The following is a 57,671-nucleotide window of genomic DNA, read 5'->3' on the forward strand; positions in this document are numbered from 1 at the left end:
CGCTACAGGTGCTCCGTGGCGTAGGGATTCTGCATACTCACTCTGGATCGGACGCAATTCGTTTCAGAGGTCGTGATGTAACATTATTCCTGTTCAAATGGGGGCGCCAGGTTTGCATCTTCGTGTGCTGGGTTATGCTCTGAAAAGCTCATGGTATATGTGGCTTTTCAGTATTTTCGTATCGCTGCCTGCTTTTGCTCAGGTCATGGACCGCGATATTGGATCTGCGCCAAGTCAGTTGGTTTCAACGCCTCTTCCGGTGCATGCATCGCGTGAAACAACTGTGCCAGCATTTTCCTATCCCGAGGCTATCGTCTCCAATCCCTTATCAGGCTGGCTACGTAAGCGGGGCATTAATTTCCTCGTCGACAATACGAATGAATTTGCTGGAGCAATAACGAAGCCGACGCGCGGAACAACGCCGGGATTTGAAAACTACAAGCAGGGCGCGAGCAATGCAGGGCAGTACGCCATGCAGCTTGATGTAGATTGGGAAAAGCTTGCTGGTCTGCGTGGTTTTGCGACGCACATGATTACGGTGGGGCGATATGGTACGACGGCCAATCGCATCTTTGGTGACTGGCTCAATCATGCTTCCGAAGATTATGGCGGCGGCGGAAATGTTGTCGTGCATCTGGTCTATATGTATGGCGAAGAAACGCTTTACGGTGGGCGTCTGGCGATCGCCGCTGGCCGTATGTCAGAAATTTCGGATTTTGCGGCGAGCCCTTTGTTCTGCAATTTCCAGAACGGTAGTTTCTGCGGTCGTCCCAAAGGAATTACAGACACGAATTTTGACGCTGGCTATCCTGCTGCGACTTGGGGATTTCGGGTTCGAGGACGGCCGGTGCATTCTGTCTATGTTCAGACAGGGGTGTATCCGATCGAAAACGGGATTTATCAGGTCTATCAGCATCGGACCGGATTCAAATTCAATGGGGCCAATATCATCGGGTATGCGGCACCGATCGAAACAGCCTGGGAGCCGGTTTTCGGGCATGGCACCTTGCCGGGTCATTACAAATTCGGTGCCCAGCTCTTCAGTACGCCGCAGACTGACAACTATTACGATCTGTATGACGGTTCTTATGCAGAGAGCGGACTTGCGCATAAAAAGCGAAGCGCGTCCTGGTCAACATGGGTCATGCTGGATCAACAGTTGCTGCACTATCGGGCAAAGGGCTCAGGCCTGACGGCCATGACGGGGCTTATTTACAATGATCCCCATACATCCCTGCGCCGGTATCTCGTCTATGGCGCACTAATTAACCGCGGATTTCTGAAGTCTCGACCCTACGATACGCTCGGATTTTCTCTGACTTACACCAAGATTGCATCCGGTGTGAGCAGAAGTGAAGCTGCGCTGATCCGGAAAGGGCAATCACTTCCCAATCATGCGACAGGTGTTCAGCAGGATGCGGTCGTGATGGAGTTCAACTATGCTATCCACGTTGTGAAGGGAGTGATTTTCACGCCTTTGTTTGAGTATTACATTCACCCGAATGCCCAATACAATCTGCGGGATGCCGCTCTTTTGGGGTTCAAGAGCCATATCCAGTTTATGTGAGAACTCTTTCTTGTGTTGTATCTGAAAAGCGCGGGGCAGAATTTTTCAGGGGGTGGCGGCTTGGTTCTCTTGTTGGTGGAAGTGCGTTAATAAATCGTTACTGACATGGCGTAACGGTAGAAGAATGACCCACTCCGACAGGACGGATGCTGTTTTTGAAGCCTTTCACGGGCTTGCGGATGAAGAATGGCTGCATGTTCTGGTCTCGTCCCTTGGCGGACACGAGGTGCGGGGCGTTCGGATGCCTGAGTTCCCCCCGGATGATCTTCAGCGTGAAATTCATGGGCATCACGGGGAGGTTTCCATTCATGAGGCGCATGTCTTTTATCGAGAAATAAAGGCGTATTGCGCTTACGCCGGAAGGCCCGTGAGGCCCGAGACTTCCGTTCTTGATTTTGGATGTGGGTGGGGGCGTATTGCGCGTCTTTTTATGAAGGACGTGCGATCACAGTCCCTCGTCAGTGTCGAGCATACGGACCGCTTTCTCATGGCGGCACGGCGCGCCAATCCATTTCTTCCCTTCTTGCAGGCCGGGCTGGTGCCACCCTTGCCCCTCGTGCCCGGTACGCTGGATCTGATCACGTCCTGGTCGACATTTTCACATCTGGATGAATTTTTGGCCGGCCACTGGATGAGGGAGTTTCATCGGCTTCTGAAGCCAGATGGATTGGTTGTCTTTACGACGCAGAGTCGGCGGTTTCTGTCATTCTGCGCGGAGCAGCGCTTGCGTCGAGCTTCTGGAATGCGACTGGAGCATCCATGGCATGAAGCTTGTGCAAATAGTTTTGTGGATGAAGCGCAGGCAAATTCACATTTTGAAGCCGGGCGGTTCCTGCATGCAGCGTCTGCAAAGCGCCCTCAGCCTCAGGCGCATTATGGTGAGGCCATCATACCACGGAACTATATTCTTAAAGCTTGGGGTGGGATGTTCCGCCTGATCGAATATCTAGATAATCCGGTAAGGCTGCCGCAGGTTCTGATTGTTCTGCAAAAAATTGAATAAAACATCATTTGTTGTAAAGTAAATTCATGACCTATCGTCTTCTGACGGGATGTTTCATCGCACTCCTGTCCTGTGTCAGGCTTCACGAGGCGCAGGGTGCTTCCGAGGAGCATCTCATTGTCGCTGGCCGACATGACGTGCGCGTTGCGACATATCAGGACATCGCACGCATCTATGAGCGGTTTGAGCGCTTTCCGCAGGCGGCAAAAGAGGGTCTTTCACTCCATTTCACAGGCGAGTTGCTGCCTGACCATGATTACCCCTCAAAAGCGCGCCTTATGGTTCATAGCCGGGATGGGGATATCCCCTTGTTCTTCGGCCAGGACCGGGACATGCATTTCCCGCTGACAGACCGCCTGAAGGCAGAGAACCCGCCAGTCCTTCAGACAGAATCCATCGGGCATAATGTCAGAACGGAGTTGTCTCTTGTGGTCGCGTTGCCTGTGCCGCAGACATTTACCGGCATAGAGGCCCGTCACTGGCTGCGTCAGGTCAATGCGTGCATTCGTGATCTGACGGGTGTGATCTTGTCCTGGTTCATGCCAGATGCTCATCGGCTCAAGATAGATATTGCTCCGGGAGCGAATTTTGAGGCTGTGACGAGCGGTACCGTCCGGGTGCTGGCGTCAAATGTGAGCAGAGAACCAATGACTGTTCTGCTTCGGCCGCAGGACTATGCAGAGGATACGGTATTCCGTTCCAGCAAGCCTTTTGGCCGGGTCCGGGTTAAAATTCCCGGTGAGGCATACGCGACATTCACACCTGACAGATAACGCAGAATTTGACAGATCGCGTGTGAAACAGCATCACCCTGAGCCTGTTTTTCATGCCAGCAGGGGGATCCATGTCGGTTCACGCTTTTGTCTTTCCGGGTCAGGGCAGTCAGTCAGTCGGAATGGGGCAGGCCCTGCATGATGCCTTTGCTTCATCCCGTGCCGTTTTTCAGGAAGTTGACGATGCCCTCGGAGTGCACCTGTCAAAGCTGATGTTCTCCGGCGAAGCGGACGAACTGACAAAGACCGAGAACACGCAGCCAGCACTTTTTGCCGTATCGCTCGCTGCTGTTCGCGCCCTTGAAACCGAAGGTGGCTTCAAGCTGGCAGACAAGGCCGCTTTGCTGGCTGGTCATTCTCTCGGAGAATATTCTGCTCTTGCTGCTGCTGGCACACTCGGTATTGCTGAGGGTGCCCGTTTGCTGCGTCTGCGCGGTCAGGCAATGCAGCGGGCTGTTCCTGCAGGTGAGGGCGGCATGGCAGCTCTTCTCGGAGTTGAGGCTGAGCAGGCGCAGTCCATCTGCGAAGATGCAGCCCAGGGACAGATCCTTGAGATCGCCAATGATAACGGCGGTGGCCAGATCGTTGTGTCTGGACACATGGATGCCGTGGATCGCGCTATTGCCCTTGCCAAGGAGCGTGGCATCAAGCGGGCTGTGAAACTTCCGGTCTCCGCGCCGTTTCATTCGTCACTGATGGCGCCTGCCGGTCGTGAAATGGCAGAAGCGCTGGCAACGGCTACACTGAATGCGCCGAGCGTCCCGGTTATTGCCAATGTGACTGCTGCGAAGGTCACGGATCCTGATGCGATCCGCGACCTTCTGGTGAAGCAGGTTACGGGAACGGTCCGCTGGCGCGAGAGCGTTCAGGCCATGGCGGCCATGGGCGTGACAAACATGCATGAACTGGGAGCTGGCAAGGTGCTGTGCGGTCTGGCGCGTCGTATTGCTCCTGATCTTGCCACGGACAATGCTGGCACACCTGCTGAAATCGAAGCCCTGCTCAAGGCTCTGTAAGGACAACGAACCATGTTCTCTCTTTCTGGCAAGATCGCACTCGTGACGGGTGCATCCGGTGGCATCGGTGCAGCTATTGCCCGTCAGCTTCACGCCCTTGGCGCAACGGTTGTTCTCAGCGGCACGCGTGAAGCGGCTCTGAAGGAACTTGCAGATAGCCTTGGCGAGCGCGCCCATATTGCTGTTGCCAACCTGTCGGATGCGTCTGAAGCTGATGGTCTTGTGGCTAAAGCTGAAGAAGTGGCCGGGGCTCCGCTGGACATTCTGGTGAACAATGCGGGTCTGACGCGCGATACGCTCGCCATTCGCATGAAGGACAGTGACTGGTCGCAGGTCATGACGGTGGATCTGGAAAGCCCGTTCCGTCTGGCGCGCGCTGCCCTTAAGGGTATGCTGCGCCGTCGCGCTGGCCGCATCATTTCCATCGCGTCTGTTGTTGGAACGACAGGAAATGCGGGTCAGGCTAACTATGCAGCGGCAAAGGCTGGCATCGTTGGTATGAGCAAGTCCCTGGCTCAGGAAGCCGGTCCTCGCGGTGTGACGGTCAACGTTGTGGCTCCTGGTTTCATTGAAACGCCGATGACGGATGTGCTGTCTGAGGGTATCCGCGAAAAGCTGGTTGGCTCCATTCCGCTCGGTCGGATGGGAAACCCGGATGACGTGGCCGCGGCAGTGGTGTATCTGGCTTCTGACGAGGCTGCTTGGGTCACGGGAACGACCCTGCACGTCAACGGTGGCATGGCCATGGTCTGAGACGCTTGGCGTTTCAGGTCAAAGCGTGCTAATCGCGCGCTGCTTTGCCCGGTCTGATGAAGGCCGATGTCCGGTTCGGCCGGTGGCAACGCCTTTCCGAAAGGAGAGGTGGCCTGCGCTGGAAGCCCAGATGGGTTCCCGGACTGGCAGACGGCAATACGAGTTTTTTGTAACGCCCTGAACGGGCAGAAGGAACAAACAGATGAGCGATATCGCTGACAAGGTGAAGAAGATCGTTGTCGAGCACCTCGGCGTTGAAGAAAGCAAGGTCACGCCGGAAGCGTCTTTCATTGACGATCTGGGCGCAGACAGCCTCGACACGGTTGAGCTGGTCATGGCTTTCGAAGAAGCTTTCTCCGTCGAGATCCCGGAAGATGCAGCCGAGAAGATCGCCACCGTCAAGGACGCGATTGACTACATCGAGAAGCAGAAGGCTGCCTAAGGCGCTTTCGGGACTGGTCTAAGGCTGGTCCCATCCCGCCTCGATTACCAGGGGCGGATACACGGAGTGGCCTTCAGGCCGCATCGTATGGTCGTTTACAACGTGAGACATGAGGCATCGATGAGCGGGAATGCAATCAACGGAAGACGCGTCGTCGTTACCGGAATCGGTGTTGTCAGCCCACTTGCGGTGGGTGCGGAACTGACGTGGAAGCGTCTGATCGAAGGGCAGTCCGGTATCGGGCGTATTACCCATTTTGATCCTTCCGAACTCCCTGCGCAGGTCGCTGGTCAGGTTCCTGAGGGGCCGACCGAAGAAGGCGGTCTCACGCTGTCTGACTGGGTGCCGGTCAAAGACCAGAAGAAAATGGATCGCTTCATCCATCTTGGTCTGGCCGCTGCCATCCAGGCCGTCGAAGACTCGGGCTGGAAGCCTGAGAACGAAGATGATCGCTGCGCCACAGGCGTAATGATCGGCTCCGGTATCGGTGGTCTGCAGACGATTTATGAAGGTTCTCTGACAGTTTCGAGCGGCAAGGCCCGTCGTCTGTCACCGTTCTTCATCCCCTCTGCGCTTATCAATCTCATTTCCGGTCACCTTTCGATCCGCTACGGCTTCAAGGGACCGAACCATGCTGTCGTTACAGCCTGCGCTACAGGCGTGCATGCGATTGGCGATGCGTCCCGTCTGATCCAGTACGGTGATGCAGACGTCATGATTGCCGGTGGCGCAGAAGCTGCCATCTGTTCGCTGGGTATTGCCGGTTTCTGCTCGGCGCGTGCGCTCTCCACCGGTTCCAATGAAGATCCGACCAAGGCGTCCCGTCCGTGGGACAAAGATCGTGATGGCTTCATCATGGGTGAGGGTGCCGGTGTGGTCGTGCTGGAAGAGTACGAACATGCCAAGGCTCGCGGTGCCAAGATCTATGGCGAAATCGGCGGCTATGGTCTGTCCGGCGACGCTCATCACATCACAGCCCCGGCTGAAGGTCATGAAGGTGCGTTCCGCGCCATGAAGGCCGCCCTGAAGAACAGTGGTCTTCAGGCATCCGATATCGACTACGTCAACGCGCATGGCACCTCCACCATGGCTGACGATCTGGAACTGGATGCGGTCGAGCGTTTCTTCGGCGACCATGCCAAGAACCTGGTGATGTCCTCTACCAAGTCCGCCATTGGTCATCTTCTTGGCGCAGCGGGTGCTGTGGAGGCGATCTTCTGCCTTCAGGCCATCCGTGACGGCATCGTGCCGCCCACGCTGAACCTTGAAAATCCGGCACGCGAGAGCGTAATCGATCGTGTGCCTCTGAAGGCTCAGAAGCGTAAGGTTGATGTCGCTCTGTCCAACAGCTTCGGGTTTGGCGGCACGAATGCCAGCATTATCCTGAAGCGCTGCAAGGACTAAGCGGAGTCGTTTTGATTTATGCCTGAAAGCCAGCCGGACGGCGAAGAAAACAGAAAACCTCTTCTTCCCCCCAAGGCTGGCCGTAAGCTGGCAATCTTTATGGCGCCGCTGCTCTTTGTCGCAGCAGCCGTCGCCGGGTACGGTCATTACACTGATCCTGGTCCACTTCCTGAAACAAAAGCCTTTGTCATTCCGCGTGGTAACAACGCGACGGTTACAAAAGCTCTTCAGGATGACGGAATTCTTTCCCCAACATGGTCCTCCGGAGCCTTCTTCCGGCTATCAGCCTTCCTGACGCATCGGGATGGACAGATTCATGCGGCGGAACTTCAGTTTCCCGCCCGAGCGTCCGTGGCTCATGTGCTGGAAATTTTGCGGCATGGTAAACCTGTCTCCCATCAGTTGACTGTTCCTGAAGGTCTGACTGCGCTGAAGATTGCGGATATTCTTCGCAAAGCACCTTTCCTGACGGGAGACGTCCCTCAAATCGCGGAGGGAAGCGTCCTTCCTCAGACGATTGCCTATGTTCGTGGCACTGCACGGCAATCCATGGTTGATCGCCTGAAACGCATGATGGACGCTCAGGTGCAGTCCATCTGGGACAAGCGTGATGTGGAAGCCTTGGATGGCCTGATTGAGAGCCCGCAGGATCTTGTAACTCTGGCATCACTCATTGAGCGGGAAACAGCCGTGCCGGCCGAGCGTCCAATGGTGGCGCGCGTCTTCCTGAACCGTCTTAAACTCGGCATGCGCCTTCAGACGGATCCAAGCGTTATTTATGGGCTAAGTGACGGTCTGGGGACATTGGATCGTCCTTTGACACATGATGATCTTCAGGTCTCTGGCCCATACAATACCTACCTGGAAACCGGCCTACCACCGGGGCCAATCTGCTCACCGGGTAAGACGTCTCTTGAGGCTGCGGCCCATCCGGCCGAAGGGAAGGCGTTATATTTCGTCGCTACGGGTGAGGGTGGTCATAGTTTCTCTGAGACACTCCAGGAGCAGGACCGAAATATCCGGGCATACCGAGAGAAAATCCCGGTCGTCCCACAATAAAAAAGCCCCGAATTTTCACATGCGGGGCTTTTTTGGCTTACTTCACAGGGTTCAGAGATGAACTCTGCACGCCGCGCGTTTGGGTGCTGTACGGCTTAGAGGTGTCGTAGTTGCTGGGGTAGGGGCTGCTGCTTACGGGGTCGATATCCGTTGACGTGCTCCCCTGAGAGGCTGGAGCTGTTGCGCTTGTTGAGCGGGCCGTGGAGGCTGTTGGTAGTTTCGCAATGTTCATCATCATGCGACGAAGCGGATCGGCAGACGGATTGTTGACGCGCATCGTCACGATAATGTCTTCAGGACCAACAGCCTGATTGTAGTAAGCGCGGTTCGCGCCGCTATCTACTGTCAGCTTGGAGCCACCAAGTGCGGCGCCCGCATAAAGACCCTGAGCCTTCTGTGCCGCATAGATGTCCGTATTCTTTGCTCCGGCCGTGCTGCTTTCAACACCAGTCCCGATCGTGGCGAAAGATGCGGATGCTGTCGCATCAAACTTGAACTGGCTATCCAGCAGGGCCTGAATGCCGCGCTGGGACATGATGAAGAAAATCATCTCGGAGTTCTGGACGCCAACCTGAACACCCAGAGACCCCGTGCTCAGACGGTAAAATGCGGGATCAGACCATGACCCACGCGCATCGCGGCTCATGAGGACGCAGCGACCGCCAGAGCCTCCCAGACCGAAAGACATGTTCAGAACAGACGGGCACACCATGACGGCTTTGGCTTCCGCCAGAAGCTGCTGTGAGCGGGATGTCGAGGTTGTTTTTGCAAACAGGTCCTGAACAGCCAGCGTCGCTTTATCCACAACGATCTGCTGTTCGCTTGCTGTGGTGGTGGTTGTGCCAGAACACGCAGCGAGCGTTGCACACCCTGTGGCGGCAAGAACGGTCGAACGCAGGAGACCGGACAGGGTCATAAAACTTACCTTCTGCTAGCGGCAAAAATAGATCTACCCCGCACTATGCGTGAAATAAGGCCAAATCACGAGTGCGGGGGCGGCAGGTCGTGTCAGATTTCCACCTTCACGGCGTTTGACAGGGTTTGGGCGATACCGGGAGCAGCCGCGAGAATAGTGGCGCCTCCTGTCAGACCGCCTGTCTGAAGGAAAGGAGAGACAGTAGCGCCAGCTTCTTTCAGAATGATCAGTGCTGCGGCGACATCCCAAAGCTGGATCACGATTTCAAGGTAACCATCGCTGCGACCACATGCGACGTCCGCCAGCGCCAGGGCCCCAGACCCACCTGAACGCGGCATGGCGCCCAGAGACATGATTGCGCCGATTTTTTCACCAAACAGTTCGGTCGACACCCGGCAGGACCATCCCATCTCAATCATGGCCTCCTGCGGGTTGCTGATAGGGGAGGCTTTGATGGGTTTTCCGTTTAGGAAGGCGCCTTTGCCTTTCTGAGCAGTAAACACTTCATTGAGGGCTGGAGCCTCAATAACGCCAGCAACGGGCACATTGCCCTCAAGCAGACCCAGCGACACGCACCACCGGTCTCGCCCGCGTGCAAAATTGGAGGTTCCATCAATCGGGTCCACGACCCAACGGAACTGCCCCTCACGTGTCAGGCCGCCTTCTTCGCCTTGAAAACCATCTTCCGGGAAGAGTTCCTGAATCCGACGGCTGACGAGGGCTTCAACAGCTCCGTCTGCTTCCGTCAGATAGTCCTGACGGCCTTTGAGAGTGCCAGTCGGGCCCCCAGGCTGAGGGCGCATGGAAAGGGCGAGCGCCGCTGCATCCCGGACGACACTGCGGGCGGCTTCAAGACGGACGGCAATAGGGTCAAAACTCATGGACATATCCTATTCTGTGCGGCGTGCTGCGCGCAGGGAGGCTGTGATGGCCGGATCCTCAAGAGACATGAGGCGACTGGCGGCCGTGGTGGCAAACAGGTGCAGAATTGTCCGCCTACGTGCCGGTGCGATCCGGTGTTCTGCGGGATCACGAATGATGGCGCATTCAGCTACCACACTGTGGAAGAGGCTACTGGGCACCATGCTGAGACTGACAGTGATAATGCCAACGTCCGGAGGCAGAACTTCTAGCGGAAAGCCATCATCCACCGCAAAGTACAGCCTGTCCGACCAGTTCCGGTAATCCGGCCATTTCTGATCTGTCTGGAAATCGCGGAGTCCGGATTTGATCTCAATGCAGGACAGGCTGTGATCCGGCAGGAGGGCCATCACGTCTGCGCGACGCCCGGCCGAGGGAAGAGCAAATTCGTTAATTGCTGCCCAGCCCATGGCGCGACATAGCCCCAAAACAGCACGCCGGATGGCAAACTGTCGTTCAGGGAAACCAGGCGGGATCTCGGAAAGGACCGAACTCATGGTTCCATATTGCCCGGATCTGCGCTTTACGTCTGCCCCTGTTCGCGTTTTTCAAGGAGAGTCGGCATGCCGTTTCTACGCACGGACCACTGGCGTTGCGCCATTATCCACGCTCCTCTGGCGGACCTGATCCGAGCGGGTAGTCTCAACGGGTTTGAGGTGACGACCCTGCCGGATATCGGAGATCATCGTTTTCTGGCAGATCCTTTTGGTCTCTGGCGAGACGGAAAGCTGCATGTTTTTGCGGAAGCCTTCAACTATCGTGCCCCCAAAGGCACCATTGATGTTCTGGTCTATGACCGGACGGGAAAGCTGATTCAGCAACAGCCTGTCCTGCGTGAGGACTGGCATCTGTCCTACCCGTATGTCTTTGAGCATGGCGGGGAGACGTACATGCTGCCCGAGGCCAGTGCTTCAGGCCGCCTGATCCTGTATCGGGCCAAAGCTTTTCCGTTGGAATGGGAAAAGGTCGAAGCATTTGATTTCCGAGAGGCCGCAATTGACGCCACGCCGTTCCATTATGCCGAGCGCTGGTGGATGTTCTGGACGCCCGCAGGCACGCGAGACGAGCGACAAAGCGCTCTGCACATCTCCGTAGCAGACAGTCTTACGGGGCCGTGGACACATCTTGGACTGTTTTTGAGTGACCGTGCGGGAGCGCGTCCAGGTGGCACTCCGGTTGTTGTCGATGGAGAGCTCTTCCTTCCCACGCAAGACTGCCATGACACTTATGGCCGTGGCATTCGTCTGCTGAAGATTGAAGGGCTTGAGCGTGGGTTGCCGAAAGTGACGCCAAGTGATGTGCTGGATGCGCCTGCCGTGCTGCGCCGTCGTTTTCCGGACGGTTTCCACACGCTCTCAGCCGCTGGGCAGGTGACGCTTGTTGACGTCAAGCGTGTTGGAATTGGCCCACGTCGGGATCTTATGAATGTGAAGCGTCGTCTGGGGCTGGGTTGAAGCCAGGAATTCGGTCTAGAACGGCATTTCCCTGACACAGAAACGCCGTCGGGCCGAACCGCTCCAGAACACGCTCTCGGGAGAGGCGCCCCATGGGTTTGAGCTTTCCCGGTGTCATGATGAGTTCAGCGATCGCACTGGCCAGAACCGGGGCATTGTTGAACGGGACCACAAGACCGGAATGCCCGTCTTCCATGGTGTGAGGGATTTCGCCGGCCGGCGTGGCAATTACGGGCAGCGCGCAGGCCATGGCCTCATGGGCGGCAACACACATGCCCTCCCACTGGGACGGCTGAACATACAGATGCAGCGTCGACAGAAATTCGAACGGCTTGTCGCAATGCCCGAGAAAATCGACCGGGAGTTTTTTTTCCTTGGCAATCCGCTCAAGTGTTTCTTTTTCGGGACCGTCTCCTGCAAGGAAAAGTCGGTAGGGCGGCAGGTCCGGGTGGTCGCGGAGTAGATCCAGGGCTTCAAAAAGCAGATCATACCCTTTGACGGCATGCAGTCGGCCAAGGCTGCCGATACGGACGGTCTGTCCCTTACGCCAGGCTTTTGCCTTCGGGCTGTGAGGATTGGCACGGAAAATGGGCCAGGGGAGAACGCGGTTCCGTAATCCCAGACTTCTGCGGGCAAAATCTTCAACCGTTGGAGAGTCCGCAATCCACAGTTTCGCTTTCCGGCATAAAAGCCGAAGCAGAAGACGGTTGGCGGATTTCAGTTGGGCGGAATGCTGCCAGTGAACCGCTGGGACACCAAGCCTGTTGGCTGCGCGCTGGCCAAGGAGTGTGGCTCTGGTCAGGGACGTCCAGATCAGATCGGGCTGAAACGCTTCCATTTCATCGCGCAACCAGCGCCAGGCAGCCAAATGGTCTTTGTTGCCGCCGGACCGCACACGAACCTCAATGCCGTGGCTTTCCAGAACGGGAATGGCCAGGCCATCACGCTTTTCGAGGCTGAAAACTGTGACTTCGCCACCTCGCTGCTGGAGAACGGAGACAATGTCCGGAATGGGAAGCTGCGCGCCACCGCATTCGAGCGAGTTGATGACGTAAGCAATTTTCATGAAGACCGTTGTGCCAGAAGCTGTTCAGCGAGTGTCAGGTCAGAAGGCTTATCGACATCTACGGCGGCCTGACCTTCAGAAAGCGGCACGAGACGTATTTTGGCGCCCGTCAGAACTTCGATCCGACGACACAGAGCCGTGGAATCCAGGCGGCCGGTCAGTGCCCGAAGAAGCGTTCCGAACCCCAGTGTTCGAGCCATTCTCAGGGGGCGTTTGCGGTCTTTCTGAAGCCGCTTCCACAGTTCGATCACTTCTGCAGCTTGCGGTGTGCCCATCCAGAAGAGATTACATCCGGAAAAGCTCATGTCTGCGAGGCGAATATAGGTGCGCTTCGTGGTCGGGACGTCTCGCTCTACAGTTTCCCGAAGAGCGACGCCCACGGCAAGATCACATCCAGCCGTTTTACCAAGAAATTCCGAAATCCATTCTGGACGCAGCAGCGCGTGATCAGCCGTTGTCACCAGGCAGGGCGTCCCCACCTTGGTGAGAGCTTCCGCAACGCTTTCGCTGGGAGAGGGTGCCGATTGAAGAACATGGGCCTCGCCGGAAATGTCCCGAATACGGTCTGGAGCTTCGATGCTGACCGTAATCGGCCCGAGAGCAGGCATGCTCTCCAGCACGCGCAGGACGCGCCCCAGCATGGGTTGGCCGCCGACCGGAAGGAGCGCTTTGTGCGAGACCTTCCCAAGTTGTGCCAGAACATCACGCTCACCGTCACGAGAACCAGCGAGTACGAGAACGGGAAGGCTCACGCTGTGCGGCTGTTGTCAGAGGAAGAGCGTGCCCCATCAGGACGATCTTTTGGCGGAGCGCCTGTAAGGTTCATGACCCAGGGATAGCGCTTGGCTTCATCCAGATCGTAACCGAGATTGAAGACGTGCTGGCTGCGTGCGCGGTCACGGGCTTCACGGTAGAAACTGCCAAAAAAGCGGTCTGGCACGTAGTTTGTAATCCCGTAATTGCCATTTTCATCATGGAAATGATGAAGAACATGAAGTTGCTTGATCCGGGCAACCCACTTCCAGCGCGGCTTGTAGGCCAGATGCTGGATACAGTGAAAAAACTCATAGATGCAGGTCATCACGAGGGCTGTGGACAGGGCGCAGAATGCCCCGCTCCAGCCGCAGATCAGATATCCGATCGGCATGGTGATGATGCCCATGGTCGGGACGGTGTTCAGGGGTGATCCAAACAGCACATCCAGTAGATGGGGGTCCTGATGGTGATCAAAATGGATCCGCTTCCAGAGCGAAGCGGTCCAGTGGTTCCGATACAGCCAGCGTCCATGCAGGATGAAGCGATGGATCATGTACCAGGCCAGCGGATACACCACGATCACAACCGGAACGGGGATCAGCGTTGTCAGCAGGCTATGGGAGAAGTGAAGTGCTGCGAAAGCTGCTGCAACGATCAGTACGAAATACAGAAGAATGGTCGGGTAGGTGAGGTAGGCAATCCACAACTGGGGCAGCGACATCTTTCCGAGGTCGAAGCTGCGCCCCGTCCGGAGGGACGACATGTTCTGCCATGGTTTGGACTTGCTCATTTTTCCTCCATCCTTAGGACCCAGGTCAGCCCGAGAAGGGCACCCAGAAGCGGGCCAGCGCAGGCGGCCAGCGGCGCACCAAGCGTTCCGGCATTGCCCAGTGCGGAAATCATTCCCTGCAGGATCACGAAGCCCATTCCCGCGGCCAGCACATAGACCGGAAGCGGGTTTCGAAGTCCTGCCCGAGGGGGGATATAGATCACTGGTAGCGCTAATAAAAGCATTACTGCGACCTGCAGCGGAAGAATAATGCCACTGAAGAGCGCCATGCGGTACGTGGCGCGTGGAAGACTGGCAGGTGCACCCTTGTGGAGGATGGCCCTGATCTGACTTGGGGTCACGGCGGCGTTATCTTCCGACAACGTCATAATCATTGATGGCGTCGCCGGAATGGCAAAATTATTGTCACCACCCGTGATTTTTACAAAAGCGCCATTGTCCGTCAGCGTGAGGTCCTGCGCTCCAGTGGGGTGCCAGTTCTTGCCATCATAAGTCAGGGTTGCGGCGTGCTCGGTGCCTGTTAGAAGGCCGCCAGGATCACGGTTATAAATGGTGACATCCCGAAGGAAAGCACCACCGTTGGCATACTGGCCGATGCGCACCAGAGTCGGCCCGGCGCGAAACCAGAGAATGCGCTTTGCGGGCGTGTCGGGTTTTGTTGCGTCAGGGTCGGTCTTGTTCCACCATGTGGCAAGCGCATTTTCGCAAGGGGGAATAAGCCAGTATTGCATGGCTGCCCCGGTGAAACCCACAATCAGGACGGCAGGCAGAAAGCGCTTGTAGAGATTGATCGTAGAAAGTCCGGCGGCGCGCAGGGCCGACATTTCTGACGACAGCGTCATCTGCATCAGGAGGAACAATGCTCCGACCATGAATGCCAGAGGCATGATCTCGACGCTGAGCGCGGGAAGATGCAGCAGCGCAAATGTCAGGATGCCCTTGAAGCCCAGATTTCGGTTGAGAATAGGCGTTGTTTTTTCAAGAAGAGCGAGAATCTCAAGCAAAGATACCAGCACGCCGCCGCAGAGCATGAAGCGCCCCAGCAGCGCGCGGTTCAGATAGCGGTACAGAACATATCGGGGTGCGTGGGTGGTCATGAGGGGCGAACCAGTTTGCGGCGTTTCCAGGAGCCGCGTGACCGACGCAGCAGAGTGGCGGGACAGCCAATGCAGAAGATCGCTTCAGGCACCCAGATGGCAAGCCAGATAGGGAGGCGGCCAGTTGCGGCCAGGCTATGTCCAAACATGAGCATCTGATCAAAGCCGACAAGGATACCGGAAACGGCAATCAGTCCCCATACGGACTTTCTGCGTCGTGAGCCAATGGCCAGCGCCACAGCCAGAGGTGGGATGAACGGGATGGCAAGGGCGTGGGCGATACGGAAATCTATTTCTGCCCGTAGCGTCCGGTATTCGATGCCGGGGACGCCATAACGCAGGTCATGCGCGAGTTCAAAGAGCGTCAGTTCCCGCTCGTCAATTCCTCGGGAGCGGAAAGATGTCTCTTTCGCCGGGTGATCAATAACCCGAACGACGTGGGAGAAATGCGTCACCGTTGGTTTATGGTCTGTCGCGCCGGGAAAGGGATCATCGACGATCTCGCCGTCCCAGAGATCCATCTGCGTGCTGCGTGTCTTGTCCGAAATTGTGAGCATGCCCCTGCGGGCCGTAATGATGTGGGCAACGCCTTTCTTGTTCACTTCCCGGATGAAGACACGCTTCATGTGTGTGCCGCCATGACTAACACTGTCTGCGGTCATGACTGCTGTGTCAGACGTGGATGCGAACATTCCTGCCTGAAGATGGGGCGCCCAGCCGGTATGGGCTGCAAAGTAGAAGCCTGCCCGGTAATCATAGCGCGCAACGGGCTGGATATAGCCGTAGAGCAACACGCTGACAGCACCCAAAAGCAGGCCTACAATCATGAAGGGGCGGCTAATCCGCAGGAGCGATACGCGACCAGCCTGAAGGGCATCGATCTCGTTGTTATCACTCATCCCGTGAATGGTGAGAAAGACCGAGATGCAGAGTGCCGCAGGGAGAGCAATCCCGAAATAATGAGGCAGGAGGTCAGTGAGCAGCGCGATACAGGTCGCCAGCGAGCTTCCTGCTGATGCCAGATAGTCGAACAGGACGAGCAGGCGCTCCAGAAGAAGCGCCACGAGCATGGCGAACAGCGCAATGACGAACGGTGGCATCATCTGCCACAACAGATACCTGTCCAGAATGGAAGCGCGCTGCTTCATGTCGCATTGCCTTGAGGGCGGAACCAGGACGCCTGTTCCGTGATGCTTCCATCCGGCCGGTGACGGGCAAGGTCAATCGTCCAACCGCTCTTTCGAGGCCGAATGCTCAGATGATTCCAGCAGGCCTGCCGATGGGCGCGTTTATCCGTCAGAGACGCTGATGCGACACCAAGCAGCGGTATGTCGGTTCCGGCAATATGAGTCAGAGTCGCATCATGGGAATGCCCGTGCAGAACGATTTCCGCGCCCGTCCTCTGTAGAAGCTTTGCCAGAGCGGGATGATCAAGCAACGACTTCCGCCACGGCACAAGCCCTCTACGGGGCGGATGATGGATCATGACGACGCGACAGAGCCCGGCATCGCCCAGCTGGTTCAGTAATGCCTCCAGTCGGGTGAGCTGTCTGTGGCCAACTCGGCCATAAGCCATGAAAGGTGGGGTCGGAATGCCGGAATTCACGCCGACAACGGCAACCCCATTATGAATGCGCGCGTACGGGTAAGTCGCTGCGGACCATTTTTCCCATTGCAGGATCCCCTTTTCTGGGGACTGCCGGATCATGCAATCATGATTTCCTGGAATGACAAGTGCCGGCGCGGGTAGTTTTTCAAGCCACTCGGCAGCCAGGGTGAATTCCGCAGGTGTGCCAAAGTTTGTGAGGTCTCCGCTGACAAGAACGGCATCCACGTCAGCCTTGGCGATGTCCTGTACAATTGCCGCACATGTGGCCGCCAGATGAACGTGCTGGCGGTGTTTTTTCCAGGAAATGAGACTCAGGGCCCGCTTGTTCAGAGCCTCCCACCAGCGCACTGGAGGCGGGGGGAGGTGGGGGTCCGAAAGATGGGCCAGAACGACGGCGCACGTCTCCCGCTGAGAAGACGTTTCTGCGGGAAGATCATGGGGCATTGGGAAAATGAAGCCTTGTCAGTCTTTCTGCCGGAAGGGGAAGCTCGCATTCTGGCCGAAACATCATAGCCGTGCTAGACCCGCCCGCATAGCTCCGAACAAAAACGAAGAATTCCCCCTATAGTGCGATTTGCCCTTATTCATAATGCTCGCAGCCGCAAGAACCGGCGCGGCGGTTCCGTATTCGCTACGGAGGCCAAGGCGCTTCTCGGAGAGAATTTCGTTCCATCAGACAGCCGTGAAGGAATGACAGAGCATGTTCATCACCTTTGCAGGCAGGGAGTCCGAACCATCGCTATTGATGGTGGAGACGGAACCATCAGCGCAGCGCTGACAGCTATCGCCCGCGCATACCCTGCTGATCGTCTTCCGGACATCGCTGTCATTGCCTCGGGGAACACCAACCTCATTGCGGGTGATGTCGGGTTTGGGTTGAGGGGAATGGAAGCCATTGATCGCCTGGAGCAGGGAGCTGCCATGCGATCAAGTACTCGCACGCCTATCTGCCTGTCTTGGCCCGATACCGACCGTAAGCCGGTTCTGGGATTGTTCGGGGGCTGTACAGGCTACGCGAGAGCTGTCCGTACCGCGCATTCTCCAACCGTCGTGCGGTTTGCTCCGCATGATCTGGCCGTGGGTTTCACGCTGTTCAGCACCGTTGTCAGTCTGTTGTTCCGGAAAAGCCGCAAGAGTTGGCTGGCGGGCGAGCCCTTACGGGTTGAAACGTCCGGCCACGCTTATGACGGGAACAGCTTCATGTTCCTTTCAACGGGGCTGTCACGACTTTCCCACGGAATCTGGCCCTTCTGGGATGCGGAGCCGAATGTGGAAGGTCTTCGATATCTTGACGTCAGCGCTTATCCGGAAAACCTTGCCCGCGCGACTGCTGCGCTGCTGTGTGGGCGAGCGCCTCGCTGGTTGCGTCGTCATCCAGACTATGTGAGCGGTCGGACAGATGACATGATGCTTGAAACCAGAAGTGATTTTGTCCTCGACGGGGAAGTTTTTACGCCCTCAGAGAGTGGACGTATTCGCCTTGAACGTGGGCCTGCCTTCCGTTTCCTCCATGCCTGATGCCCTTGAAAAACTCCTGATCAAAGAGTTGACGACGCCTGTTGATGAGGGGGCTGTCGCTTTCGCGGATGCTTTGGCCCGTGCGTTCCCGCGTCCACCTCTGGGTGTTCTGTTCTATGGGTCAGTGCTTCGTGCAGCGGACCCGGAAGGCATTCTCGATTTTTATATCGTGACAGAAAGCTCGAAGGATTTTACCGGCAGTATGGTCGCCCGAACGGGCAACCTGCTTCTTCCCCCGAATGTGCGCTACGCGGAGTTCAAGGACGGTCATCACACGTTGCGGGCAAAGATTGCGGTGTTATCGCGGGAGCAGTTTGAAGACCGCACGTCTCTAGGCGCGCTCGATACGACACTATGGGCACGTTTTTGTCAGCCTGTACGTCTGGTCTGGGTCCGGGATGAGCGCGCAGCGGACGTATTGCTGGACCTGCTGGCAAGGTGTGTGACGACGGCGTCCTGTTGGGCAGCTCTTCTGGGCGCTCCGCGCATGACAGCCCTTGAGTATTGGCAAACACTTTTTGCTCATACCTATGCGTCTGAATTGAGGGTTGAGAAAAAAGGGCGCGGGAACAGCCTGCTCGCAGGCCAAGAGAAGCGGTTCAGTAGCATGCTGACACTGGGATGGGCGCGTGCGCATCTTGGTTATGCTGCATCGGGTCAGATGCTTGAACCTACAATATCGGCAACCCTGCGCAAACGAGCGGCTCGCCGGTGGGCGCTTGTTGGGACGTCAGGCAAACCGCGAAATGTCGCCCGACTGGTGAAGGCTGCTTTTACTTTTGAAAATGGCGCGTCTTATCTGGCATGGAAAATTCAGCGCCATACAGGGCTGGATCTAGCCCTTTCTGATTTTGAGCGTCGCCATCCCTTGCTAACTTTGCCTGCGTTGCTTTGGCGTATGAAGCGCTTACGCAGAGCTGTCTGACGTTATTTTTCAGGATAAAGCCCACAGAAAAAGGGGACTGTCCCAGACAGTCCCTTTTTTGCGTTTTAAGCGACGCTGTACTCAGTCTCGAAAATGCTCGGCGACCTGCTTGAAGACAGCTGTTGCCTGATCAATTTCTTCCGGGCTGTGAGCGGCCATAACCGAGCAGCGCAGTAGCGGACGGTTGTCAGGCGTTGCGGGCGGAAGAGACAGATTAACATAAACGCCGTTCTCAAGAAGGGCATTCCAGAACCCGACAGCCTGAGGCACCGTTTCCAGCGTTACGGCAACCACCGGCGAAACATGCTCGCCTGTCTGGAGGCCTGCGGCCTTCAACCCGGCATGAAGACGTGCAGCATTGTCCTGAAGGCGGGTGCGAAGTTCTGGATGCGCAACCATATCATCAAGAGCAGCCAGCGTTGCCGCGATGATCTCCGGGGGGAGGGAGGCCGTGAACATATACGGGCGAGAGCAGAGGCGCATCAGATCAACGCCATCATTATCCGTCACACAATAGCCGCCCACTGTCCCGAGCGACTTTGAGAACGTCCCGACCACGAAGTCGATGCCGTCTTCACAGCCCTGAAGTTCCGCAACGCCGCGACCGTTTTCACCCAGCACACCAAAGGAATGTGCTTCATCAGCCATCAGGTAAGCACCATGGCGCTTCTTGATTTCGACAAACTTGTCCAGCGGGGCAACGTTCCCCGTCATGGAATAGATGCCTTCTGCGATGATCAGCTTGGCGCCAGGATGATCGCTCAGGCGTGCAAGGCGCTTCTCAAGATCGACCGGATCATTGTGGCGGAAACGGATGACCTGCGCACCAGACAGTTTTGCACCGTCATAAATGCTGGCATGGCTGTCTGCATCCAGAAGCAGCACATCGTCCTTGTTGACCAGCGCGGAAATCGTGCCGAGGTTGGCCTGATATCCCGTAGAGAACACCATGCAGTGCTTGCGGCCGAAGAAAGAAGCGAGGCGCTCTTCCAGCTTGCGATGCAGGCCGAAAGTGCCATTGGCAATCCGGGAGCCCGTTGTGCCGACGCCCATTGTGCGGGCTGTCTCAATCGCGGCTTCCGCTGCGTGTCCCGACTGGCTGAGGCCCAGATAATTGTTGGTTCCGAACAGAAGCGTCTCGCGCCCCTCAATCAGACCGACCGTGGCTGAGAGCGGGCGTTCAATCACGACCTCGAACGGGTTGCGTGGCGAAACCGCCGTCAATCCGTTATAGGCTGCCCGGAGGGCGGCGTGTTTTGCAAAGATGTCAATCACGCGTGGCTTGCCTTCAGCGTATGAAGGCAAGCAGCCAGATCGTTGATGGTGCGGATATCTGCCAGCTTGTCGAGCGGGACAGACACGTCCAGCTCATCTTCAATTTCCATGACGAAGTTCATGACGGCGAGGCTGTCAAAAGCCAGATCTTCGACGATCTTGCTGTTGCCATTGATGTCCCGCGGCACTTTCGGGTTGGCAAGCAGCTTTTCTATGATCATTCCGGAGATGCCGGCGACGCTGTCAGTCATGGAATTGAACTCTCGGTCTTACTATGCAGTTTGTGAGCGCTTTATGCGTCAAAGCACGTCTGTTCGCCACCCCCTCCCTGAGCAGGGAGAGGAAAAGCGGTCAGGTGTGTCCGTCAGGCTGCGGAGTTGGTTGGCTCAGTCTGCAGATCGAACTGACCTGACAGAAGCATTGTCTTGGCACGGGCACGCGTCAGCTTGCCGGAAGACGTCTGTGGAAGGGTGCGGGGCGGAACCAGAATAACCTGCACGTCCACACCATGCTGACGGCGGAACAGGCTCGTGACTTCATCACGGAGCGTGTTGCGATTTTCTTCTTCCGTTGCACGGCACTGAACAAGTGCGACGATATTCTCGCCTGTTTCCGTTTCCAAGGAAAAGACTGCGACATCGCGGGATCGGAGTGTGCTGATCTCGCTCTCGGCAGACCATTCCAGATCCTGCGGCCAGATATTCCGGCCGTTGATGATGATAAGGTCCTTGGCGCGGCCTGTTACGACAATCTGGCCGTTCAGGTGGTAGCCCAGATCGCCAGTGTTCAGCCACCCATCAGCATCGAGAACCGCTTCTGTCTCTTCCGGCCGGCGGAAATAGCCACACATGAGGCTCGGTCCACGGACGAAAACACAGCCAACGTGGCGCTCAGGCTGAATGTTACCGAGTGGGTCACGGACTTCAATCTCGTGCTCAGGAAGGGCTTCACCGCAAAGTACAAAAGTGCGGAGCGCGTGAGAAGGATCATTGGAAGGCTTGGCGAGGCCGTCTTTTTCCAGCGTGCGCAGATCGATCGTGTCGGTCTGAATGCCGGTGTTGAGCGGTGCAAAGCTGATGGCCAGCGTTGCTTCGGCCATACCGTAGCTGGCAACGAACGCGCGGGCATCAAATCCATTGGATTCAAAACGCTCGGCAAAGCCTTCGAGGATATGGTGGCGGATCATGTCGCCGCCGATCCCCGCAATGCGCCAGCAGGAGAGGTCCAGATCGGCCTGGCCACTGCGACGCGAACATAGCTCGTAGCCAAAGGAGGGGCTGTAGGCGATCGTGCCGCGATTGCGCGAAATCAGGTCCAGCCACACATGGGGGCGACGTGCAAATTCGCGGGTCGGCAGCAGATCAACCGTCAACTGGCATGTCAGGGGGGTCAGGAAAAACCCGACCAGGCCCATGTCATGGTAGAGTGGCAGCCATGACACGCAGCGATCATCGCGGGGATCTTCTGCCGGATAAACCTTGAGGCCGTCACGGGCAATCGCGCGTGCATTGGCCATTCCGGCTGCCTGAGTGACAGAAACGCCCATTGGGAAACGCGTGCTGCCGGATGAAAACTGGAGATAGGACAGATTTTCGGATTTGATTTCCGGAAGCTCTATATTGGCTTCGGCATGACGGTAGAGGTCAGCGGGGGAGCCGCCGAAAACCAGATCCAGACCCTCAACGATCTCCGATGTCCAGCTTCCGATTACGTCCGGAATCACAACAGCGCGTGCTGCAGCGCTCTGGATCATGCCACGGAGGGTGGAAACATATCCTTCACGTCCACCAAAAGCGACAGGAAGCGGCAGCGGAGCAGGAACAAGTCCCGCATACTGGCAACCGAAGAAGATGCGGGCAAAATCACCATCGCTTTCTGCGACGATAGCCACCCGGTCTCCCGCTGCCAGCCCGAGGCCGAGCAGGCGCTGTGCCATGGAGATCGCCTGTTCGCGGAGCGTTCGGTACGGCAGGGCTTCGAGCAGTTGTCCGCGGCCGGAGTAGATATTGAATCCACTTTCGCCTTGGGCTGCATAGTCCAGGGCTGCGGCAAAGCTCGTGAAGTCCCCGTACCGTCTGGTCAGGCCAGAGCGGCTCGGCGTAGGAGCGGAGGGAAGAGTTGGGTTCTGGGTGTCCTCGGTCAAACCTAGACTAGCTCCATTAGGATCGCCGGACATCAGGCGGCCTTGTGTAGAAAGTTAACTATGGCGTCCGCTGCGGCGGGCGCCGTGGGCTGTTCGCCCAAAGTTTCGAATGTCTCTAGTACATATTGGCGCTGGGTCTCAAGAAAACGTGAGTGTGTGTCGAACGCCTTCATGATTTCCTGTTCAGGATTGGCAATATTATCCGTCACCGGGCCGAGCGTCCACGATTGATAATTCGGATTGTCCTGCCAGTCGGCTTCATGCGCATTCAGGAACAGGCAGGGGCGCGGTCGTATCATGAATTCCGCCACCTGACTGCTGACATCCCCGAGATAGAGATCTGCGCCCATGGTATAGGTCATGTCGATACTTCGTTCGCTCCCTGGGTCGATCAGCATATGGGACAGACCCGCATATTCTCGTCTGAGGGCTTCTCCTTCCGGGCGGTGGTTGTCAAACAGCCGGAAATGAGGAGCAAAGATCAGGTTGTACTGATCCTGTGCTGCAAAAAAATCAAGCAGCTTCTTGCCCATCATGCGCCATGACGAGAAACGCTGCACGAAATGCGGATTATACAGGATTGTCGGCCGACCGTTATTAAAAAGCGGTGGCCGACGTGCATGCATCCGGCGAACCAGATCAAATTTTGCATACGTACCCCGGTGATAGAAGCCGGGACGGATGATACCTTTTTCCAGCATCCGCTCTTCGACTTTACGGCCGGGAACCAGAAGATAATCAAATTTTCTGAGATGCTTGGCAAAGCCGATGGCACGATCTCCGGCCCCATGGCCCGTCCAGATCATACGGGGGGTACGAACGCCCATGTGTCGAAGCTGAAGAGAGGTCGCTTCGGGAACGATAATGGCATCGAAGCCCTTGAAATACTTCCGGGAGAAAAACAGCCCCATGAGGCGGTCAAGGACTCGTAGCCCCTGTGCTTCAATCCGATGCCGAAGTGCATCTGAAATCGGAAGCAGGTCAAACTGAACGCGTGACTCTGGATAAAGCGTAGCCAGGGACCGTGCGAGCTCGAGATGACTTGCGGTCAGGCAGGCAATATGAACAGCGACTTCTGGGTATCGCGCCGACATTTCCAGCGCGATTGGTAGGGCATGTAGGGTCTGGTGCCTTTGGGCAATCAGGGGAAAAACGACTTTCATGACTGGGGAACCGTTCGCAGAGGAGGCGTGCGAAGAACCAGGAAAAGCTGAAGACCTATCAGGAGCATGACGCCGCACAGTGTCATAGGTCCTACGCCCTCCAGACCATATCTGCGGACAACGAGCACAAGCCCCGGAAAAAACAGCAGGAAGTCCAGAAAGCGGGCCGACGTTGCAGCGCCTGAACGGTTTGTTGTGAACAGGAGGGGCTCAAGCGGCAGGCCCCAGACAGCAACAACTTCGGCCGCGAGGAGCCAGAGTGTGACCGGCATTGTCTGTGTTGCGCCTGTCGGACCGATATAGAACTGCAGAAGGGGGCGGCCCGCCAGAAGGGTTAGGGCAAGCAGAACTGTACCGATCCCGCCTGCTGCAAGAGCGACCTGAATGGTCAGGCGATAAAGTTTTGTCGTTGCTCGATCGCGCCAGAGGCGCGCCATTTCCGGATAGACGGTCGTTTGAATCAGCGCGGCCGGTTTGGCGATACCTGCGGCAATCTGGCTGGCGACCCGGTAGTATCCGGCTGCTGCGGGGCCGACGAAGGCTCCTACTACAAGCGTCCCTATGTGCCCGAAGGCCAGGGCGAGGGCAGAGTTGATATTCGTGGATAGCGCAAAGCGCCGGATGCCCAAATGAGTTCGGAAGAAATGCCCATTCAGCAGGTCAGGGATTAAATTCCATAGTTCTTTTGTAAGGCCACGCGTCAGATCTCGGCGGAGCAGTTCTCGAACTGCCATAAACCCGAGTGTCGCCCAGGCTGTAAATTCAGCAAACATCCAGACGACTGCCAGTGCGGGTACTGACGCCCCTTTTATGGCGAGGAGGAAAGTACCCACGACACGAACCAAGGTGGCCACGACACCCTGAATGGAAATCAGATCATATCGGTTGAAGATGCGCAGAAGGCCTGTGGGCGTGGCTGACGCCATGAACAAAATCGAAAGGCAGAATATCATTCCCGTCTGGTGAATTTCAGGCGGCCAGCCAAGCATTTTCATCGCAAAAATGCTGATGAGAAGGCCACCGATAAATCCGAGCAGGCCTCCAAGGCCGTCTAGAAGAAAACTGAACGCGATGATGCGCTGAAATCCTGTCCGGTTTCCGTCTGTAAGGGGGCGGAGGCCGTATTTCAGAACAGTCTGCCAGGACTGGAAATCTACCATATCACCCATTGTACGCGCGAAAGCGTACATCATGGCGATAAGACCAAACCCATAACTTCCGAGAAGATGTGTTGCCATCCAGATATGGAGGAGACTCAGAGGGGCATTTATGACACGCCCTCCAAGCAGCACGCCGACATTGCTCATGACGCGTCGGACACCAGCCACTTTCGGGAGTTGTAAAGGCGGTTCTTCGGCCGGCATCAGGCGCAGGGAACTTTCATGGCTGTCAAATCGTTGTCACAAGTTCGCTTCACACATAGGGTCTCAAGCGAAAATCTAAACTCACATTTTATGACCAAACGTTGCATTCGGCTTTACAGGTGGGTGCCCAACAAGCGGTTTGGAATGAGAGCGACAAGCGAAAAACTCGCAGAATTGTAAGTGTCTCAAGCGATTACAGGCGAGGTCACATTTCGTGTTTGTGCCTAAGGCAACGGTTGCTCAGCCCCTTGAGCGCCGTCCTGCCAAGAAGGCGTGATGAGCAATCTCAGAGCGATTTGCGAAGAGACAGCCCGATAGTCCGACCCATGGGGTCCATGAAAGCAGGCTGGTATCCAGCCGGTGTGGCGCCGGTTCCGTTATGAACGTGAATGCGGTTGTTCGAGACATTATCCAGCGACAACATGATTCTAAAATTCTGAGCCCAGTCGCTGTGTTTCCAGCGGGGGACGTCTCCCAAAGTGACGAAAGCCGAAAAATCCAGGGTTGCGAGGCTGCTGAAATACAGGCTGCCTGCGGACGTGCTGCCCAGAGTTGATGTGCCTGATTGCCACTTACCATCCAGCCGGATACCAATACCATTTCGATACGCGCCTGCCTGAAGTTCCACTTCATGACGGGGTTTGCCGCCAAGGCCACCTATCGTTCCGCCGTTTAGGAGGTCTATAGCGGGGAGGCCTGATCGTAATCGGACGGTATCGTTCAACCGCCAGACCTGGGTCAGGACAACGTAATAACGGCCCTGCGTGGTATTGCCTGACCGTCCTTTACCATGCGCCTTGTCAGGCTTATTTCCGAAAGGACGTGAAAGCGAGAAGGTGGTGTTCCATTCTGTCCGTTTCTCATAGTCGGCGTTGACTGGCCTTAAATCCACACGTTCCAGAACGCCGTCAGCATCTCGTTGGTAGTTATCCGGGAAAGCATCCTGAATGGCTGCGGTGGCAGTCGGTAAAGACAGAACCGGATTGTGTGTGTTGTCGTGCACGTAATTGATGTGCAGCCGTGATCCGTCCAGAAATGGAGGGGAGAGGATGGCACCTAGGCTGATTTCATGTCGATCAGCTGACCGCAGATTGCGGTTGCCGCCAGATACAGTCGTGACCTGAACGGACTCTCCACGCACGTAATCGTATGTTGTGACGTTCGGAGTTTCGATTGTGGGCGCCACCAAGGACGAGGCCGCGGGTGCTTCTGTCTGTTCAGTAATAGAGAGCGGAAGCTGGATCCATGTGACAGGTGCCCATGTGATGCCTCCACCAACGGTTCCCAATGTTCCGAAGTGAGACACCTGGCTGACTGCACCGTTTACATTGGCATCCAGCTTTTCAAGAAAAGACAGGAAGTGGTTCTTTCGGCTTGCGATTGGGAGGTCGCCGTTGATCCGAATTGTACCAATATCTCGGCTGATGGCCGCGCGAGATGTCACATTATTGACGGTGGATACAGCGTTTTGCTGGCTGAGTGTTCCCGTGGCGGCAATGCTGGTGGAGGCATCTCCAGCAGGAAGCGTAAAAACCGGACCGGAAAGCAGCCCGCTGATCTGCCCCTGATGGCTTGTGGTGCGGCCGTGATTGATGAGGCGCGTGCCTAACCAGGCTGGGGAAACTGTTGTCCATGGGTCGAAAGAAAGGTCGTTGGAATTCAGGGCTGCTTGGGCCGTTGTGAGCGAAAGCCCAGTCTGGCTGTTCGTGACTGTTTGGGTGTAGTCGTAGCTGCCCTTGGCATTCCACTTCCAGTCACCGAGGTTCCCATTGAAATTAAGGCCGGCGTGTCCTGTTTCGGTATGTGCCGTTTGCTGAAGGGGGGCGATGTTTCCAAAGCTGCGGAAGAGCTGAACAGACTGGGTAAATGGTGAATAGAAACTTCCGCTGGGCAGCGTGAGTACGCCATGGGGTAGACCCTGCAGACTGATTTGATCCTGATGATCAAAGCTCACATTGAGAGACGAGCTGATATTTTCAGTGATACGATCAGCGTAAACCCCGTTCAGGTTCAATTCGTGTTTGCGTGGCTGAAGCGTATAGGCTGAGGCATTCGTGCTGGTATTCGGATTGTTCGCGTAGGGAAGAATATCGTCCAGTGTTGCGGCCTGCCCGAAAGGCAAGGATGGGCTCCCTGCGGTTGTGACGGTCTGTCCGGAGAGTGCGTCAAGGGCTGGATCCAGGCTGGTGCCATCGGACGTACTGAGATTGCCCTGTGTGGCATAGAGTGAGTTTGCCGCCGGGGGAGCCACGCTGCGTTGGCTGTCTCTCAGCCATGAACTGGCCGTGTAACGAGCGCTGAGGTTGATGCGACGCTCGTCTTGCAGGCGCGTGAAGCTGAGGGAAAGAGCGCCATTTTCTCCTCCCCCATCCGTGGATGTTTCGCCATATGCGCGCGCACGAACGGACCGGAAGTGTTTGACGGTGATGATGTTGACGACGCGCTGGTCTGCGGCGTAGCCATAACGGAGGGCTTCTTCTTCCGTAAAAATTTCCACACGTGCAATTGCTTCAAAGGGAAGGTCATTAACCTCCTGAAGGCCGGAAATTTTTTTGCCATTTAGAAGAATAACCGGAGCATTTCCCGTTGCACCGCGACCAGAGCGTGTTTCCGGGGAAATGGTCTTCAACAGATCCGTTACGGTATCGACGCCATAGGATTTAATCTCATCGGCGCTGATCTGCATGAGTGGTTTGGGCGCACCAATAACGGCTCCTTCCGGCTTGTGGCCGGTGACGACGATATGCTCCGTGGTAGATGTTGTGCTGCCAGATGCGTTGGAGGACACTGCGCCCGTCGTATTGGTGCCTTGCGCTAGAGCCGAGCTACAGGAAAGAGCGGCGCTGAAACCACAGCACGTCAGCTTTTGGAGGGTTAATCGGCGGCGCGTAGCGGCAGGAATGCCAGAATGGTGGCTGGTCATGCAGTGGCCTGCCGATCTCCTGTAATGCGAGTTTGTGGGCCCCGTTTGTTTTTGGAGCTGGAAGGAGCGTCTGGGACTACCTGACGCAGAACCATGGTGGGGTATTTTTGGGGAAACTGTTTCTTTTTGTCGAGAAACAAAATTCTCCGGAACAATCAGCCTGTGTTCAGACTTTCTCGGCGTTCCGCATGGTCTCGCTGTCAATGACATCCCGGATCGCGCGAGTTAATGCCGAGTGATCGGTATAGCGGCGTCCATAAGTCAGATTGAACTCATGGTCGAAGTCCGGCGGGTTGATGCCGGTATTATGCTGAGAAATTGTTTCGAGTTTGTCGAAAGCCTTGGCCATCCTGGCTTCAGGGCTGGAGGCATTTTCGTACTCATCCCAGAGCTCAAGAAACTCTTCTTTCAGGTGGTCCGGAAGAGGGGCCATGACGGTCAGGAGATCTTCGCGTTCCTGTTGGGACTTATTGCTTGAAGCTTCAATGGAAATGGCGGGAATATCGCCATGGATCGCTTCGCCCAGATCATGGAGAATGCAAATTTTGAGAAGGCGCAGTAGGTCGATGCCTTCAAGGTGGTCAGCGAAGGTCATAACAAGAAGGCATAAACCCCAGGTGTGTTCTGCGGTGCTTTCAGCCTGGCCACCCAGAGTGAAGGCGCGGCGGAGAACATCTTTGAGCTTGGAGGCTTCACGGAGAAAATCGAGACGCTTCTTGATCTCGTGTGTAGTCATTAAAATGGGTCCTGACGATTGGGAATTTGAGGCCAAAGTCAGGCCTGATTTTGAGAGAAGGCGTCCTGTCACATCACCAGCGCGTAAAGCACCAGATATCCGGCAATCACGAGTAAGACCAGAATTCCAAGAAGGACTGGAAAGCCCATGCCGTTCTGGATCGATTTGATCGCCTTAACGATAAATTCAGCCATCATGTCGTACTCCTGGCACGAGCGCAGAGGAACGGTTGTCCTGCACTCATGGGAAATTATATGCGAAAACGGTTAAAATGGTAACTCCCTGTCAGGGCGGGCCAGAAATGTAACCGGGCATTTAAAAGATGAGTTGCATTTTGTTCCGACATTGCGCCGGAAAGCAGCCATATTGCTTGGGTATAATCTTTGCCAGTTCAGTCTTTCGAAAAGGTTTGATCCATGAAGCGTTTTGCAATGTTACTGCTCGCTTTCGGTCTGACGGCACCGTTAATGGCGTGTTACGGGCCGTATGATCACGGGCGGGGACATCATCATCATCATGGGGGCCGAGGCGGACCCTATGTAGGCGGCGGGGGTGGATACGGTCGTCGCTGACCGTTACCTTTACAGGAGGGCGGCTCCAAAGCGGTTTGTCGTTCTTCTGAGGTTATCCTGTCTTTGCCTGTTCAGGGTGGCCGTGTAGGGAAGAGGAGCAGCGTTCCGTTCTGGAACTGTTATTCTGAACGCACATGGATATAGAGATGCCCGCATCCGGGGTTGAGACAGGCTGGTTTCCCATTTCCCTTCGTCTGGAAGGTGCACGCGTATTGCTGGTTGGTGGCGGTGAAGTTGCCGTCAACAAGGGCAGGCTTTTGCTTGATCACGGCGCGCATATCGAGATTGTTGCGGAAACCCTGAATACTGTTGTTCAGGAGTGGGTGGATGCGGGATTGGTACGGCATGTAGGTGGCCGTGTTGATTCCACTATTTTACAAACTGTCATGCCAGGATGTCGTCTGGTTTATGCGGCGACAGACGATCGGAGCGTCAATCGCACGGTCGCTGCTCTCGCTGATACATTGAACATTCCAGTCTGTGCTGTTGATGATCCGGAACCCTCCACGTTCATCACGCCTGCGCAGGTTCGGCGTGGGGCGGTGCGGGTTGCAATTTCAACAGCCGGCGGAGCACCGGTCTTGGCACGCCGACTGCGCGAACAGATTGAAAGCTGGATGCCTCACGGAACCGGGCAACTTGCAGCTTACATGCAATCCCGCCGGGCGCGCGTGTCTGCCCAATATCCGGAAGTTCAGGATCGGAAACGGATCTGGGAAGATTTTCTGGATGGAGCGGGCGCAGAAGCTGCATTGGCAGGCGATGAAGCTCGTGCGGATGCTGTGCTTGATGTGCTCTTGTCAGCACAGCGGGCAGCCGGGGAAGTCTGGCTTGTGGGGGCGGGGCCGGGAGACCCGGATCTTCTCACATTGAAGGCACTGCATTTCATGCAGAATGCTGACGTGGTGCTTTACGATAATCTGTTACCTAAAGTGTTGCTCGAACGTGTTCGACGTGACGCCGAACTGATTTTTGTGGGTAAGCAGCGTAATCGCCATGCGATGCCTCAGTCTGAAATCAACAATGAGATGGTCCGTCATGCGAAAGCCGGTCAACGGGTTCTGCGGCTGAAGGGTGGCGATCCGTTTATTTTTGGACGTGGCGGCGAGGAAATTGAATCTCTGGTCGACGCAGGTGTGTCTTTTCGCGTTGTGCCGGGCATTACCGCTGCCAGCGGATGTGCGTCCTATGCGGGTATTCCACTGACTCACCGGGATTGTGCTCAGGCCTGTCTGTTTGTGACAGGGCATGCAAGGGCAGATGGTGTGCTCGATCTGCCTTGGGACGATATGGCGGATCGTCGTCAGACTGTCGTTATCTATATGGGGATTTCGACGTTACCTGCCCTGATGGCGGGGCTGATAAAAAATGGCCTGCCATCAGATTGGCCTGCGGCTATCGTGGAGCGGGGAACCCAGCCGGGGCAGCGCGTGTTGACGGGAACACTTGGAACAATGGCGGCTCAGGCAGCCGAAGCGCAGGTCTCTTCACCCGCGCTTGTGATTGTGGGCGAGGTTGTTCGTCATCGTGTTGTTTCACCCTGAACGAAGAGCTGCGCGTAAGATGCATGGCTCCTGTTCTTAAAAAAGGCCTTTTTTCAATAGGCTACTCTGTGAAAGGTCTTACAAGCGCCTGAACTGGAGATGACCCCTTATGCCCTCACTCACCGCCATTATCACGGAAATCGCAGAGGAAATGCGTGCTGAGACGGACCGGGGGCAGGTGGCAAACTATATTCCGCCTTTGGCGAACGTCGATCTTGGCCGTTTCGGAATGGCCATTATCGACGCAGAAGGCGGTAGTCACATTGTGGGGGATGCTGAAGAAGCTTTTTCCATTCAGAGCGTCTCAAAGGTCTTTGGCCTGACGCTCGCGCTTAATGCTGTGGACGCCGGGCTCTGGAGCCGCGTGCGGCAGGAACCGTCAGGCAGTGCGTTCAATTCGATCATCCAGCTTGAAAGTGAAAACGGAATCCCGAGAAATCCGTTCATCAATGCGGGGGCGATTGTCGTATCAGATATTCTGACGTCCCAGTATGGTCTGGATGGTGCGCAGAATGAGCTTCTGGGCTTCCTGAAACCCATGAGCTCAGATCCGGATACCATTCTGATTGACCGGGATGTTGCGCGGCAGGAAGAAGAAACTGGATTTCGCAACAAGGCTCTGGCCAATTACATGCGGACATTCGGGAATATTCATAATCCCGTTGATGAAACGCTGGACCTTTATTTTCATCAGTGTGCGTTGACCATGAGTTGCAGGCAGCTTGCGGAAATGGGCACCTATCTGATGACGGGCGGTATTAATCCCCGAACGGGCGAGCGCGTCATTTCCACGCGAAATGCCCAGACCGTACTCGCTCTGATGATGATGTGCGGACATTATGACGGGTCCGGATCTTTTGCGATCAGGGTTGGTCTGCCAGGGAAGTCGGGCGTTGGCGGCGGTATTCTGGCTGTTGTTCCAGGCGTGGCATCTGTTGCGGTATGGTCACCCGGTTTGAATGCACAGGGCAATTCACTGTTGGGAACGCGTGCTCTGGAGCGTCTTGTTCAGCATACGGGATGGAATGTTTTCCGCGCCAGTCACTGATCTTAGGCGGCTTATTTTTTTTCCACATATCACTGAAAAATATCGATATTTATGGAGGTGTGTTTGCCTGCCTGCGGGGTAGGCATTCTTTGATGCAATTCCCTTGATGACTCCTAATTGACAATAATTATCAATTGCAAATATGAGGGCTTCAGTTCCGATCCTCTCTCGGTGAGCCTGCATGTCCTCTTCTGTTGTTAAATATACTGTTTTTTCTGCTCTTGTGCTGGCGGGGCTGACATCCGCTGCCGTAGGAGCAGATGCGTCCGCGGTCTCGGATGAAGCTCCGTCCAGGGGCCAGAAACAACTTCAGAAAACCGGGCAGTCGCAGCCATCAAAGTCCAAGGCAGAAGTCATTGTTGTGACGGCGACGGGCATGTCTCATGCGTCTTCCGCAACAAAGACCCGTACGCCCATTATTGAATCGCCTCAGTCAATTTCCATCGTCAGTCGCGAAGAAATTGAACTGCGTGCGTCTCCGACCATCGCCGATGCTCTTGCTTACACGGCAGGTGTGCAGGCTGAGCCATCTGGTATCGACAGTCGAGTGGATGAAGTGTCCGTGCGCGGGTTTGGGGCAGGCGGGTTTTCATCGAACAATAACTTTGTGGATGGGTTGCGTCTGCCATCAGGCGGGCAGTGGACCCGTACGTCCTTTGATCCGTTCGCACTTCAGCAGATTGAAGTTCTGAAAGGGCCTTCCGGTGCTTTGTATGGTCAGACAGCACCAGGAGGCGTGGTGAATCTTGTCACCAAGCGTCCGACAGAAAAAAGTGAAGGCGAGTTCTTTCTACAAAGCAGCGGCTTTACAAACCTCTCTAACTGGCAGGGGCAGGCTTCCGGTGATGTTTCCGGCCGACTGACCCATGATGGCGCATTGACTGGTCGGATTGTTGGGCTTGCGCGCTATGGTGACACTCAGGTCAATCAGGTTCGCACGGGACGATATTACATTTCCCCAAGTCTGACCTGGAAAATCACGCCCAAAACGGTTTGGACTTTGCTGGCGCAGTATCAGCGTGATCAGGGTGGCTCTACGTTCCAGTTCCTGCCAGCAACGGGCACACTTTACGCATCCAAAGGCCGCCATATTGCAAATGACGCGAATATTGGTGAGCCGAACTGGGATACATTTGATCGCAATCAGGCTCTGGCGGGCTCATTTCTGGAGCATAAATTCAACCGTTTCCTAACGGTCCGAAATAATACACGCTATACTTATCTGAACACGCTTTACAGAGCGACAGTGCTTTCCGGCGATACGCTAGCAAGATGCGCGGCAACAGTCGCAGGATGTATTGCTGGCGAAACAGTTAATCGCCGTGCCGTGGAAGGCAGAGGCCAGTCTCAAGGTGTCACGACCGATACACAACTTGAAGGGCATGTTCGCACAGGGCCAGTGAGGCATTTACTCCTGGTTGGCACAGACTATTTTTATACGAACTGGCGTCATAGTCGTGATCTGGTGGCATCATCTTACGTGTTGCCCATTCTGAATATCTTTAATCCACAAGCACGTGGAAGTACTGGCTATTCAGATAACCTCAATCCACAGATCTATACGGCGACGATAAGTCGTCAGAACGGGATTTATTTCCAGGATCAGATCAAGTTTGATCGTCTTCGGGTCACGATTGGTGGGCGTCAGGACTGGGCGCATGATGACACGCTGAACGTTCTTACGAAGTCTCGTTATATCACGAATTCCAACGCGTTCACTTGGCGAGCAGGTGCCGTTTATATGTTTGATAACGGTCTGGTGCCTTATTTCAGCTACGCTCAGTCGTTTCAGCCACAAGTTTCTGACCCGTCGACGTCGCTAGGAGGGAAAGCTTTCAAGCCGACGACAGGCGATCAGTATGAAGGCGGCATTCGGTACCAGTATGGGAAGAGTATCTACGTCACTTTTGGTGGCTACCAGATCACTCAGAACAACATGACCACTTATGATCCGAATGGCACGCTTTGTGGCACATCAACGTGCCTGGTTCAGACAGGACAGGGCCGGGTTCGTGGGCTGGAACTTGAAGGCAAGGCGAACCTGCCGTGGGATATGTCCGTAATCTTTACCGGCACCCGCAGTGAAGCAAAGATCACTCGCTCCAACACGGCATCACAGGTCGGTAATTATCTTGGGCAGGCTCCCAAGTGGATGGCATCGCTCTTTGTGGATCAGCGCATTCAGCATGGCACATTCGCTGGCGTCGGCCTTGGTGGTGGGGTCCGTTATACGGGCACGAGTTTCGGGGATACTGCAAATACACTGCATATTCCAGATTACACGCTGTTCGATCTGTTCCTTCGATATGATTTCGCAACGGCTCATCCGCGTTACAAAGGTCTGTCTTTTTCGTTTAATGCCCGGAACATTGCCAACAAGCGTTTTGTCGCGACCTGCACCGCCGTTTCGGCCTGCTATTACGGACAGGGCCGTAACCTGACAGCCCGTCTTGAATACCGTTGGTAATCTGATGGGAACGTTATGATGACGACAGGGATTGCAATGGTTTTGGCGGCGGGAGGAGCTATCCTGCTTTATATGGCCTCACCTGCTCAGCAACTGTGCACGCGACGCCCGGCATTTCGGGGATGTGTGGTTTCAGGATGTGTCATGCTCAGCATATCGTTGCTTGTTCTTCTGGCTACCCAGGGAAGCGGAACGGCAATTTGTGAGTTTCTGACACTTCTTATGACTGTCTGGTCCTTAGTGCCTCTGGCCGCTGCTGTGTGGCGAAAGAAAGTGTCATGACAACAGCTCCTGGAAGGCTGACAAGCCGAAACTGGTTTACAAAAGCGAGCGCAGGCCTTGTTCTCGGGCTGACGCTTTCTTGTGCTCTGATGGGTATTCTCGGGCTGATATCACATGTTGATGGGCAGCCTCGTGCAGTTGGTTCGCAGTTCCTGATGTGGCTCATAGTGCCAGTCTGGACAGGAATTCTTGGGACCTGTTTTCTATTTCAGTCAGGTTGGCGTGCCTGGGGTATGCTCGGTCTGGCAAATGCGGTGCTCTGGGCCATTTATATGGGTGTACGGAGTATGGTATCGTGAAAATCCGCTCTGATATCGTCCGGATGTATCGCGAGATCCATAGTTGGGTCGGAATTGTCTGCGGGCTTTTTCTGTTCGTCGCATTTTATGCTGGATCAGTAACAATGTTTGAGCGGCCCTTACAGGATTGGGCCTCTGCACCAGTTGCCTTGCCGCCGCCCGTTGCACTGGGAAAAATGCCTGAACTTCTGGAGAAGACGTTTTCTGCGCATCCTGAGGCACGACGCAATTACACGATTGTTCTGCATCCGACTGCGTCTCAGCCTGCGTCACTGGTCTGGGGAATGCCAGAAAGAATGCATGGCCCATCTTCTGCCAATTTCTCAGCACTTGCAGCAGACGGCTCTCCGGTAACGGTGCGTAAAGATCCATCTCAGGCTGCATATTTCATAAATGTTCTGCATCAGCAGGTCGGGCTTTCGATGCCTCATAAAGCCGGGCGGCTTTTCATGGGTGTCATTGCGCTGCTGTATGCTGTTGCTCTGATTTCAGGAACGCTCGTTGTTATTCCTGGGCTGATCAAAAACCTGTTTGCAATTCGCCTTGGTCAGAACGTCAAGAGAATGTGGCTCGATATGCACAGTATGCTGGGCCTTTTTTCCCTGCCGTTTCATATCATCATGGCGCTGACTTCTGTAGTCTTCGCATTTCATGACGAGATTTACATGGCTGAACAGGCGCTCCTGATACAACCTCAGGTGCAGCATGTTGCGTTAGGTTCCGGGCGCGGGCAGCATTCTCATAATGGGTCAGAAGATTTTCGGATACCTCTCGATCCGGCTCAGATTGTCAGAACTGTTGCCTTGCAGGCGCCAGGATTTATTCCTGAAACGCTGGCTTATAGTAACAGTCATGGTAGCCGCCTCGCTCTGAGAATAACGGGACGTGATCCGCGATATGGTGCACGTGGGGCCGGTGGCGGATTTGCTGGCGTAGATCCCTATAGCGGCAAGCTTGTATCAACAGAGTATATGCCCGGCCATCAGACTTGGGCCCAGTCGGTTCTGACGTCATTTTTCGTTCTGCATTTTGGAAGTTTTGGCGGACAGGGTGTTCGCTGGGGGTACGTTCTCCTCGGACTTGGAGGCGCGTTTATGTTCTATGCCGGGAACCAGCTCTGGGTAGTGTCTCGCAGACGTCGTGAGCGTGGAACCGGACGTCTGGACGATACGAGATCAACACGGATTCTATGCGCGCTGACGATCGGGTGTTCGCTCGGATGCGTAGCAGGTGTATCGGCTGTGTTGTGTGTCGCGCCTTTGCTTCCCGCGAGCGGCCAGATGACGATCGTGCAGGGTCTCTATTTTGCGATTTTTCTGCTGTGTATTGGGATAGCGTTCTGGCTCAAGGAACGAGAAGCTATTCGCGTGCTTCTGGCATTTTCCGCGATTCTGACATGGATGATGCCGCTCTCTGCATTTGTGGTGACACCATTTTCCTCCATGCAAGCTTCGGCATTGGCTGTAGATGGGTTCGCCATTCTTTATGGGGCATTCCTGATGCTCTGGGCTGTGCGCCCGGAAGCCGGTCAACCTGTTCTGCGTCGTAAGTCTTTCTCCTCAGGCCCAGAGCGGGCCTGAGGAAGAACGTTTTTAGAAGTCGGACACAATAGAGAAATATGTGCCCCGTCGTTGTCCGTACTGAGCCTGATAAATACCAACGCCGCTACCGTCTCGAAGCTGGTAGCGTTTGTCGAACAGGTTAACCACATCGGCACGGACCTTGAGGTCATGACCCAGTGGGACGCGGGTGAACGTATATTGATACCCGATATTGAAAATGTCGTACTGGGGCTGTTTTTCCAGATTGGCAAAGCCACTTCGCAGTCCATAGCCATACAGGAAATCTACATAAGCCAGATGATGCTTGGTGGAATAGGACGCGCCTGCGCTGGCTGTATATTGTCCTTGATGGTCAAGTTGGATGGCATGTGCGCGGATGTAGCTCAGTTCTTCCGGATCGAACTGGTATTCCGCTGAATTAATCTCGCGTGCTGCCGTTTTCACGAAAGAGAAATTGCCAAACAGCGACCAGGGGCCTCGTCTCCAGGAACTTCCAAACTCTGCGCCATAGACGTGGCCACGGCGATAGCTGAAGGGAGCGAGAATAACCGCGCGACCGAACTGCCCAAGATCTGTGAGGTTATGTGCCCACTTGCTGTAGGCATCGACTGTAATCTGCAACTCGGGCGTAATGTGTTGCAGAATACCAGCATCCACGTAGTTGGATGTTTCAACCTTTGTTGGCGTATCTGTCAGGTTGGCTGCTGCATTGGTGGTGCCAGCAAAGCGCGCCAGGGTGGACGGATAGACATATTGCGGAGAAGGCGGCGCAAAGAACCGCGAATAGCCGATATGTAAGGTAGTGCTTCGGAATGGCTTCCACACCAGATTAGCGCGAGGACTGAGCTGCCCTTCATTTCCGAAAGACGAGGCAAACCGATCATAGCGGATGCCATAGTTGAAGGTGAGCTTCCGTGTAATGCGGTACTCATCCTGTACGTAAGCGCCTGCCTCGACGGACCAGTTGCCTGTATTGTCAATCAGGCGGAGCGGGGTGGACGATGTCTGTTGGCCGTCTTCGCCCACTGGGAAGGCAAGGGAGTTGGTATCGAGGCGCTCGGATGTGTATTGGCCCAGAAGACCGGCTCGAAGAGTATGGTGCGGAGCGATGTCGTACGACAAATCAAACTGCGCGCCTCCAGTGGTGAAGTCGTTCACTTCATGTTCGGCCACCCCTTGAAAAATAAGGTCCCGCGCTGGATCTGGCGTATAATCGATGCGGCCGTAACGGAAATACGGTGAAAGCTGAAGGTTCAGTTTGTCCGCGCTGTGTTGGTATGACACCACGGCGTAATAATTCTGCTCTGTCTGGCTGTCGTCCAGAAAGCGTGATTGAACGGAGGGGTGTGACCAGTCTGTGCCTTCAAGCTGGTAGATTGGTTGCAGGCCCGTCGTATTAGGGAGTTCAAAGTCGGCGTAAGATGCGCTTGTCAGGAGCGAGATACGGTCGTTGTCATTCAGCTTCCACGAAAAATAGCCAAATGCTTTTTCCTGCTGCGTCGTATCATGCGTTGCCCGGAAGGACGCTGTTGGGTTCTCGATACCGATATTATTTCGGTTCATCGAAAGCGTTGTAAAATACTCGAAGCGCCCTTTTGAACCGCCCAATTGTAAGGACGGTGCAAAAGTATTGTAGCTGCCGCCATAGAGTGAAAGCTGGTTGTTTTTCAGGGTGGATCCGCTCTTTGTGTGAACGTCTACAATCCCTGCCGTCCGAAAGCCAAACTGGGCGGGAAGTGTTCCGGTCAGAAGGTCAACAGACTGGATAATGCGTGTATCCAGTTCCTGTCCGAAACCATTCAGACCTTCCGGAAGCAGGACGCCATTCACCCGGTACGTCAGGCCGCCATGTTCGCCTCGGACATGAACTTCTCCGTAGCTGTCCTGCACGACGCCGGGCATTCTGAGCATGATCTGGCTGAACGAAGCATTCTGCCCTTGAGGGGTTGCCTGAATCTGTCGCTGGTCAATGCCGTAAGAGACTGCGCCAAGGCTGGGGAAAATGCGTCCACGTGCCTGGTCCAGATGTCCCATGACCGTGACGTGCTCAGCGGACTTTCCTTCAGTCTGGGCGCGTTGCTCCTCGGTTTTTTTTGCGGCTTTCTTCTGATGTGCGGTCGATGGTGATGTATCAGCAGCAAAGACATCCGCACCCAGGAGGCCGGTGAGGAGTGTTGTTCCTGCGATTGCAACCCGAAAAGGCGCAACTGAAATTCTGGATTTTGCGATATGCTGTTTAATATAGCATTTGCTATGTCGTGGAGCGATTTTAGAACGCAAAAATGCTGTTGCCATGGCTGGTTTTCAATCTTGTCAGGAGGTGGCGTTCAGCCCACCAGAGTGTCGTACAGAAGTTTGAAGTTCAGGATGAGGATAAGACCTGCGACGATCCATGAGAGGGTAGTCATGAAGCGGCTGATGGTGAATTCACCCATTTTGCGACGATCAGAAACGAACATCACCAAGGGAATAACTGCGAAAGGAAGCTGAAGGGACAGGATGACCTGACTGGCCATCAACAAGGCTCCCACACCATGGCTTCCATAGAGGACAGTCACCACGGCCACGGGAATGATCGCCAAACCGCGGGTCAACAGTCGTCTTGCCCAGTGTGGGATATGAAGGCGCAGAAAGCCTTCCATAATGATCTGGCCTGCCAGCGTTCCGGTAACGGTGGAGTTTGTTCCGGCTGCCAGCAGGGCCAGTGCGAAAAGCGTGGAAGCTATGCCAAGACCAAGAATAGGGGAGAGAAGATGATAGGCGTCTTCGATCTCGGCAACGTTCTGATGGCCTGTTTCATGGAAGGCAGCCGCGGCTACAATAAGAATGGCTGCATTGATGAACAGTGCGAGCATCAAGGCAATTGTGCTATCCCAGGTTGCCCAGCGAATGGCATCCCGACGCCCCACGGGCGTCCGGTCATAGGCGCGTGTCTGAACGATGGAAGAATGCAGATAAAGGTTATGCGGCATAACCGTAGCGCCAATGATGCCAATGGCGATGTAAAGCATTCCCGGCGTTGTTACGATTTCCGGCGCTGGAATAAGACCCTTGAGGATTGCCGCAACCGGGGGAGCGGCCGCAACTAGCTGCACACCAAAACACACGGCAATGATCGACAACAAGCCGATGACGAATGCTTCCAGATAACGGAAGCCGCGCCCCATCAGAAGCAGAACCACAAAGGCATCCAGAATGGAAAGGAGTGCTCCGCCCAGAAGCGGCAGGCCGAAGAGCAGTTGCAGCGCAACGGCCGTTCCGATCACTTCAGCCAGATCGCATGCGATAATTGCCAGTTCGCAGGCCAGCCAAAGGACGATGTTTAATGCAGGGTTGAAATGATCGCGGCATGCCTGCGCCAGATCCCGTCCTGTAGCGATGCCCAGCCGCGCGGCCAGAGCTTGTAGAAGGATAGCCATCAGGTTGGACAGCATGATGACGCATAGCAGCGTATATCCGTATTGCGCGCCACCTTGCAGATCGGTCGCCCAGTTCCCCGGGTCCATATATCCAACCGAAACCATGTAGCCAGGGCCTACAAAAGCAAGAAAGCGCTTTAGCCACGTTGTGCTTCCGTCAGGCACCCGAACGCTCGAAAAGACCTCAGGCAGGCTTGGTCGTTCCGCATCGTCATGGCGCGAAAAACGCCAAGCCGATTTGGTCTGAGGCTTCTGAGTGGGGGCGTTGGAGTGCTGGCTGTACATGAGAATGCTATTCAATCGTGGAACGGAAAAATATGCAACATGCTATATTCATGAACGTTGTCTTTATTTTTTTGCGAGAAGGCTAGGTCGGTGGCCTATGGAGTTAATGGGAGGAATGTTTTATTCCGGCGGGAATAATTGACTGAGTGGTTATCTTGAGAATGGAACAGAAGAAAAAACGACAAAAATCTCTGGTGGATATGCAGCTCCACTCAGAAGGGTTCAGGGCAAACCGGGCTGCCAGGCAAAAGGTCCTGGTGGAAGATTATGTCGAACTGATTTCTGATCTTCTGGCTGAGGGGCAGGAGGCGCGGCAGGTGGATATCGCCGGGCGTCTGGGCGTTTCTCAGCCTACGGTGGCTAAAATGCTAGCGCGTCTGTCAGCGGAGGGGCTGGTTACGCAAAAGCCCTACCGTGGGGTTTTTCTGACGGACACAGGTGAGCAGATGGCCCACAAGGCGCGTCACCGGCACGGAATTGTGGAAGCGTTTTTATTGGCCTTAGGGGTTAGTGAGGAAAACGCCCGGATCGATGCTGAAGGTATTGAGCATTATGTTGGGCCGGAGACCCTGTCAGCTTTTGAGGTTGCCCTTAAAGGCGGCCTGGCACAGTTCACTGCAAAGGTGTCTCAGGGCCGGCGGCGCAACTGAGTACTCAGTTGCGCTGGCGTCGTGCGAAATGACAGGTCGATGCGAAGCGGCAGACGGAGCAGACAACGGTGATGGACGGATCCTCATTGAACAGGCAGTCCTCAGACCGCTCCATTGCGTAACCCTTTGGAGGAGGGTTCTTCTGAAAGGTTTCCACAATCTGGTGCATCCAGAGCTTTAGTCGCTCAGGGATGTGTTCATGATGATCGAGCCACCATTCCACATCACTCTGCGGGCGATCAATCTGGGTTGCCAGGTCCGCGGGTGTCCATCTCGTGACACTCAGGAAGTCGTTTAACGTTATGCTGCACATATCAGCATCTCCTGTGTCTCGAAGAAGATCTGACGATGTCGTACGCGGAGTTTGTGTTTTTCGTCAATATATCGTTAATTTCACTCCTGAAGGATGTGTTATTTTTTGAAACGTATTGTTGGAAAATACCTCACCGGGCGATAAAGCACCGCTTTTGGGTCCAATACCTACGGACGGTACAGAGCCATAAGGGTTTCTGTAGAGAAATGAGTGTCAGGGCTTTGCATGGTTGTCACGCAAGACTGTAACTTTGATATTTCTCGGGCGGATTGTGTTCGCGATTTCGTGAAGAGATTGCGGGCCTTGGGCCCGCAATCTGCCCCGCCTTATTCTGAAGGGAGGGCATAGGCGATAACATAATCGCCACGATTCTTGTTGACGCCTGAGCGGGTGAGGCCACCTGCTGTGACAACAACGTATTGTTTGCCAGTCTTGTCCGAAACGTAGCTCATTGGAGCGGCCTGAGATGCGACAGGAAGGCGTGCTTTCCAGACAACCTCGCCAGTATCCGTATTGATCGCGCGGATATAATTGTCGAGCGTTCCTGCGAAGAATACCAGGCCGGTGCGGGTTGCCAATGGACCGCTCATTGTGGGCATGCCAAGCGGAATCTGCACACCCGGCACAAAACCATGAATTGGCATGTCCTGGATTGTTCCGAGAGGCATGCTCCATTTTACCTTGCCGCTTCGCAGGTCAATGGCGTTCATGGTGCCGTAAGGTGGCTTGCCGCAGGGCAGGCCGAGTGGGGAGAAGAACATCGAGCGCACGACGCCCCATGGTGTGCCCTTCTGTTCGGAATATTCACCCTCAGCAGATGGCTTGAGGCCAATCCTGCGGGCTTCATCCTGTTTGATGAATTTTGCCCACTGAATCATGCGGATATCATTGACGAGAAGTGTTCCGGTGCTTTCGTCCACTGCGCCGCCGCCCCAGTTAATGCCACCGTAATAGCCAGGATAAATGATGCTGGCCTGCTTCTCATTGACGGGGGTGAACTCGCCTTCATAGCGATAGGACGCGAACTGCACCCGGCAAAGAAGCTGATCGAAAATGGTGCCGCCCCACATGTCGCTGGCTTTCAGGCGCTCGGCTCCAATGGATACGGATGAGTAGGGTTGTTCCGGTGCGAGATACTGCCCTGCTGGCGCTCCATCCTGTGGGACCTTGCGCATTTCTACTGGAAGGATCGGTGTTCCATCGCGGCGATCCAGAACAAAGATCTGTCCGCGTTTGGTCATGGCAATGATTGCGGGGCGTGTGCCGCCGTGGCCGTCTGGAATATCATAAAGAATGGGTTGGGCAGTGGCGTCATAATCTACGAGATCGTGGTTTGCTGTGCGAAAGTGCCAGCGTTCCACGCCGGTTTTTGCATCCACGGCTACGAAGGCGTCATTATATTCATCCGAAGCTTTGCTTCGGTCGCCGCCCCAGAAGTCAGGCGTCTGATTGCCAAGTGGAAAGAAAACAAGATCCAGTTTCGGGTCGTAGCTTGCCGTACCCCATAGATTGGGTGTTTCGGCAGGGTAGATTTCTCCTTCTGCCAGCGGTGTGGTGCCACGATGAGGATTGGTGGCATCCCAGGCCCAGATTTGTGCACCTGTGCGGACGTCATATCCGCGAACGACGCCTGAAGGCTCGCCAGTGCGTTCATTGTCGGCGATGCGGCCCCCAACAACAACAATATCGCCAGCGACGAGTGGCGCGGCTGTTGGATAATAAGATCCGGGGGCAGTAGGCCCTAGGCCGGTCAGGAGATTAACGGAGCCATTGGAGCCAAAGCTGTCGCAGGCCTTGCCCGTGCGGGCATCAATGGTGATGAGACGAGCGTCAATGGTTGTCAGGACAATGCGAGACGCGCAGGGGGCATTTTCATCGGATGCGGTGCTGTCATGCCAGTATCCAACGCCACGGCAGCGCTGCCAGACCTTCGTCTGGGCGTGGGGGTCAAACTTCCATTTTTCGGTGCCTGTATCAGGGTCAATGGCAGAGACAATGTTGTGTGGAGAGCAGATATAAACAGTGTCTCCAATCTTGATGGGGGTGCCCTGAAATTCCGCGCCATTGATGGCCATGTCGCCGGTACGATATGTCCAGGCAACGTTCAGTTTGCTGACATTTTCCCGATTGATCTGGGTGAAGCTGGCGTAGCGGGTTCCGGACGTTGTGCGCCCGTATGCTGGCCAGTCATGTTCTGTCTGATCAGGAGCCGTAGCTGCTGCAGTTTCTTGTGAAGATGTTGGATCGGTGGGGGCAATGGTTGGGTGGACGCGGAACATGCCCGCGATGAAGGCAAGAATGACAACGCCGAGGCCGCTGGCGGCAAGACCGGTTGTTGTGCGTGTAAAAAATTTTCTTCCTGGTCCACTGAGCCAAGGGGCCATGAGGATGGCCACGAGGGCCACGAAAAGAAACACGATCAGCCGAGAGAAGCTCGGCCAGAAAGCAAAACCGACTTCACTGATAGACCATAGAAGTGTTGCGGCCAGAAGGCCCAGCGCGATCCACGTGGACAGGATATTCCTGCGAAACATGTAAAAACTGCAAACGGCTAGAGCGATCCCGGAGAGGGCGTAAAACCAGGATCCACCGAAGGCAATGAGGCGACCACCCTCGTAAATCAGAAAAGCAGCCATCAATGCGCCCAATGCTGCAATGATGCTGGAAAGAGTTTGCGGAAGCCGCGTCATGAAAAGGAGCCTCCTGCATATGGAAGGCTGGATTTCATGAATAGACTGTTGGGCAAAGAGTTTGTTGGAACCCTTTGCCAGAGAGGGGCAAGGCTGATGTATATCATGCTGAAAATCCTTCGATCAGGACTGATCAGCATGATGAGTGGCATACTTATCGCAATGTTATATATAACATCGATGTGATGCTATGTATCTACTTCAATCAAGATTGTATCAGCTTCTGCGTGATATATTTTGTATAATTCGTCGTGGGTTTGTTATTTGTTGCTTTACTCACTGAGCGTTAGGCTATCAGCCGCATATTTCGACGTTGATACCGTCGTGCGTGAGGGCCTTGCGAATGGCGGGCTTTAGTTGTGAGTCTGTCAGAACAACATCGAAATCGCTTAATGCGGCCAGTCGGTGAAGGCCACCCTTGCGGAACTTTGTGCTGTCAACGAGAAGGACGGTCTGGTCCGCAATCTGCATTAGCGCCTGTTTGACTTTCACGACGTCCTGATCGTTCTGAAACGCCGTTTCGTTGTGGATGATGGACGTGGACAGAAACATCGTATTGGCGCGGAGTGATTTTGCTGCCTGTTCGCACACGAGACCAAAAAAGGCATTTCTTGGCTGGTTGTAGTCACCGCCAAGGCAAATGAGTTTCAGGTTGGGGTAGGGGGAAAGTGCCTGAATAACGCCCACAGCATTTGTGATGATGGTCAAGGGGGCTAGCGCTGGCAGCAGGGGCAGCATAGCTGCGACTGTCGTGGAATCGTCCAGGACAAGAATTTGCTCAGGCGTAATCATCGAAATAGCCCGCTGAATGATCGACTCTTTCAGATCGGGCGCGCGTGACTTTCGAAAATTGACGGTTTTCTGAGTGACGACGCGATTCTTGAGCACAATACTGCCGTGCAGCTTATCGATCAGTCCTTGGGCGGCCAGCGCGTGAGCGTCACGGTGAATTGTCATTCTGCTGACGTCAAAACGCTCAGACAGATTCTCGATTGTGGCACTTCCTGTCTCTAGAAGGACGTCGAGGATCTGCTGCTGACGGGCACTGTTGTCCCTGCGTTTGCTGAGAAGGACGGCGGGGGAGGTAGCTGGAACGCCCGAACCATCAGTCATCTGTCAAAAAGATCCTTGTCATCGGGTAAGGCCAATTATGGCATCGCGACATCTACATACCAGCGCTGACCAAATTTGTAATGTTCTGATCTGCTCTGCGGTGTGCTTTTCACGGGAATTATCACACAAAGATTCTTGACGCTGGAAAAGTGATATTTATCACATTGACGGAAGCATGATAACACTTATATCACCTGATAATAACATTTATGGTGTTATCGGTTGGGCGATTTGCTAAGGCCGATTGCAAGAGTGTCCGGAGGGCGAAATGCGCCAGGATTTCACGATCGGGATCGATTGCGGTTCTACCACGACGAAGGCTGTCATCTTCTCGAAGACAGGTGGAATTGTAGGGACCGGCCGTCGTCGTGTTCCCCAGCATATGGACGAACCGCGTCACGTTGAGCGAGATATGCATGAAGCGTGGCAGGCTGTTGTGGAAGCCGTCCAGGAAGCCTTGGACGTTTCCGGGCTGAGCGGGGATGATATTGCTGGCGTTGGGGTGACTGCACACGGTGACGGACTTTTTGTTCTTGACCGCTCAAGGCAGCCGTTGGGTCGAGGGATCATGTCGCTCGATAGTCGGGCCACGGAGATTCATGACGAATGGAAGCAGGAAGGCCGATTGGAGAAGATCGTCCCCATTGCGGGGCAGCGTCCTTATCCCTATTCCGCCACGACCCTGCTGGCGTGGATGAAGCGCCATCAACCAGATCGTTATCATGCCATTGGCACTGTCTTTTTTGCCAAGGACTGGATCCGCCTTTGTCTGACAGGGGAAATTGCGACAGATCTGACAGAGGCCAGCACATCTTTCACGGATCTTTACACACAGGGCTACAGCGACAGCATCCTTGATGTGCTGGATCTGCGTGAAATCCGCGGGGCGCTCCCCAAAATGCTACTGTCGTGTGACCAGGGTGGAACGATCACGGCAGAAGCTGCTCGTGCGACCGGCCTACGGGAAGGAACGCCGGTTTCTGTCGGGCTGCATGATGTAACAGCCGCCGCTGTGGGATCAGGCTACACGCGGCCAGGTGATCTTTCGATCACGGCGGGCACTTTTTCTATCAATGAAATTTTCCGCAGTCGGCCTGTCATAGGTGATGGCTGGTCCTGCCGCGCAGGCTATCGTCGCGGGTTGTGGAACTGCATGGCTATTTCGCCCGCGTCGTCCAGCAATCTGGAATGGCTCGCGCGTATGCTTCTTCCAGAGGAAAAAGAGGCCGCTCAAGTTCTCACAAAGGAAGTTGAGGCGAAGCTTGGGCGTTCTCGCGGCGAACGACCGATCCCGCTGTATCATCCGTTTCTTTTCGGATCACCTTATGAGGCACCGGCAAGTGCATCGCTGTTCGGGGTGCAGTCCTGGCATGATCGAGCAGATCTTTTTCAGGCGATGATTGAAGGGACAATCTTTAACCATCGCGAGCATGTTGAAACCTTGCGTCAGACAGGTGCTGTGCATCGCCTTGGTGTGTCAGGCGGGGGTAGTAGCCAAGCATCTATTGCGCAGATGTTTGCGGATATTCTCAATATGCCCGTCGAAATTTCCAGCGTTCGGGAGGCTGGAGCCTTGGGCGCGGCTCTGACGGCAAGTGTTGCTGTTGGGCTTTATGGAGATCTTGAGGAGGCGGTGGCTGCTCAGGAAATTCCTATGAATGTCTATCAGCCGGACCCCGCACGCGCACGGATCTATGAGGGCATTTATCGCCGATACGTCGCATTGACGCTGGCGATGAAACCTTTTTGGTCCGGTCTGTATGAGGCCGGTAGCGAAGTCAGTAGCGCCCCAGAAACCCCAGTGGGCCCCGTCATGAATTATGCGCTCTCAGCCGAAATCGCGAAGGAAATGCATTCGTGAAGACACTTTCAGCCGTGCCGGATAATGCCGAATTTGATGTCGTCATTATCGGGGCTGGCATTAATGGCGCTGGCCTGTTTCGTGAACTGGCTCTTCAGGGCGTGAAGACGCTCATTCTGGATCGAAGCGACATCTGTACAGGGGCATCCTGCGCACCATCCCGCTTGATCCATGGTGGTATCAAGTATCTGGAAACGGGCGAGTTCAAGCTTGTGGCGCAATCGACGTTGGAGCGAAATCTGCTCTTGCGAAATGCCCCGCATTTCGTTCGGCCACTGCCGACTGTTCTGCCGATCCGCACATGGCTTGGAGGGATCGTCACATCATTTCGTCGCTTCCTGAACCTTGGCGGCAAAATGACGGATCGTGGCGCGCTGGTTCTGGAAGTCGGGCTTCAGATTTACGATTTCCTAGGGCGCCGTGCTCGCGTCATGCCACGACATTCCCTCTGCCTCAGCCAGAAAACGCGCCGTGAATGGCCCCATATGGCGAAGGATGTTGTCGCAACAGCGCAGTATTACGATGCTGCGATCACGCAGCCTGAACGCCTCGGATATGAATGCGTGCAGGATGCGCTGGAAACAGCTCCGAACTGTGAGGCCGTAACCTATGTTGTCCCAGAGACTTTCCAAAGCGGACAACTCGTCCTGCGAGACGTGCTCACCGATGAAGTGAAAACGGTAAAGGCGCGTGTTTTGGTTAATGCGGGTGGCGCCTGGATTGATCAGATCAATACGATCCTGGGGCATCCAACGAAATATATTGGCGGCACAAAAGGGTCTCATCTGCTGTTGAAGCATGATGACCTGCTCCGGGAACTGAAGGGCCGGATGGTCTATTTCGGGACGCCGGATGGACGGATCTGTCTCGCATATCCGTTTTTTGGTCATGTCCTGGTTGGCTCTACCGATATCCGGATCGACGATCCAGACAAGGCAGTCTGTACGGACGAAGAGCAGGATTACATGCTGCGGATGCTGGCCGATTTGTTCCCCGGTTTCCATATCGGAAGCGAGCAGGTCACCTACCGTTATAGCGGTGTTCGTCCGCTACCCGCCACCAATGCGGCCGATCCATCTGCGATCAGTCGCGATCACATCGTTCATGAAGACAGGCTGGGTGCAACGCCTGTTCTGTCCCTCGTGGGTGGAAAATGGACGACTTTCCGTGGGCTAGGCGAAGAAGTCGCGGATCGTGTACTGGCGCTGCTGGGGCATCCGCGAAGCACGTCAACACAGGAATTGGCCATCGGCGGCGGCCGTGGTTTCCCGCAGGCAGATCAGCACACAGCCTATCTGGACAGGTTTGCGACGTCTTTTGGGCTGCCGCGCCCGCGTGCGTCCGTGCTGCTCGACCGGTACGGAACGCTAGCCAGAAAGATCGCAGCATTTTGTCAGGAGGCGGCAGACGCTCCTCTGCGAACGCTCCCGTCCTACACGCGTCGTGAACTGATGTTCATTGCTGAAAATGAACTGGTTCGGCGTCTGTCGGACGCTCTCTACCGTCGCACGACAATTGCACTCAGTGGCGCCATGACGCCGGCAGTCGTGCAGGAGGTTGCAAACATCATTGGAGAAACGCTGGGCTGGGATGAGCGGGAAGCCGCACGTCAGGCTCAGGATGCCTGGAGAGAAGGGCAGGAACGCCACAATCTCCGCGATCAATTTCCCCTGTCATCTGAACCCCTTGAAACTCTGAAAGCTTGAGCCATGAACCGCTACGAAGAAAAAATTGCACGCATGCGCGCTGGCAAAGACACGCGTTATGATTTCATCCTTGCGGATGCCAAGGATTCAGACATGGCAGCGGGCATCAGCGCGATGGGCAATCGCCGTAATCCGCGGGCTGGGCAGTCCCGGTTCCGGACGCGACCGCAATATCTGTCCGAAATCCAGTCCATCATCCGGCAGGATATTGTGGACATCATGCTGACCTCGGTCTCCATTCTGGAAGATCTGCTGGAGCGTGATGCGTTCGAGGGTACGAAAATCCAGAAGGCGATCCGTGCCAATGATACGACGGACCTGTGGCGTGGGCGTGGTGGACACTACCGCGCGCAAAAATCTGTTCCGTTCCGCTCTGCATCTTTGGAGCGGGCACAGACAAACCTTGGCCTGTATTCGATGACATTTAACGGTGACGTTGATCAGGATACGCTGGCTCTGGAAGAGTTTGCACGGTTCCGCGAAGAAGCCAAAATCAACGGGTTCTCTTACTTCCTCGAAGTCTTCAATCCGAATGAAGGGAATATCGCGCCAGAAGATTTCGGGGTGTTCCTGAATGATATGGTTACCCGTGCACTTGCTGGTCTTCGTAAGGAAGAGAAGCCTGTCTTCCTGAAAGTGCCGTTCAATGGCAGCGAGGCTTTTGCGGAGCTATGTGAATATGACCCGAGCGTTATCGTCGGAATTATGGGCGGCGGAAGTGGTACGACGCGCGATTGTCTGGAGCTGATTCATCAAGCCCAGAGCAGCGGTGCTCGTGCAGCGCTATTTGGTCGCAAGATTGTGGATGCTGCGGACCCGCTTTTGCTGATTGAAGCCATGCGCCGCGTCACGGATGGGGATCTCTCTCCTAATGAGGCAACGCATTTCTATCATGATGGCCTTGCCCGCAAAGGAATTGCCACACTTCGTCCTGCGGATGCCGATAGTCTGGTGACGGAGAGTGTTCTTCTGGAGCGGGCAGCTTAAAAACTTACAAGGGCAATAAAGGTCCTGTTTTCAGTATCTTCGTACCTGCCTTTAGAGCCCTCTTGGAGAGCGGGTACGGAGAGTTGAATTGAAAATATCATTCATTTCGGAACTTCATGTCTTTGGAGTGTTATGATTTAACGCTAAACATGACTTAGGTTTAGCGATCAAGATTCGATGGTCGCTGCCTTCTTTCGGGAGATGAATGGTGACTCGCAAAACAGTCTGGATCGGTACGAACTGGAAGATGAACAAGGGACCTGCCGAGGCCTTGGCTGCTGCAGAAGCGCTCAAGGCCTATCGAGCGCCGGATGGCGTGAAGCCCTTCATCATCACACCATTTACGTCCCTGCAGGCTGTTGCGAGTGTTCTGAAAGGGGCGGACGTGCTCGTCGGTGCGCAGAACATGCATTGGGAAGAGAGCGGTTCGTGGACAGGTGAAATTTCTCCCGCCATGGTGAAAGAGTGCGGGGCAGATATCGTCCTGATCGGCCATTCGGAACGTCGTCAGCATTTCGCGGAAACGGACTGGACTGTTAGTCGCAAGATGTCTGCGGCACTTCGTCATGGTTTGCGGCCTTTGCTGTGCATTGGCGAAAGCTTTGAAGAATACGATTTCGGTGTCACGGCAGAAACTCTCGCCCGACAGCTCAAGATTGCATTGCATGATGTGGCTCATGCAGATCTCCCGAAAATTCTGATTGCCTATGAACCGATCTGGGCGATCGGTGCAGGAGGGCGCGCGGCCGACACTGACTGTGTGGCAAAAGTTCACGCGGGGTTGCGTGCCGTTCTGTGTGAAATTGCCGGGAAGGATATCGGTGATCGCGTACCGCTACTCTATGGCGGAAGTGTCACGCAGGATAACGCCCGTAGCTATGTGAACCAGCCAAATGTGGATGGCGTATTTGTGGGGCGCGCAGGCTGGTCAGTTCCAGACTTCGAAAAGCTGATTGATCGTGTGATCGAGGAAAGAGCACCTGCATGATACCCGATATCCTTCATGGAAGCCGGGCTCTGTCCGCGCGGCGTCAGGCTGTTCTGGACTATGTCACGGCGCATGGCTGTGTTCTGATCCAGGATTTGCTGGTTCAGTTCACTATGACCCGCGCAGCCATGAATCGTGACCTCCACGCGCTTGCAACGCAGGGCCTGATCCGTAAAGTTGGTGAAAGCGTTACGACGCTCTCCAATGCTGTGGCGGCAAGCAGCATCATGCTGCGTGCTCGCCAGGCTGTGCAGGAAAAGCTGGGTATTACAGCGATCGCTGCGGGTTTGATCGAAGAAGGCGATACGATCGCTTTGGATGACTCAACAACATCGCGCTTTTTATCCGAACGCCTGCCGGCAATCGGTCAGCTTACAGTTGTGACGAACAGTCTGGGGATCAGCACGAAGATTGGGCGTTCTCGTGATATCAGCCTGATTGCGCTGGGTGGACGATATAATCCAACCTTTGATGCATTTCTCGGAGTTTTGTGTGAACGCAGTGTCACCTCGCTTCGGATCAACACATTATTCATGTCCACCTCAGCTATTCACGGACTTTCGGCCTACCATCAGGATGAAGACCTCATCAAAGCCAAAAGTGCGCTGATGAACATGGCCGATCGACGGGTTCTGATGGTGGATAGCCGTAAATTCGGAATCAGTGCGCTCAATCATCTGGCAAATCTGACGGATTTTGATGCCGTTATTACGGACTCTGGCCTGCCAGATAATGTCGCGGACAAGATGATAGGAGCGGGCGTCAAACTGCATATTGCAGACATTTCTGCCAAAGATATGCCAATAGCGATGACGGCCTGATCATCCGCTTTTTGAAATAATATAGAATTTATTGCATCTCAGTGCTGCCTGACGTGCACTTTGTAAAACGTATGGTCTGGTTTTGATTGACGCTGGCATTTTTGTGACAGCATTTCGGCCGGACTATCTAAAACCAAATGCTTTTTATATTGTTCTGTATCAGGAGCATCCTGAGACAAGTAAAAGCAAGGACGGTTTATGACTTCCAGTCATTGCAGCGGATTAATTGTCGTGGACAAGAAGGGCGCACAGCTTCTTTTCCTGGACCCGATAACGCTCGAAGTGCTGGATCATATTGGCGGCATGCCGAGCCTGCCACATGAACTGGCCATAGATAATCGTCATGGGCTTGCATTTGTACCAGCCTACGGAAATGGTTTTCACGGCAACAATCCTGCCCCAAACCATTTCGTTTCAGTTATAGATTTGCATGCAAGAACCAGACTTTCAGACATTGATCTGACACCTCTTGAATCTCCGCATACGTTGCGTTTCGGTCCAGATGGTTTGCTGTATGTCTGCTGTGAGGCAAGCGCTGCCGTGGCGGTGATAGATCCGGAGACGAAGAGAGTAAGACGTGTTCTGCAGGCATTTTCCCGGAATGCACACAGGCTCACTGTTCTTCCGCAGCGTAAGCTGATCGTCACGGAAAACGAAGAAGATGCGACACTGACCGTTCTGCGTATTGGCGATGATAGCTTCAGGCGTACGATTGTTCTTCCTGCGCCCTCTGCTGGTATTGATCATCTGCCAGATGAAAAATTTCTCGTGGTCAGCAATGCCTTGCATCCATCGTTATTTCTAATGGATGTCGATGGGGGAGAGCTGCGTCAGGAAGTTGAACTGAAGCATCATCATAAAAGTGCACAGATCGTGCGGGTTAGCCCCGATGGAAAATGGCTTCTTGTGATTGGAGACTTTGAACCGATTGTAACATTGATCAGCCTTCCTCAATGGGACCAGTACCCCGTTCCTGTTGGTCGGAAACCGATGGATGCGGCCTTTAGGCCCGATGGCACAACAGTGCTTGTGGCGAATGAAGGTGATGGCACATTGACTGAAATCCAACTTTCCAATCGCAAGGTGCTGCGAACAGTGAAAGCTGGCTTCGGGTGCGAGACGCTTGGTTTTTTTTGAAACACCGTGACGTATTCTGGCGTGGGTCACGGTCTTTCAGGTCGGGTTTCTGACGCTTAGAAATTGATGAGCGTCGTCACTTTAAAGCTGCGGCCAGGCTGCGTGTAATAGGACTTGGGGACGCTGATGCTGTCAGGTACGTCCAATGCATTATAGTAACGTTTGTTGAACATATTATACATGCCAGCCTGCACGCGCAGGTTCGGGAAGAATTTTGGCGAGTACCAGCCTGTTAAATCGAAGAGTGCATAGCCTGGTGTCTTGTTCACATTAGACGCCATGTTCTGCACCTTGTTGCGTGCAGCCGCGAATGTTGTGGAGAAATTCGCGCCCCAGTGCTCTCGGTTATAGGCAACGCCCACAATTCCGCGGAATGGTGCAACCGAGTTCAGGTGAACATGTTCATCGGTATCCTGGCCATCAGAATAGGCAAGGGACGTCCATACCTGCCAGTAATTGGCGAAAGTCCAGTTAGCGCGTGCTTCTACGCCGTAGATACGGACATGCTGGCGGTTGACGTATTCGAAAACACCAAATGGGTAGTATCCGCCGATGCCGGCGGCTGCCGCTGTTGTCGTGATCGTATCGATGAAATTGTGGTAGTAATTATCGAAGAATGAAATTGTTGCGCCGCGTTTGGAATCTCCATATCGCGCCCCGACTTCCCAGCCACGACTGGTCTCGGGTTTGAGGTTCTGGTTCCCGATCGAGACATAGCTGCCTGTGCCACCATAGGTCAGGTACATTTCTGTTGCGGAGGGCGCACGGAAAGCCTGTGAGTATTGTCCGTAAAGCGTAAGGTTTTTCAGAACCCGGGCTTCGACCAGAACTTTCGGAGAATAATGCGAGCCGCTGGCCCCGTCCGGTGTACCTTCATAAGCGGCATTTCTAGCATAGCTTGCAGTGTATTGTGGGCTGCGTCTGTAGTGATCGAAGCGGAATCCTGGCGTAACATGGAGCCATTCCATTTTCCCGAAACCAATTCGGTCCTGCACTATCGCTCCAAGATCTGTGCCATGAACATCAGGCATATCGGACTGGTTTACATGCAAGAAACTGCACGAATAGATCCGTGCGCTGCAATTATCGAGACCCGCAGCATATTGCCTGGTGTCTGTAATATAGGCTTCTCCGCCAAGGGTAATGACGTGATGGAATGGGCCAGTGAAAATATTTGACGTGATGGAGCTGGTTGTTCCGTATGACTGAACAGCGAGATTGCTGTTCCTGTCATACTCCCCAATGGGAGCTGTCAGTCGAGTGGCGGCTGTGTCTGTGATTGAATTAACTTTTTGCCAGTAAGCAATGAGATGCGCTTCGCTGATAAAGGCTGTGGGCTTCTCAGACTTATAATCGTAGCTACCGGAAACGCGCGTGCGCTTGCTTTCTTCCAGTGTGTGATAGCGGCTGTAAGTTGAGCTGATACTGCTCAGAGTATTTTCGTTGTAATTCCGATCAAACACTTCACCCGTTAAGCCGAAGCGATGACCGCCTTCCACGTATTGATGAATTTTACCCAGGAAGTTTCCTTGTGTGTAGGAGGCTGGGTCTTTGTCTGATCGTGTGGACCCAACGCCGCCTGTGCCCCCCATATTTCCGGTTTGGCTGCCGGTCTGATAGCCGCCCTGAACCAGGATCATTGTGTTATGATAACGTCCGGCAAGAGCCTGGTTGAGGTATCCACTTTCGCTGGAGCCATCGTATGTCAGCTTGGTCAGGCCGCCATAAGCTTTGTTGCCTGTCAGAAGGTCTTCCGGGTCCAGCGTTTTGAGTGAAACAACACCGCCGAGCGCACCTGTTCCGAAAAAGCCGGAGTTCGCGTTTTTGACAATGTCGATCGAGCCAAGAGAATTGAAATCGTAGGATGAAACACCACCACTGACACCACGTGCGCCGTCATTCGCCCAGATTGTTCGAATGCCGTCTATGGTGGTGAGAATGCGGTTCTGATCCAGCCCACGCATATTAATGCTGAGATTGTTATTGTTGTAATTCACTCCCGCGTCCACGCGACGAGCATAGTCTGAAATGCTGTCAATCATGCGGGACTGAAGTGTTTTAAGCGTTGTTGTCAGAGTCATGACACGCGGTTTCCCGACGGCACTATAGTCCGCATCCGGGTCACCTTTCATTGACCCAATGATGTCTGCAACGGCCTGCCCTCGAACATGGAGCGGCTTGAGCTGAACTGTAGGCGCCGCTCCGGCGTGCGGTGGTATGCTGTCTGTTTTTGCATCTCCGACATACTCCAAGCCGGTGCCGGACTGTGCCTGAGCAGACGGTAACGATGCAAAAATACAGACCAGCGCGGAGGTCGCCAGCATGGGCTGCCGCAGAAAACGTGTTGGACGAACGCTATGTCTGCTCATGGAAACCATCACCCTTAAATGAGAACCGGTCGCATCTAATGGCGAGGGATTTTTATAGCGTCAATCTAAATGATATTGATTCTCATTTTCATTGAAGGTGCCGGATGAATATGCCACACAGGCCGCGTCGACTCTTTTCTTCGAGAAGGCGAGCAAACGATTCAGGTATTCATTCCGGCTGAGATCAAAAGGAGAAATGGCGGATATGAGCGCGTTTTTCACCGACAATACGCTGTCCCTGGCACTCCGGGAAAAGACAAAATCCATTCATGACCGGACCGATCATAAGATCATGTCCATGGGAATTTTTTCCAGTCTGGATGGATATCGGATCTTTCTTTTGTCTCAGTATGTTTTCCTGCGAGATATGACAAATATTTACGAAAACGAAATATTGCGAAATCTTCTCCCTGATCTTAAGGCGCGTAACCGCTTTCCCTGGGTGGAAGCTGACATGAGAGATCTTGGTCTTACTGCCCCGATGGCGCATCGTGGGAATGTGATTCCGCTCAATCCTTCGGTTGCCGTAGGTTGGTTATATGTCGCGGAAGGATCGAAGCTTGGGGCGAATATTCTGTCCAAGATGGCGATGGCTCTAGGCCTGACAGAAAGTTTTGGAGCTCGTCATTTGGCACCAGCCCCAGAAGGGCGGGGCTTATCGTGGAAAATGTTCAAAGCGGCAATCGATAACGCAGAACTGGACCGGGCTATGTGTGTTGCTGCGGCTGAGGAAGCCTTTGCGCGCTTCTCCAGTTGTATTGATCAGATGGTCGCTTTGAGTTCTGGGCGTGATTTTTCGTTCAGACGGAATGAAAGAGCTAGCCTTTAAATGAGAATGACTTTCGATTGCATGGTTCCAGACGACAGATGTTTTTTGATGCGAGAAGGGCAGGGGCGATGAATGGATTTGGTTTGGAACGCCGCAATTTTCTAGGTCTGATCTGCGCCAGCGCTTTAATGCCGTCCTGCCTGCATGCAGCAACCCGGACGGTGACGGACAGTCGCGGTCGTCAGGTTGTTCTGGGGGCCGCTTCCAGAATTGCCTGCATCGGGGGAACGATTACCGAGACGCTTTATCGTCTTGGTGCAGCCGATCAAATTGTCGCCGTTGATACGACTTCGACTTGGCCCGAAACCGCACTGAAAGATAAAAAGTCTCTGGGCTATATGCGGGCCATCTCCTCGGAAGGGGTTTTATCCGTAAAACCGGATCTCATTCTTGCGATGGACGCAGCAGGCCCGGCCGATGCCATGTCTCAGTTGGTGGCGTCAGGTATTCCCATTGTGTTTGTCGATTCAACGCCTTCGCCCGACGCTATTATTGGCCGGACGCAGTTTCTGGCAAAAGTTGTGAACCGTGAGCAGGCGGGCACGCAGCTTGCTCAGGATATTCAGCAGAAGTTTTCTGCTCTTAAAGACTGGCGCGACACACATGCTGCGTCACCGCGCGTCCTGTTTATCATGCGAATGACGAATAACCGTCCGCTCGCGGCGGGGCGTGGCACGGCTGCCGATGCCGTTATCCGGCTTGCAGGAGGCGTCAATGTCGGGGCGGATCTGCAAGGCTACAAGCTTCTGAACACAGAATCCCTTGTGACCCTTAAGCCCGATATCATTCTCACAATGAACCAAGGGGGCGAGGATATCCGCAAAGCTCTCTTGAGCGATCCCGGATTTAGTTTGACGCCAGCGGGACAGAAAAAAGCCATTGTGGAAATGGAAGGAGAGCGCCTTCTGGGATTTGGTCCGAGAACGCCCGAAGCGGCGCTGGATCTGGCACGTCTGATGGCGAAAGCGGAGCATCCTGCGTGAGGGCAATGCGCGTGCATGCGGGCTGGATCTTACTATCGCTTCTGCCGCTGTTAATTCTTGTCATGCTGGTCGCAGTCGAGGTTGGTGCAAGCGGGGCAGGCATTGGTACGCTTCTGCATGCACCTGACGTTGCAACCAGAAATCTAGCCTGGATGGTGATCGCGCATATTCGTGCGCCACGTGTTGTTCTTGCCGCCATGGCTGGTGCAGCTTTGGGTGCCGCGGGCGCAACGATGCAGGGGCTTTTTCGGAATCCATTGGCTGATCCGGGGTTGATTGGCGTGTCCTCCGGGGCCGCTCTGGCTGCTTCATGCGTCATCGTACTGGGCGTTGATATGGCTCAGTCAGGGTTTCTAAACGGTTGGGCTGTGCCTTTGGCCGGAATGCTGGGCAGCTTTCTCGTCACACTCCTCCTTTACGTCTTTGCGACCCGCGCTGGCATCACCTCTGTCACGACTGTTCTGTTGGCTGGCGTCGCGTTCGGAGCCTTTTCCGGCGCATTGACGGGTATTCTCATTTTTCGGGCCAATGATACGGCGCTGCGGGATCTGACGTTCTGGACTCTCGGGAGTTTCTCAGGGGCAAGTTGGGAACGTATTGGCCTACTCTCGCCATTTCTTCTCCTTGCAGGCGTGATTGCGACACGTCTCGCTGTTCCTCTGAACGCCATGCTTCTTGGAGAGGCGGATGCTGCTTTGATGGGGTATCCTGTCGAGCGGACGAAACGGCTGGCAATGCTGGGGGTGGCTGCATCCGTCGGGCCGGTAGTCGCGTTTGTGGGCGCTATTGGGTTTGTTGGCGTTGTGGTTCCTCACCTTGTGAGGTTGGTCACCGGCCCAGACCACCGTCTGGTTCTGCCTGGGAGCGCTCTTCTTGGGGCTATTCTTCTCACTGCGGCCGATACGATTGCCAGACTGGTTGCGGCTCCTGCGGAACTGCCTGTTGGTATAATTACCGCAGCACTCGGAACCCCGGTCTTTGTCTGGCTCTTGAGTCGCATTCATGGAGCGGACATTCCATCATGACACTGGAAATTCAGAACGCCTCAGCCAGAGCGGGTGGTCGTGAGATTG

Annotated in this window: 50 protein-coding genes (1 of these 50 running past the window's edge); 27 read left to right on the top strand and 23 right to left on the bottom strand. The window is 54.8% G+C overall.

Going from position 1 to position 57,671, the window contains the following annotated elements; all coding sequences use genetic code 11:
* The first annotated feature begins 157 nt into the window (after positions 1-157).
* The 8 genes from ABF979_RS04660 to mltG all read left to right on the top strand — a co-directional run bounded on the left by ABF979_RS04660 (position 158) and on the right by mltG (position 8,017).
* Entirely contained in the window at positions 158-1,567 is a 1,410-nt protein-coding gene (locus tag ABF979_RS04660; RefSeq protein WP_415558124.1) for a carbohydrate porin, read from the top strand.
* A 124-nt stretch (positions 1,568-1,691) separates the two neighbouring features.
* On the top strand, positions 1,692-2,570 hold the full coding sequence (locus tag ABF979_RS04665; RefSeq protein WP_415558126.1) for a class I SAM-dependent methyltransferase: 879 nt from the start codon (positions 1,692-1,694) through the stop codon (positions 2,568-2,570).
* Between the two features lie 26 nt (positions 2,571-2,596).
* Positions 2,597-3,343, top strand: a complete 747-nt coding sequence (locus ABF979_RS04670; RefSeq protein ID WP_415558128.1) for a hypothetical protein — start codon at positions 2,597-2,599, stop codon at positions 3,341-3,343.
* A gap of 71 nt (positions 3,344-3,414) precedes the next feature.
* Positions 3,415-4,359 carry an ACP S-malonyltransferase gene (fabD, locus tag ABF979_RS04675; RefSeq protein ID WP_046899540.1) on the top strand — a complete coding sequence of 315 codons (945 nt, stop codon included), beginning with the start codon at positions 3,415-3,417 and terminating at the stop codon, positions 4,357-4,359.
* Between the two features lie 12 nt (positions 4,360-4,371).
* Positions 4,372-5,112 (top strand): 3-oxoacyl-[acyl-carrier-protein] reductase, encoded by a 741-nt coding sequence (fabG, locus tag ABF979_RS04680; RefSeq protein ID WP_202206686.1) that lies wholly within the window; start codon positions 4,372-4,374, stop codon positions 5,110-5,112.
* Between the two features lie 202 nt (positions 5,113-5,314).
* Positions 5,315-5,554 carry an acyl carrier protein gene (locus tag ABF979_RS04685; protein WP_007282219.1) on the top strand — a complete coding sequence of 80 codons (240 nt, stop codon included), beginning with the start codon at positions 5,315-5,317 and terminating at the stop codon, positions 5,552-5,554.
* 120 nt (positions 5,555-5,674) lie between these two features.
* Positions 5,675-6,958: a beta-ketoacyl-ACP synthase II gene (gene fabF / locus ABF979_RS04690; protein ID WP_202206687.1), complete on the top strand. Its 1,284-nt coding sequence runs from the start codon at positions 5,675-5,677 to the stop codon at positions 6,956-6,958.
* 18 nt (positions 6,959-6,976) lie between these two features.
* On the top strand, positions 6,977-8,017 hold the full coding sequence (gene mltG, locus ABF979_RS04695; protein ID WP_415558130.1) for an endolytic transglycosylase MltG: 1,041 nt from the start codon (positions 6,977-6,979) through the stop codon (positions 8,015-8,017).
* 37 nt (positions 8,018-8,054) lie between these two features.
* Here the strand turns inward: mltG and ABF979_RS04700 are convergent, their stop codons facing one another.
* The 3 genes from ABF979_RS04700 to ABF979_RS04710 all read right to left on the bottom strand — a co-directional run bounded on the left by ABF979_RS04700 (position 8,055) and on the right by ABF979_RS04710 (position 10,351).
* Positions 8,055-8,933 (bottom strand): lipid-binding SYLF domain-containing protein, encoded by an 879-nt coding sequence (locus ABF979_RS04700; protein WP_046899537.1) that lies wholly within the window; start codon positions 8,931-8,933, stop codon positions 8,055-8,057.
* A 92-nt stretch (positions 8,934-9,025) separates the two neighbouring features.
* A complete protein-coding gene (locus tag ABF979_RS04705; protein WP_215748769.1) occupies positions 9,026-9,814 on the bottom strand; it encodes an inositol monophosphatase family protein in 789 nt (262 codons plus the stop codon).
* A gap of 9 nt (positions 9,815-9,823) precedes the next feature.
* Positions 9,824-10,351: an MmcB family DNA repair protein gene (locus ABF979_RS04710; RefSeq protein WP_211513083.1), complete on the bottom strand. Its 528-nt coding sequence runs from the start codon at positions 10,349-10,351 to the stop codon at positions 9,824-9,826.
* Between the two features lie 66 nt (positions 10,352-10,417).
* Between ABF979_RS04710 and ABF979_RS04715 the strand changes: the two genes are divergently transcribed.
* Positions 10,418-11,308 carry a hypothetical protein gene (locus ABF979_RS04715; protein WP_415558132.1) on the top strand — a complete coding sequence of 297 codons (891 nt, stop codon included), beginning with the start codon at positions 10,418-10,420 and terminating at the stop codon, positions 11,306-11,308.
* Here ABF979_RS04715 and ABF979_RS04720 read toward each other — a convergent pair.
* The 6 genes from ABF979_RS04720 to ABF979_RS04745 are packed head-to-tail and all read right to left on the bottom strand — an operon-like array spanning position 11,274 to position 17,070.
* Positions 11,274-12,374 (bottom strand): glycosyltransferase, encoded by a 1,101-nt coding sequence (locus ABF979_RS04720; protein ID WP_415558133.1) that lies wholly within the window; start codon positions 12,372-12,374, stop codon positions 11,274-11,276. The two genes, ABF979_RS04715 and ABF979_RS04720, sit on opposite strands and share 35 nt — an antisense overlap.
* Positions 12,371-13,126 (bottom strand): NTP transferase domain-containing protein, encoded by a 756-nt coding sequence (locus ABF979_RS04725; RefSeq protein WP_415558134.1) that lies wholly within the window; start codon positions 13,124-13,126, stop codon positions 12,371-12,373. Before ABF979_RS04725 ends, ABF979_RS04720 begins: the two co-directional genes overlap by 4 nt.
* Positions 13,123-13,920, bottom strand: a complete 798-nt coding sequence (locus tag ABF979_RS04730; protein WP_415558135.1) for a sterol desaturase family protein — start codon at positions 13,918-13,920, stop codon at positions 13,123-13,125. The genes ABF979_RS04725 and ABF979_RS04730 overlap by 4 nt, the downstream gene beginning before the upstream one ends.
* The gene (locus ABF979_RS04735) at positions 13,917-15,017 is read right to left on the bottom strand and encodes an LptF/LptG family permease (protein WP_415558136.1); all 1,101 of its coding nucleotides are present in this window, start codon (positions 15,015-15,017) and stop codon (positions 13,917-13,919) included. Before ABF979_RS04735 ends, ABF979_RS04730 begins: the two co-directional genes overlap by 4 nt.
* Entirely contained in the window at positions 15,014-16,165 is a 1,152-nt protein-coding gene (locus ABF979_RS04740) for an LptF/LptG family permease (RefSeq protein WP_215748763.1), read from the bottom strand. Before ABF979_RS04740 ends, ABF979_RS04735 begins: the two co-directional genes overlap by 4 nt.
* A complete protein-coding gene (locus ABF979_RS04745; protein WP_415558138.1) occupies positions 16,162-17,070 on the bottom strand; it encodes a metallophosphoesterase family protein in 909 nt (302 codons plus the stop codon). Before ABF979_RS04745 ends, ABF979_RS04740 begins: the two co-directional genes overlap by 4 nt.
* A 123-nt stretch (positions 17,071-17,193) precedes the next feature.
* Here ABF979_RS04745 and ABF979_RS04750 point away from each other — a divergent pair, with 123 nt between their 5' ends.
* A complete protein-coding gene (locus ABF979_RS04750) occupies positions 17,194-18,144 on the top strand; it encodes a diacylglycerol/lipid kinase family protein (RefSeq protein WP_202206698.1) in 951 nt (316 codons plus the stop codon).
* Positions 18,137-19,069 carry a hypothetical protein gene (locus ABF979_RS04755; protein WP_415558238.1) on the top strand — a complete coding sequence of 311 codons (933 nt, stop codon included), beginning with the start codon at positions 18,137-18,139 and terminating at the stop codon, positions 19,067-19,069. Before ABF979_RS04750 ends, ABF979_RS04755 begins: the two co-directional genes overlap by 8 nt.
* 81 nt (positions 19,070-19,150) lie before the next feature.
* On the opposite strand, the gene spt is transcribed toward ABF979_RS04755, so the two are convergent.
* The 8 genes from spt to ABF979_RS04795 all read right to left on the bottom strand — a co-directional run bounded on the left by spt (position 19,151) and on the right by ABF979_RS04795 (position 28,870).
* On the bottom strand, positions 19,151-20,344 hold the full coding sequence (spt, locus tag ABF979_RS04760; protein ID WP_202206700.1) for a serine palmitoyltransferase: 1,194 nt from the start codon (positions 20,342-20,344) through the stop codon (positions 19,151-19,153).
* Complete coding sequence (locus ABF979_RS04765; RefSeq protein ID WP_046899528.1) at positions 20,341-20,595, bottom strand: acyl carrier protein; 255 nt, start codon at positions 20,593-20,595, stop codon at positions 20,341-20,343. The genes spt and ABF979_RS04765 overlap by 4 nt, the downstream gene beginning before the upstream one ends.
* A gap of 113 nt (positions 20,596-20,708) precedes the next feature.
* Positions 20,709-22,520, bottom strand: coding sequence for a fatty acyl-AMP ligase (locus ABF979_RS04770; RefSeq protein WP_415558140.1), 1,812 nt, complete (start codon positions 22,518-22,520; stop codon positions 20,709-20,711).
* A complete protein-coding gene (locus tag ABF979_RS04775) occupies positions 22,520-23,650 on the bottom strand; it encodes a sensor domain-containing protein (RefSeq protein WP_415558141.1) in 1,131 nt (376 codons plus the stop codon). The genes ABF979_RS04770 and ABF979_RS04775 overlap by 1 nt, the downstream gene beginning before the upstream one ends.
* On the bottom strand, positions 23,647-25,014 hold the full coding sequence (locus tag ABF979_RS04780) for a lipopolysaccharide biosynthesis protein (RefSeq protein ID WP_415558143.1): 1,368 nt from the start codon (positions 25,012-25,014) through the stop codon (positions 23,647-23,649). Before ABF979_RS04780 ends, ABF979_RS04775 begins: the two co-directional genes overlap by 4 nt.
* A gap of 286 nt (positions 25,015-25,300) precedes the next feature.
* A complete protein-coding gene (locus ABF979_RS04785; RefSeq protein ID WP_415558145.1) occupies positions 25,301-27,937 on the bottom strand; it encodes a hypothetical protein in 2,637 nt (878 codons plus the stop codon).
* 166 nt (positions 27,938-28,103) lie between these two features.
* The gene (locus ABF979_RS04790; protein ID WP_415558146.1) at positions 28,104-28,673 is read right to left on the bottom strand and encodes an HD domain-containing protein; all 570 of its coding nucleotides are present in this window, start codon (positions 28,671-28,673) and stop codon (positions 28,104-28,106) included.
* Between the two features lie 68 nt (positions 28,674-28,741).
* Entirely contained in the window at positions 28,742-28,870 is a 129-nt protein-coding gene (locus ABF979_RS04795) for a hypothetical protein (RefSeq protein ID WP_255494176.1), read from the bottom strand.
* 521 nt (positions 28,871-29,391) lie between these two features.
* Between ABF979_RS04795 and cysG the strand changes: the two genes are divergently transcribed.
* The 5 genes from cysG (at position 29,392) to ABF979_RS04820 (ending at position 36,465) form a co-directional block, all read left to right on the top strand.
* A complete protein-coding gene (gene cysG, locus ABF979_RS04800) occupies positions 29,392-30,789 on the top strand; it encodes a siroheme synthase CysG (RefSeq protein WP_415558148.1) in 1,398 nt (465 codons plus the stop codon).
* Between the two features lie 109 nt (positions 30,790-30,898).
* Entirely contained in the window at positions 30,899-31,837 is a 939-nt protein-coding gene (locus ABF979_RS04805) for a glutaminase (RefSeq protein WP_046899520.1), read from the top strand.
* A gap of 181 nt (positions 31,838-32,018) precedes the next feature.
* Positions 32,019-34,304, top strand: a complete 2,286-nt coding sequence (locus ABF979_RS04810; protein WP_415558150.1) for a TonB-dependent siderophore receptor — start codon at positions 32,019-32,021, stop codon at positions 34,302-34,304.
* Between the two features lie 278 nt (positions 34,305-34,582).
* Positions 34,583-34,885, top strand: coding sequence for a hypothetical protein (locus ABF979_RS04815; RefSeq protein WP_415558152.1), 303 nt, complete (start codon positions 34,583-34,585; stop codon positions 34,883-34,885).
* Positions 34,882-36,465 (top strand): PepSY-associated TM helix domain-containing protein, encoded by a 1,584-nt coding sequence (locus ABF979_RS04820; RefSeq protein WP_415558154.1) that lies wholly within the window; start codon positions 34,882-34,884, stop codon positions 36,463-36,465. Before ABF979_RS04815 ends, ABF979_RS04820 begins: the two co-directional genes overlap by 4 nt.
* Before the next feature lie 12 nt (positions 36,466-36,477).
* On the opposite strand, the gene ABF979_RS04825 is transcribed toward ABF979_RS04820, so the two are convergent.
* The gene (locus ABF979_RS04825) at positions 36,478-38,742 is read right to left on the bottom strand and encodes a TonB-dependent receptor (RefSeq protein WP_415558157.1); all 2,265 of its coding nucleotides are present in this window, start codon (positions 38,740-38,742) and stop codon (positions 36,478-36,480) included.
* Between the two features lie 32 nt (positions 38,743-38,774).
* Positions 38,775-40,151 (bottom strand): Nramp family divalent metal transporter, encoded by a 1,377-nt coding sequence (locus tag ABF979_RS04830; RefSeq protein ID WP_415558159.1) that lies wholly within the window; start codon positions 40,149-40,151, stop codon positions 38,775-38,777.
* 161 nt (positions 40,152-40,312) lie between these two features.
* On the opposite strand from ABF979_RS04830, the gene mntR reads away from it, so the two are divergent.
* Positions 40,313-40,801 (top strand): manganese-binding transcriptional regulator MntR, encoded by a 489-nt coding sequence (gene mntR, locus ABF979_RS04835; protein WP_415558161.1) that lies wholly within the window; start codon positions 40,313-40,315, stop codon positions 40,799-40,801.
* A 4-nt stretch (positions 40,802-40,805) separates the two neighbouring features.
* Here mntR and ABF979_RS04840 read toward each other — a convergent pair whose 3' ends face one another.
* From ABF979_RS04840 to ABF979_RS04850, 3 genes are all read right to left on the bottom strand, one after another.
* The gene (locus tag ABF979_RS04840; RefSeq protein ID WP_215748753.1) at positions 40,806-41,114 is read right to left on the bottom strand and encodes a hypothetical protein; all 309 of its coding nucleotides are present in this window, start codon (positions 41,112-41,114) and stop codon (positions 40,806-40,808) included.
* A 326-nt stretch (positions 41,115-41,440) separates the two neighbouring features.
* Complete coding sequence (locus ABF979_RS04845; RefSeq protein WP_415558163.1) at positions 41,441-43,804, bottom strand: membrane-bound PQQ-dependent dehydrogenase, glucose/quinate/shikimate family; 2,364 nt, start codon at positions 43,802-43,804, stop codon at positions 41,441-41,443.
* Positions 43,805-44,098: 294 nt separating this feature from the next.
* Positions 44,099-44,917 (bottom strand): DeoR/GlpR family DNA-binding transcription regulator, encoded by an 819-nt coding sequence (locus ABF979_RS04850; protein WP_202206717.1) that lies wholly within the window; start codon positions 44,915-44,917, stop codon positions 44,099-44,101.
* Positions 44,918-45,185: 268 nt separating this feature from the next.
* On the opposite strand from ABF979_RS04850, the gene ABF979_RS04855 reads away from it, so the two are divergent.
* From ABF979_RS04855 to ABF979_RS04880, 6 genes are all read left to right on the top strand, one after another.
* Positions 45,186-46,778, top strand: coding sequence for an FGGY-family carbohydrate kinase (locus ABF979_RS04855; protein WP_415558165.1), 1,593 nt, complete (start codon positions 45,186-45,188; stop codon positions 46,776-46,778).
* The gene (locus ABF979_RS04860; RefSeq protein WP_415558167.1) at positions 46,775-48,484 is read left to right on the top strand and encodes an FAD-dependent oxidoreductase; all 1,710 of its coding nucleotides are present in this window, start codon (positions 46,775-46,777) and stop codon (positions 48,482-48,484) included. Before ABF979_RS04855 ends, ABF979_RS04860 begins: the two co-directional genes overlap by 4 nt.
* Before the next feature lie 3 nt (positions 48,485-48,487).
* Complete coding sequence (locus ABF979_RS04865) at positions 48,488-49,471, top strand: hypothetical protein (protein ID WP_415558169.1); 984 nt, start codon at positions 48,488-48,490, stop codon at positions 49,469-49,471.
* 205 nt (positions 49,472-49,676) lie between these two features.
* The gene (locus ABF979_RS04870) at positions 49,677-50,459 is read left to right on the top strand and encodes a triose-phosphate isomerase (RefSeq protein ID WP_415558170.1); all 783 of its coding nucleotides are present in this window, start codon (positions 49,677-49,679) and stop codon (positions 50,457-50,459) included.
* On the top strand, positions 50,456-51,280 hold the full coding sequence (locus tag ABF979_RS04875; protein ID WP_415558172.1) for a DeoR/GlpR family DNA-binding transcription regulator: 825 nt from the start codon (positions 50,456-50,458) through the stop codon (positions 51,278-51,280). Before ABF979_RS04870 ends, ABF979_RS04875 begins: the two co-directional genes overlap by 4 nt.
* 198 nt (positions 51,281-51,478) lie before the next feature.
* Positions 51,479-52,417, top strand: coding sequence for a YncE family protein (locus tag ABF979_RS04880; protein WP_415558174.1), 939 nt, complete (start codon positions 51,479-51,481; stop codon positions 52,415-52,417).
* Positions 52,418-52,473: 56 nt separating this feature from the next.
* Here ABF979_RS04880 and ABF979_RS04885 read toward each other — a convergent pair whose 3' ends face one another.
* Positions 52,474-54,786, bottom strand: coding sequence for a TonB-dependent hemoglobin/transferrin/lactoferrin family receptor (locus ABF979_RS04885; protein WP_415558176.1), 2,313 nt, complete (start codon positions 54,784-54,786; stop codon positions 52,474-52,476).
* A gap of 205 nt (positions 54,787-54,991) precedes the next feature.
* On the opposite strand from ABF979_RS04885, the gene ABF979_RS04890 reads away from it, so the two are divergent.
* The 4 genes from ABF979_RS04890 to ABF979_RS04905 all read left to right on the top strand — a co-directional run.
* Complete coding sequence (locus ABF979_RS04890; protein WP_415558178.1) at positions 54,992-55,615, top strand: biliverdin-producing heme oxygenase; 624 nt, start codon at positions 54,992-54,994, stop codon at positions 55,613-55,615.
* A gap of 68 nt (positions 55,616-55,683) precedes the next feature.
* Complete coding sequence (locus ABF979_RS04895) at positions 55,684-56,598, top strand: heme/hemin ABC transporter substrate-binding protein (RefSeq protein ID WP_415558180.1); 915 nt, start codon at positions 55,684-55,686, stop codon at positions 56,596-56,598.
* Positions 56,599-56,603: 5 nt separating this feature from the next.
* Positions 56,604-57,623: a FecCD family ABC transporter permease gene (locus ABF979_RS04900; RefSeq protein WP_415558240.1), complete on the top strand. Its 1,020-nt coding sequence runs from the start codon at positions 56,604-56,606 to the stop codon at positions 57,621-57,623.
* Positions 57,620-57,671 carry the start of a heme ABC transporter ATP-binding protein gene (locus tag ABF979_RS04905; protein WP_415558182.1) on the top strand. The gene runs 791 nt beyond the window's last position, so the window shows 52 of its 843 coding nt (coding positions 1-52); the start codon lies at positions 57,620-57,622; its stop codon lies beyond the right edge, outside the window. The genes ABF979_RS04900 and ABF979_RS04905 overlap by 4 nt, the downstream gene beginning before the upstream one ends.

This window comes from Gluconobacter sp. (genome assembly GCF_047723935.1).
In the GTDB taxonomy this organism is placed as follows: Bacteria; Pseudomonadota; Alphaproteobacteria; order Acetobacterales; family Acetobacteraceae; genus Gluconobacter.

Bases quoted from the DNA above. Each gene is read 5' to 3' on its own strand.
- ABF979_RS04660 (WP_415558124.1), top strand. From the start codon at position 158: ATGTGGCTTTTCAGTATTTTCGTATCGCTGCCTGCTTTTGCTCAGGTC.
- ABF979_RS04665 (WP_415558126.1), top strand. From the start codon at position 1,692: ATGACCCACTCCGACAGGACGGATGCTGTTTTTGAAGCCTTTCACGGG.
- ABF979_RS04670 (WP_415558128.1), top strand. From the start codon at position 2,597: ATGACCTATCGTCTTCTGACGGGATGTTTCATCGCACTCCTGTCCTGT.
- fabD (WP_046899540.1), top strand. From the start codon at position 3,415: ATGTCGGTTCACGCTTTTGTCTTTCCGGGTCAGGGCAGTCAGTCAGTC.
- fabG (WP_202206686.1), top strand. From the start codon at position 4,372: ATGTTCTCTCTTTCTGGCAAGATCGCACTCGTGACGGGTGCATCCGGT.
- ABF979_RS04685 (WP_007282219.1), top strand. From the start codon at position 5,315: ATGAGCGATATCGCTGACAAGGTGAAGAAGATCGTTGTCGAGCACCTC.
- fabF (WP_202206687.1), top strand. From the start codon at position 5,675: ATGAGCGGGAATGCAATCAACGGAAGACGCGTCGTCGTTACCGGAATC.
- mltG (WP_415558130.1), top strand. From the start codon at position 6,977: ATGCCTGAAAGCCAGCCGGACGGCGAAGAAAACAGAAAACCTCTTCTT.
- ABF979_RS04700 (WP_046899537.1), bottom strand. From the start codon at position 8,933: ATGACCCTGTCCGGTCTCCTGCGTTCGACCGTTCTTGCCGCCACAGGG.
- ABF979_RS04705 (WP_215748769.1), bottom strand. From the start codon at position 9,814: ATGAGTTTTGACCCTATTGCCGTCCGTCTTGAAGCCGCCCGCAGTGTC.
- ABF979_RS04710 (WP_211513083.1), bottom strand. From the start codon at position 10,351: ATGAGTTCGGTCCTTTCCGAGATCCCGCCTGGTTTCCCTGAACGACAG.
- ABF979_RS04715 (WP_415558132.1), top strand. From the start codon at position 10,418: ATGCCGTTTCTACGCACGGACCACTGGCGTTGCGCCATTATCCACGCT.
- ABF979_RS04720 (WP_415558133.1), bottom strand. From the start codon at position 12,374: ATGAAAATTGCTTACGTCATCAACTCGCTCGAATGCGGTGGCGCGCAG.
- ABF979_RS04730 (WP_415558135.1), bottom strand. From the start codon at position 13,920: ATGAGCAAGTCCAAACCATGGCAGAACATGTCGTCCCTCCGGACGGGG.
- ABF979_RS04735 (WP_415558136.1), bottom strand. From the start codon at position 15,017: ATGACCACCCACGCACCCCGATATGTTCTGTACCGCTATCTGAACCGC.
- ABF979_RS04740 (WP_215748763.1), bottom strand. From the start codon at position 16,165: ATGAAGCAGCGCGCTTCCATTCTGGACAGGTATCTGTTGTGGCAGATG.
- ABF979_RS04745 (WP_415558138.1), bottom strand. From the start codon at position 17,070: ATGCCCCATGATCTTCCCGCAGAAACGTCTTCTCAGCGGGAGACGTGC.
- ABF979_RS04755 (WP_415558238.1), top strand. From the start codon at position 18,137: ATGCCTGATGCCCTTGAAAAACTCCTGATCAAAGAGTTGACGACGCCT.
- ABF979_RS04765 (WP_046899528.1), bottom strand. From the start codon at position 20,595: ATGACTGACAGCGTCGCCGGCATCTCCGGAATGATCATAGAAAAGCTG.
- ABF979_RS04770 (WP_415558140.1), bottom strand. From the start codon at position 22,520: ATGTCCGGCGATCCTAATGGAGCTAGTCTAGGTTTGACCGAGGACACC.
- ABF979_RS04775 (WP_415558141.1), bottom strand. From the start codon at position 23,650: ATGAAAGTCGTTTTTCCCCTGATTGCCCAAAGGCACCAGACCCTACAT.
- ABF979_RS04780 (WP_415558143.1), bottom strand. From the start codon at position 25,014: ATGCCGGCCGAAGAACCGCCTTTACAACTCCCGAAAGTGGCTGGTGTC.
- ABF979_RS04785 (WP_415558145.1), bottom strand. From the start codon at position 27,937: ATGACCAGCCACCATTCTGGCATTCCTGCCGCTACGCGCCGCCGATTA.
- ABF979_RS04790 (WP_415558146.1), bottom strand. From the start codon at position 28,673: ATGACTACACACGAGATCAAGAAGCGTCTCGATTTTCTCCGTGAAGCC.
- ABF979_RS04795 (WP_255494176.1), bottom strand. From the start codon at position 28,870: ATGATGGCTGAATTTATCGTTAAGGCGATCAAATCGATCCAGAACGGC.
- cysG (WP_415558148.1), top strand. From the start codon at position 29,392: ATGCCCGCATCCGGGGTTGAGACAGGCTGGTTTCCCATTTCCCTTCGT.
- ABF979_RS04805 (WP_046899520.1), top strand. From the start codon at position 30,899: ATGCCCTCACTCACCGCCATTATCACGGAAATCGCAGAGGAAATGCGT.
- ABF979_RS04810 (WP_415558150.1), top strand. From the start codon at position 32,019: ATGTCCTCTTCTGTTGTTAAATATACTGTTTTTTCTGCTCTTGTGCTG.
- ABF979_RS04815 (WP_415558152.1), top strand. From the start codon at position 34,583: ATGACAACAGCTCCTGGAAGGCTGACAAGCCGAAACTGGTTTACAAAA.
- ABF979_RS04825 (WP_415558157.1), bottom strand. From the start codon at position 38,742: ATGGCAACAGCATTTTTGCGTTCTAAAATCGCTCCACGACATAGCAAA.
- ABF979_RS04830 (WP_415558159.1), bottom strand. From the start codon at position 40,151: ATGTACAGCCAGCACTCCAACGCCCCCACTCAGAAGCCTCAGACCAAA.
- mntR (WP_415558161.1), top strand. From the start codon at position 40,313: ATGGAACAGAAGAAAAAACGACAAAAATCTCTGGTGGATATGCAGCTC.
- ABF979_RS04840 (WP_215748753.1), bottom strand. From the start codon at position 41,114: ATGTGCAGCATAACGTTAAACGACTTCCTGAGTGTCACGAGATGGACA.
- ABF979_RS04845 (WP_415558163.1), bottom strand. From the start codon at position 43,804: ATGACGCGGCTTCCGCAAACTCTTTCCAGCATCATTGCAGCATTGGGC.
- ABF979_RS04850 (WP_202206717.1), bottom strand. From the start codon at position 44,917: ATGACTGATGGTTCGGGCGTTCCAGCTACCTCCCCCGCCGTCCTTCTC.
- ABF979_RS04855 (WP_415558165.1), top strand. From the start codon at position 45,186: ATGCGCCAGGATTTCACGATCGGGATCGATTGCGGTTCTACCACGACG.
- ABF979_RS04865 (WP_415558169.1), top strand. From the start codon at position 48,488: ATGAACCGCTACGAAGAAAAAATTGCACGCATGCGCGCTGGCAAAGAC.
- ABF979_RS04870 (WP_415558170.1), top strand. From the start codon at position 49,677: ATGGTGACTCGCAAAACAGTCTGGATCGGTACGAACTGGAAGATGAAC.
- ABF979_RS04875 (WP_415558172.1), top strand. From the start codon at position 50,456: ATGATACCCGATATCCTTCATGGAAGCCGGGCTCTGTCCGCGCGGCGT.
- ABF979_RS04880 (WP_415558174.1), top strand. From the start codon at position 51,479: ATGACTTCCAGTCATTGCAGCGGATTAATTGTCGTGGACAAGAAGGGC.
- ABF979_RS04885 (WP_415558176.1), bottom strand. From the start codon at position 54,786: ATGAGCAGACATAGCGTTCGTCCAACACGTTTTCTGCGGCAGCCCATG.
- ABF979_RS04890 (WP_415558178.1), top strand. From the start codon at position 54,992: ATGAGCGCGTTTTTCACCGACAATACGCTGTCCCTGGCACTCCGGGAA.
- ABF979_RS04895 (WP_415558180.1), top strand. From the start codon at position 55,684: ATGAATGGATTTGGTTTGGAACGCCGCAATTTTCTAGGTCTGATCTGC.
- ABF979_RS04900 (WP_415558240.1), top strand. From the start codon at position 56,604: ATGCGCGTGCATGCGGGCTGGATCTTACTATCGCTTCTGCCGCTGTTA.